This window comes from Bradyrhizobium sp. SBR1B (assembly GCF_014198205.1).
Classification (GTDB): Bacteria; Pseudomonadota; Alphaproteobacteria; order Rhizobiales; family Xanthobacteraceae; genus Bradyrhizobium.
The window spans coordinates 57,460-112,881 of the sequence record NZ_JACIHC010000005.1; the positions used below are offsets into that span (position 1 = coordinate 57,460).

58 protein-coding genes and 1 tRNA gene (2 of these 59 cut by a window edge) are annotated in these 55,422 nt (G+C 62.9%); 21 read left to right on the forward strand and 38 right to left on the reverse strand.

Going from position 1 to position 55,422, the window contains the following annotated elements; all coding sequences use genetic code 11:
• Positions 1-589: the 3' portion of a TetR/AcrR family transcriptional regulator gene (locus GGD61_RS14955; protein ID WP_092254065.1), read on the forward strand. 53 nt of this gene lie to the left of the window's left edge; only the last 589 of its 642 coding nucleotides appear in the window; its start codon lies off the left edge, out of view; the stop codon is at positions 587-589.
• 216 nt (positions 590-805) lie between these two features.
• Here GGD61_RS14955 and GGD61_RS14960 read toward each other — a convergent pair whose 3' ends face one another.
• The 5 genes from GGD61_RS14960 to GGD61_RS14980 all read right to left on the reverse strand — a co-directional run bounded on the left by GGD61_RS14960 (position 806) and on the right by GGD61_RS14980 (position 4,933).
• On the reverse strand, positions 806-1,630 hold the full coding sequence (locus GGD61_RS14960) for an alpha/beta fold hydrolase (protein ID WP_092254063.1): 825 nt from the start codon (positions 1,628-1,630) through the stop codon (positions 806-808).
• A 130-nt stretch (positions 1,631-1,760) separates the two neighbouring features.
• Positions 1,761-2,270, reverse strand: coding sequence for a hypothetical protein (locus tag GGD61_RS14965; RefSeq protein WP_183230859.1), 510 nt, complete (start codon positions 2,268-2,270; stop codon positions 1,761-1,763).
• Positions 2,271-2,576: 306 nt separating this feature from the next.
• Complete coding sequence (locus GGD61_RS14970) at positions 2,577-2,885, reverse strand: EthD family reductase (protein ID WP_026202518.1); 309 nt, start codon at positions 2,883-2,885, stop codon at positions 2,577-2,579.
• 127 nt (positions 2,886-3,012) lie between these two features.
• The gene (locus GGD61_RS14975) at positions 3,013-4,719 is read right to left on the reverse strand and encodes a cyclic nucleotide-binding domain-containing thioredoxin-disulfide reductase (RefSeq protein WP_092254865.1); all 1,707 of its coding nucleotides are present in this window, start codon (positions 4,717-4,719) and stop codon (positions 3,013-3,015) included.
• Positions 4,720-4,744: 25 nt separating this feature from the next.
• Positions 4,745-4,933 carry a hypothetical protein gene (locus GGD61_RS14980; RefSeq protein WP_092254059.1) on the reverse strand — a complete coding sequence of 63 codons (189 nt, stop codon included), beginning with the start codon at positions 4,931-4,933 and terminating at the stop codon, positions 4,745-4,747.
• A 315-nt stretch (positions 4,934-5,248) separates the two neighbouring features.
• On the opposite strand from GGD61_RS14980, the gene GGD61_RS14985 reads away from it, so the two are divergent.
• Together GGD61_RS14985 and GGD61_RS14990 are read left to right on the forward strand one after the other, a co-directional pair.
• Positions 5,249-5,323, forward strand: a tRNA-Thr gene (locus tag GGD61_RS14985).
• A 92-nt stretch (positions 5,324-5,415) separates the two neighbouring features.
• Positions 5,416-7,047: a DUF6538 domain-containing protein gene (locus GGD61_RS14990; protein ID WP_183230860.1), complete on the forward strand. Its 1,632-nt coding sequence runs from the start codon at positions 5,416-5,418 to the stop codon at positions 7,045-7,047.
• Between the two features lie 104 nt (positions 7,048-7,151).
• On the opposite strand, the gene GGD61_RS14995 is transcribed toward GGD61_RS14990, so the two are convergent.
• The gene (locus GGD61_RS14995; RefSeq protein ID WP_183230861.1) at positions 7,152-7,652 is read right to left on the reverse strand and encodes a hypothetical protein; all 501 of its coding nucleotides are present in this window, start codon (positions 7,650-7,652) and stop codon (positions 7,152-7,154) included.
• Positions 7,653-8,644: 992 nt separating this feature from the next.
• Here GGD61_RS14995 and GGD61_RS15000 point away from each other — a divergent pair.
• From GGD61_RS15000 to GGD61_RS15025, 6 genes are all read left to right on the forward strand, one after another.
• Entirely contained in the window at positions 8,645-9,211 is a 567-nt protein-coding gene (locus tag GGD61_RS15000; RefSeq protein WP_183230862.1) for a hypothetical protein, read from the forward strand.
• Positions 9,212-9,353: 142 nt separating this feature from the next.
• Positions 9,354-9,518, forward strand: a complete 165-nt coding sequence (locus tag GGD61_RS15005) for a hypothetical protein (protein ID WP_183230863.1) — start codon at positions 9,354-9,356, stop codon at positions 9,516-9,518.
• Positions 9,519-9,637: 119 nt separating this feature from the next.
• Positions 9,638-10,624, forward strand: a complete 987-nt coding sequence (locus GGD61_RS15010) for a hypothetical protein (RefSeq protein WP_183230864.1) — start codon at positions 9,638-9,640, stop codon at positions 10,622-10,624.
• A 245-nt stretch (positions 10,625-10,869) separates the two neighbouring features.
• Positions 10,870-11,292 carry a hypothetical protein gene (locus GGD61_RS15015; RefSeq protein WP_183230865.1) on the forward strand — a complete coding sequence of 141 codons (423 nt, stop codon included), beginning with the start codon at positions 10,870-10,872 and terminating at the stop codon, positions 11,290-11,292.
• Between the two features lie 190 nt (positions 11,293-11,482).
• A complete protein-coding gene (locus GGD61_RS15020) occupies positions 11,483-12,640 on the forward strand; it encodes a GAF domain-containing sensor histidine kinase (RefSeq protein ID WP_061848830.1) in 1,158 nt (385 codons plus the stop codon).
• Positions 12,641-13,137: 497 nt separating this feature from the next.
• Positions 13,138-13,866, forward strand: a complete 729-nt coding sequence (locus tag GGD61_RS15025) for a recombinase family protein (protein ID WP_183230866.1) — start codon at positions 13,138-13,140, stop codon at positions 13,864-13,866.
• A gap of 94 nt (positions 13,867-13,960) precedes the next feature.
• Here GGD61_RS15025 and GGD61_RS15030 read toward each other — a convergent pair whose 3' ends face one another.
• From GGD61_RS15030 to GGD61_RS15045, 4 genes are all read right to left on the reverse strand, one after another.
• A complete protein-coding gene (locus GGD61_RS15030; protein ID WP_183230867.1) occupies positions 13,961-15,712 on the reverse strand; it encodes a retron Ec67 family RNA-directed DNA polymerase/endonuclease in 1,752 nt (583 codons plus the stop codon).
• Between the two features lie 355 nt (positions 15,713-16,067).
• Positions 16,068-17,939 (reverse strand): DUF3732 domain-containing protein, encoded by a 1,872-nt coding sequence (locus tag GGD61_RS15035; protein WP_312012647.1) that lies wholly within the window; start codon positions 17,937-17,939, stop codon positions 16,068-16,070.
• Positions 17,940-18,025: 86 nt separating this feature from the next.
• Complete coding sequence (locus tag GGD61_RS15040) at positions 18,026-18,520, reverse strand: three component ABC system middle component (protein ID WP_183230869.1); 495 nt, start codon at positions 18,518-18,520, stop codon at positions 18,026-18,028.
• Position 18,521: 1 nt separating this feature from the next.
• Complete coding sequence (locus GGD61_RS15045; RefSeq protein ID WP_183230870.1) at positions 18,522-19,691, reverse strand: ABC-three component system protein; 1,170 nt, start codon at positions 19,689-19,691, stop codon at positions 18,522-18,524.
• Between the two features lie 307 nt (positions 19,692-19,998).
• Between GGD61_RS15045 and GGD61_RS15050 the strand changes: the two genes are divergently transcribed.
• Both GGD61_RS15050 and GGD61_RS15055 read left to right on the forward strand, forming a co-directional pair.
• Positions 19,999-20,349 (forward strand): RidA family protein, encoded by a 351-nt coding sequence (locus tag GGD61_RS15050; protein ID WP_092254057.1) that lies wholly within the window; start codon positions 19,999-20,001, stop codon positions 20,347-20,349.
• Positions 20,350-21,147: 798 nt separating this feature from the next.
• Complete coding sequence (locus GGD61_RS15055; RefSeq protein WP_092254055.1) at positions 21,148-21,615, forward strand: DUF4440 domain-containing protein; 468 nt, start codon at positions 21,148-21,150, stop codon at positions 21,613-21,615.
• Positions 21,616-22,459: 844 nt separating this feature from the next.
• Here GGD61_RS15055 and GGD61_RS15060 read toward each other — a convergent pair.
• The 3 genes from GGD61_RS15060 to GGD61_RS15070 form a co-directional block, all read right to left on the reverse strand.
• Positions 22,460-22,936 carry a cyclic nucleotide-binding domain-containing protein gene (locus GGD61_RS15060; RefSeq protein WP_092254051.1) on the reverse strand — a complete coding sequence of 159 codons (477 nt, stop codon included), beginning with the start codon at positions 22,934-22,936 and terminating at the stop codon, positions 22,460-22,462.
• 61 nt (positions 22,937-22,997) lie between these two features.
• Positions 22,998-23,660, reverse strand: coding sequence for a ferric reductase-like transmembrane domain-containing protein (locus tag GGD61_RS15065; protein WP_092254049.1), 663 nt, complete (start codon positions 23,658-23,660; stop codon positions 22,998-23,000).
• A 12-nt stretch (positions 23,661-23,672) separates the two neighbouring features.
• The gene (locus GGD61_RS15070; RefSeq protein WP_018321247.1) at positions 23,673-24,161 is read right to left on the reverse strand and encodes a twin-arginine translocation pathway signal; all 489 of its coding nucleotides are present in this window, start codon (positions 24,159-24,161) and stop codon (positions 23,673-23,675) included.
• Between the two features lie 423 nt (positions 24,162-24,584).
• Between GGD61_RS15070 and GGD61_RS15075 the strand changes: the two genes are divergently transcribed.
• Entirely contained in the window at positions 24,585-25,592 is a 1,008-nt protein-coding gene (locus tag GGD61_RS15075; RefSeq protein WP_183230871.1) for an LLM class flavin-dependent oxidoreductase, read from the forward strand.
• Positions 25,593-25,621: 29 nt separating this feature from the next.
• On the opposite strand, the gene GGD61_RS15080 is transcribed toward GGD61_RS15075, so the two are convergent.
• From GGD61_RS15080 to GGD61_RS15110, 7 genes are read right to left on the reverse strand one after another with little or no spacing between them, the layout of a single operon-like run.
• Positions 25,622-27,304, reverse strand: a complete 1,683-nt coding sequence (locus GGD61_RS15080) for a tannase/feruloyl esterase family alpha/beta hydrolase (RefSeq protein ID WP_210311078.1) — start codon at positions 27,302-27,304, stop codon at positions 25,622-25,624.
• A gap of 27 nt (positions 27,305-27,331) precedes the next feature.
• Positions 27,332-28,207: an amidohydrolase gene (locus GGD61_RS15085; RefSeq protein WP_092254047.1), complete on the reverse strand. Its 876-nt coding sequence runs from the start codon at positions 28,205-28,207 to the stop codon at positions 27,332-27,334.
• A 14-nt stretch (positions 28,208-28,221) separates the two neighbouring features.
• Positions 28,222-28,614, reverse strand: coding sequence for a RidA family protein (locus GGD61_RS15090; protein ID WP_092254045.1), 393 nt, complete (start codon positions 28,612-28,614; stop codon positions 28,222-28,224).
• 25 nt (positions 28,615-28,639) lie between these two features.
• Positions 28,640-29,443 (reverse strand): 2-oxo-hept-4-ene-1,7-dioate hydratase, encoded by an 804-nt coding sequence (hpaH, locus tag GGD61_RS15095; protein ID WP_092254043.1) that lies wholly within the window; start codon positions 29,441-29,443, stop codon positions 28,640-28,642.
• A gap of 3 nt (positions 29,444-29,446) precedes the next feature.
• Entirely contained in the window at positions 29,447-30,307 is an 861-nt protein-coding gene (locus GGD61_RS15100; RefSeq protein WP_092254041.1) for a fumarylacetoacetate hydrolase family protein, read from the reverse strand.
• A 44-nt stretch (positions 30,308-30,351) separates the two neighbouring features.
• Entirely contained in the window at positions 30,352-30,969 is a 618-nt protein-coding gene (locus GGD61_RS15105) for a flavin reductase family protein (RefSeq protein WP_092254039.1), read from the reverse strand.
• A 3-nt stretch (positions 30,970-30,972) separates the two neighbouring features.
• Positions 30,973-31,938: a tripartite tricarboxylate transporter substrate binding protein gene (locus tag GGD61_RS15110; protein ID WP_092254037.1), complete on the reverse strand. Its 966-nt coding sequence runs from the start codon at positions 31,936-31,938 to the stop codon at positions 30,973-30,975.
• 127 nt (positions 31,939-32,065) lie between these two features.
• Between GGD61_RS15110 and GGD61_RS15115 the strand changes: the two genes are divergently transcribed.
• From GGD61_RS15115 to GGD61_RS15130, 4 genes are all read left to right on the forward strand, one after another.
• Positions 32,066-32,857 (forward strand): IclR family transcriptional regulator, encoded by a 792-nt coding sequence (locus GGD61_RS15115; protein WP_177237012.1) that lies wholly within the window; start codon positions 32,066-32,068, stop codon positions 32,855-32,857.
• Between the two features lie 256 nt (positions 32,858-33,113).
• Positions 33,114-34,409 (forward strand): O-acetylhomoserine aminocarboxypropyltransferase, encoded by a 1,296-nt coding sequence (locus tag GGD61_RS15120; RefSeq protein WP_092254033.1) that lies wholly within the window; start codon positions 33,114-33,116, stop codon positions 34,407-34,409.
• A gap of 4 nt (positions 34,410-34,413) precedes the next feature.
• Complete coding sequence (locus tag GGD61_RS15125) at positions 34,414-35,196, forward strand: alpha/beta fold hydrolase (protein WP_092254031.1); 783 nt, start codon at positions 34,414-34,416, stop codon at positions 35,194-35,196.
• A gap of 67 nt (positions 35,197-35,263) precedes the next feature.
• Entirely contained in the window at positions 35,264-35,767 is a 504-nt protein-coding gene (locus tag GGD61_RS15130) for a DUF6496 domain-containing protein (protein WP_092254029.1), read from the forward strand.
• Here GGD61_RS15130 and GGD61_RS15135 read toward each other — a convergent pair whose 3' ends face one another.
• Positions 35,768-35,971, reverse strand: coding sequence for a hypothetical protein (locus tag GGD61_RS15135; protein WP_092254027.1), 204 nt, complete (start codon positions 35,969-35,971; stop codon positions 35,768-35,770).
• Here GGD61_RS15135 and GGD61_RS15140 point away from each other — a divergent pair.
• Positions 35,970-36,149 (forward strand): hypothetical protein, encoded by a 180-nt coding sequence (locus tag GGD61_RS15140; protein ID WP_177237011.1) that lies wholly within the window; start codon positions 35,970-35,972, stop codon positions 36,147-36,149. The genes GGD61_RS15135 and GGD61_RS15140 overlap by 2 nt on opposite strands.
• A gap of 310 nt (positions 36,150-36,459) precedes the next feature.
• Here GGD61_RS15140 and GGD61_RS15145 read toward each other — a convergent pair whose 3' ends face one another.
• From GGD61_RS15145 to phnG, 9 genes are read right to left on the reverse strand one after another with little or no spacing between them, the layout of a single operon-like run.
• The gene (locus GGD61_RS15145; RefSeq protein WP_092251890.1) at positions 36,460-37,071 is read right to left on the reverse strand and encodes a pyridoxamine 5'-phosphate oxidase family protein; all 612 of its coding nucleotides are present in this window, start codon (positions 37,069-37,071) and stop codon (positions 36,460-36,462) included.
• Positions 37,072-37,093: 22 nt separating this feature from the next.
• Positions 37,094-37,690 carry a phosphonate metabolism protein/1,5-bisphosphokinase (PRPP-forming) PhnN gene (gene phnN, locus GGD61_RS15150; RefSeq protein WP_092251888.1) on the reverse strand — a complete coding sequence of 199 codons (597 nt, stop codon included), beginning with the start codon at positions 37,688-37,690 and terminating at the stop codon, positions 37,094-37,096.
• Positions 37,687-38,844 carry an alpha-D-ribose 1-methylphosphonate 5-triphosphate diphosphatase gene (locus GGD61_RS15155; protein WP_092252011.1) on the reverse strand — a complete coding sequence of 386 codons (1,158 nt, stop codon included), beginning with the start codon at positions 38,842-38,844 and terminating at the stop codon, positions 37,687-37,689. The genes phnN and GGD61_RS15155 overlap by 4 nt, the downstream gene beginning before the upstream one ends.
• Positions 38,845-38,855: 11 nt before the next feature.
• Positions 38,856-39,554, reverse strand: coding sequence for a phosphonate C-P lyase system protein PhnL (gene phnL, locus GGD61_RS15160; RefSeq protein WP_177236880.1), 699 nt, complete (start codon positions 39,552-39,554; stop codon positions 38,856-38,858).
• 22 nt (positions 39,555-39,576) lie between these two features.
• The gene (phnK, locus tag GGD61_RS15165) at positions 39,577-40,374 is read right to left on the reverse strand and encodes a phosphonate C-P lyase system protein PhnK (RefSeq protein ID WP_092251884.1); all 798 of its coding nucleotides are present in this window, start codon (positions 40,372-40,374) and stop codon (positions 39,577-39,579) included.
• Complete coding sequence (locus GGD61_RS15170; protein ID WP_018321227.1) at positions 40,367-41,263, reverse strand: alpha-D-ribose 1-methylphosphonate 5-phosphate C-P-lyase PhnJ; 897 nt, start codon at positions 41,261-41,263, stop codon at positions 40,367-40,369. The genes phnK and GGD61_RS15170 overlap by 8 nt, the downstream gene beginning before the upstream one ends.
• On the reverse strand, positions 41,260-42,363 hold the full coding sequence (locus tag GGD61_RS15175; protein ID WP_092251882.1) for a carbon-phosphorus lyase complex subunit PhnI: 1,104 nt from the start codon (positions 42,361-42,363) through the stop codon (positions 41,260-41,262). Before GGD61_RS15175 ends, GGD61_RS15170 begins: the two co-directional genes overlap by 4 nt.
• 4 nt (positions 42,364-42,367) lie before the next feature.
• A complete protein-coding gene (gene phnH / locus GGD61_RS15180; RefSeq protein WP_177236879.1) occupies positions 42,368-42,976 on the reverse strand; it encodes a phosphonate C-P lyase system protein PhnH in 609 nt (202 codons plus the stop codon).
• A 4-nt stretch (positions 42,977-42,980) separates the two neighbouring features.
• A complete protein-coding gene (phnG, locus tag GGD61_RS15185; protein ID WP_177236891.1) occupies positions 42,981-43,445 on the reverse strand; it encodes a phosphonate C-P lyase system protein PhnG in 465 nt (154 codons plus the stop codon).
• A gap of 119 nt (positions 43,446-43,564) precedes the next feature.
• Between phnG and phnF the strand changes: the two genes are divergently transcribed.
• Positions 43,565-44,293 carry a phosphonate metabolism transcriptional regulator PhnF gene (gene phnF, locus GGD61_RS15190; RefSeq protein ID WP_018321223.1) on the forward strand — a complete coding sequence of 243 codons (729 nt, stop codon included), beginning with the start codon at positions 43,565-43,567 and terminating at the stop codon, positions 44,291-44,293.
• A gap of 127 nt (positions 44,294-44,420) precedes the next feature.
• Here the strand turns inward: phnF and phnE (GGD61_RS15195) are convergent, their stop codons facing one another.
• The 4 genes from phnE (GGD61_RS15195) to phnC all read right to left on the reverse strand — a co-directional run bounded on the left by phnE (GGD61_RS15195) (position 44,421) and on the right by phnC (position 48,030).
• Positions 44,421-45,269: a phosphonate ABC transporter, permease protein PhnE gene (gene phnE, locus GGD61_RS15195; protein WP_092251876.1), complete on the reverse strand. Its 849-nt coding sequence runs from the start codon at positions 45,267-45,269 to the stop codon at positions 44,421-44,423.
• Entirely contained in the window at positions 45,266-46,150 is an 885-nt protein-coding gene (phnE, locus tag GGD61_RS15200; protein WP_092251874.1) for a phosphonate ABC transporter, permease protein PhnE, read from the reverse strand. Before phnE (GGD61_RS15200) ends, phnE (GGD61_RS15195) begins: the two co-directional genes overlap by 4 nt.
• A 71-nt stretch (positions 46,151-46,221) precedes the next feature.
• Positions 46,222-47,157, reverse strand: coding sequence for a phosphonate ABC transporter substrate-binding protein (gene phnD / locus GGD61_RS15205; protein WP_091955625.1), 936 nt, complete (start codon positions 47,155-47,157; stop codon positions 46,222-46,224).
• A 63-nt stretch (positions 47,158-47,220) separates the two neighbouring features.
• Complete coding sequence (phnC, locus tag GGD61_RS15210; RefSeq protein ID WP_018321219.1) at positions 47,221-48,030, reverse strand: phosphonate ABC transporter ATP-binding protein; 810 nt, start codon at positions 48,028-48,030, stop codon at positions 47,221-47,223.
• Positions 48,031-48,203: 173 nt separating this feature from the next.
• On the opposite strand from phnC, the gene GGD61_RS15215 reads away from it, so the two are divergent.
• From GGD61_RS15215 to GGD61_RS15225, 3 genes are read left to right on the forward strand one after another with little or no spacing between them, the layout of a single operon-like run.
• Positions 48,204-48,875, forward strand: a complete 672-nt coding sequence (locus GGD61_RS15215) for a chloramphenicol acetyltransferase (RefSeq protein ID WP_177236878.1) — start codon at positions 48,204-48,206, stop codon at positions 48,873-48,875.
• Entirely contained in the window at positions 48,872-50,065 is a 1,194-nt protein-coding gene (locus GGD61_RS15220) for an alpha-D-ribose 1-methylphosphonate 5-triphosphate diphosphatase (protein WP_092251868.1), read from the forward strand. Before GGD61_RS15215 ends, GGD61_RS15220 begins: the two co-directional genes overlap by 4 nt.
• An 18-nt stretch (positions 50,066-50,083) precedes the next feature.
• A complete protein-coding gene (locus tag GGD61_RS15225; RefSeq protein WP_183230872.1) occupies positions 50,084-50,782 on the forward strand; it encodes a DUF1045 domain-containing protein in 699 nt (232 codons plus the stop codon).
• Between the two features lie 3 nt (positions 50,783-50,785).
• Here the strand turns inward: GGD61_RS15225 and GGD61_RS15230 are convergent, their stop codons facing one another.
• From GGD61_RS15230 to GGD61_RS15245, 4 genes are all read right to left on the reverse strand, one after another.
• Positions 50,786-51,394: a hypothetical protein gene (locus GGD61_RS15230; RefSeq protein WP_092251865.1), complete on the reverse strand. Its 609-nt coding sequence runs from the start codon at positions 51,392-51,394 to the stop codon at positions 50,786-50,788.
• Positions 51,395-51,477: 83 nt separating this feature from the next.
• Positions 51,478-52,878 carry a selenium-binding protein SBP56-related protein gene (locus tag GGD61_RS15235; RefSeq protein ID WP_092251863.1) on the reverse strand — a complete coding sequence of 467 codons (1,401 nt, stop codon included), beginning with the start codon at positions 52,876-52,878 and terminating at the stop codon, positions 51,478-51,480.
• Positions 52,879-53,252: 374 nt separating this feature from the next.
• A complete protein-coding gene (locus GGD61_RS15240; RefSeq protein WP_092252009.1) occupies positions 53,253-54,191 on the reverse strand; it encodes a dihydrodipicolinate synthase family protein in 939 nt (312 codons plus the stop codon).
• Between the two features lie 129 nt (positions 54,192-54,320).
• On the reverse strand, positions 54,321-55,422 hold the 3' portion of the coding sequence (locus GGD61_RS15245) for a methyl-accepting chemotaxis protein (RefSeq protein ID WP_183230873.1). It continues 980 nt past the right edge of the window; 1,102 of the gene's 2,082 nt are visible here — the last part of the coding sequence; its start codon lies beyond the right edge, outside the window; the stop codon is at positions 54,321-54,323.

Consider the following 55,422-nt stretch of genomic DNA (forward strand, 5'->3'; position numbering starts at 1 on the left):
AAAATCCCCGGCCGCGCCCGGCCTGCGCCAGCGCAAGCGGCAACAGACCCGCGAGCGGTTGACCCGGGCGGCGATGGCGCTGTTCCTGGAGCGCGGCTTCGAGGCCACGACCATCGACGATATCGCGGCGGCGGCGGACGTGTCGCGCCGGAGCTTCTTCCACTATTTCGCGTCCAAGGAGGACGTGGTGGCCGCCTGGCAGGAGAATGCCGCCAGCGCGCTGGTCGCCGAGGTCGTCGCACGGCCCGCGGACGAATCCATGCTGACGGCGGCGGAGAATGCGATCGCGGCGGCGGTCAAGCGGCTCGATCCGGCGGAAGCAGCTGCGATGTCGCGACTCAAGCGCGACAATCCGGCACTGCAGGCGCGCGATCAGCTCAAATACGAGAAGCTCGAGCGCGCGCTGGCCGAGGGCCTTGCCCAGCGCGGGCGAACCAAATCCGACCGACTGCAGGCGCGGCTCGTCGCCATGATCGCCACCGGCGCGATGCGCGTCGGCGGCGAGAGCTGGATCGGCGAAGGCGCGCGGGAGAAGCCGGAGGCTTTCGTCAAGCGCACCTTCGATGCGATCAGGGCGATCCTGAAGTGAGTGATGCGTTCACCCTCCAGTATCGTAGCGTGGGCAAAGCGACTTGTCCGCCGTAGCTCGTAGAGCGAAGGCGGAAGCGTGCCCACGTCTTCTTCGTAATCGATGGCAGGTGGTGGGCACGGCGCAATTGCGCCTTTGCCCACCCTACGTTTTCGGACTTGCGAAGAGAGACCCCTCACCCGTCTCCGCAAGGAGAGGGGGTAGGAGTCATCCTGCTCACTCCCTGAAAAACGCCAGCAGGTCCGCGTTGATGGTTTCGGCGTGCGTGGTTGGCATGCCGTGCGGGAAACCCTTGTAGGTTTTCAGCGTGCCCTTCTTGAGCAGCTTGGCCGACAGCGGCGCAGAATCGGCATAGGGCACGATCTGGTCATCGTCGCCGTGCATCACCAGCACGGGCACGTTGATCTTCTTCAGGTCCTCGGTGAAGTCGGTCTGCGAGAACGCGACGATGCCGTCGTAATGCGCTTTCGCGCCGCCCATCATGCCCTGGCGCCACCAGTTCTGGATCACCGCTTCCGAGGGTTTTGCGCCGGGACGGTTGTAGCCGTAGAACGGGCCGGCGGGGAGGTCGCGATAGAACTGCGTGCGGCTGGCCGCGAGCTGCTTCTGGAGATCGTCGAACACGCTCTTGGGCAGGCCACCGGGATTGGCCGCGGTCTGCACCATTAGCGGCGGCACCGCGGACAGGATCGCCGCCTTCGCCACCCGGCTCTCGCCATGGCGCGCGATGTAGTGCACGACTTCGCCGCCGCCGGTGGAATGGCCGACATGGATGGCGTTCTTGAGGTCGAGATGCGCGGTGACGGCCGCGAGATCGTCGGCATAGTGATCCATGTCGTGGCCGTCGGAAACCTGCGACGAGCGGCCATGGCCGCGGCGGTCATGGGCGATGACGCGATAGCCGTTGTTGACGAAGAAAATCATCTGCGCGTCCCAGTCGTCCGCCGACAACGGCCAACCATGGCTGAACACGATCGGCTGGCCACTTCCCCAATCCTTGTAGAAGATCTCGACGCCGTCTTTGGTGGTGATGGTGGGCATGGATTGCTCTCTTTCGGTGAGGATCAGTGACGCTGCACGTGCGCAAGCACGCGCCGGTGATGCGCAGATAGTCGCGCGAGACCGCGAATGCGATGCCGGGCATCAACAGGGAATGTTGAGAATCGTGTGATCAGGCAAACGCCATCGGCTTGAAGCGGCGCCAGGCGCCGATGGTGAGCACGACGAAGAACACCAGCACGATGCCCTGCACCGCCGCGAACACGGGGCCCGACGGCGGCGCCGGCGCTACGGCCGGCGCGAGCGCGGCAAGCGCCGGCACCTTGAGGAACGACTGGATCACCAGCACGAAGACGTTGAAGTAGAGCGAGATCATCGCGGTCACGACATAGACCGGGCGCCACGCGCCCGCGAGCTTCATGCCGTACAGCGCGAAGCAGGCGATAGCGAGCAGCACCAGCGAGATGATGCCGATGATGTGCGAGGGCAGCAGCTTCTCGAACGGAAACAGGAAGCCGGTGGCGCTGGTCAGGAACGTGAACAACAGGAAGATCGCGGTGAGGCCCGGCATCGACTTCGACCCGAGGAGGCCGAACATCACGACGAGGCCGGCGGCGATGGCGATCAGGCTGATGACGACATGGACCAACGTGAGGGCGGGCAAGCTCAAGCCGAGGACCATGACATCTCTCCTACTCGTCTGGCGTCAAGATTCAGGAGAGTAGTATTACGACCCTCATGGGATTGCCACCTGCGTTGTCGTCACATGCATGTGCGAAGCCATGCGTCATCGTGCGAATCGACAAACGCATGGCTGAATTTTTTGCACCGCTGTCACAAACGGCGGCAGTTTGTGGTTCGTAGCGCGAATTTTGTAGCCCGGATGGAGCGCAGCGTAATCCGGGAATCGTGCCACAGGAAAGCAGGTCCCGGATTACGCTTCGCTCCATCCGGGCTACGAGATCTTCAACGAAAGTTGAATCGAGCCTCACACTTCCTTGGTGTCGAAGATCAGCAAATCGGCACCGCCGCTGGCGAATTTCGGCACGTCGGCGCCGGTGGCCTTGCCTTCCGGACTGCCGAAGGCCGCCTGGATGTCGCCCACGCTGTCGAAGGTGAGAATGGCAACGAGATGGATTCCGGAAGGACCTGCGGGAGATGCGACCGGTCCCTTGCTGACGGCGTATTTCTTCAGGCCGGGAAGTTTCTTGGCGAGCGGAATGTGCGTCTCGGCGTAGTACTTGTCGAAAGCCGCAGCATCCTTGGGTGTCTTGTAGAGCACGACGACTTCAGCCATTTAGTCCTCCCGATTGATCTCTTGTTCGTTCCGCGGGCGATACGCCTCGCGGGTGCCGCGATAGTCCGCAGGACGCGGCACGATGGCAAGCCTCATTCGACTTGCCATTCGCTTGTCTTGTCCTTGACTAAAGCGCCGGTTTTGCGGCGTCGCCGAGATAGCCGTGCAGGGAGGCCACCACCTGGGCGCCCTCGCCGATGGCGCCGCCGACGCGCTTGACCGAGCCGGAGCGGACGTCACCGACGGCATAGACGCCGGGCACGGAGGTCTCCAGCGGCGCCACCAGCTTGCCCTGGTTCTGCTCGGACTGCGCGCCCGTGACGACGAAGCCGCCGCGATCGAGCGTCACGCCGCAGCCGTCGAGCCAGGCGGTGGCGGGATCGGCGCCGACGAACAGAAACAGATTGCGGATGTCAGCAGAATCCTCGTCATCGGACAGCCGGCTCTTCCAGCGGATGCGCCGCAGCAGCGCGGCCTCGTCGCCCTCGAGCGCGGTGATCTCGGTGTTGAACATCAATTCGATGTTCGGCGTCGCTTCGATGCGCTCGATGAGATAGCGCGACATGCTGGCCCCTAAGCCACCGCCGCGGATGATCATCAAGACTTTCTTGGCGTGCCCCGACAGGAACACGGCCGCCTGGCCTGCCGAATTGCCGGCGCCGACCAGCGCCACCTCCTCGCCGGCGCAGAGCCGCGCCTCGACCGGTGAGGCCCAGTACCAGACGCCGCGTCCCTCGAACTTGTCGAGGTTCGCGATCTCCGGCCGGCGATAGCGCGCGCCGCTCGCGACCACCACCGCGCGCGAGCGCAAGGGATCGCAGCCGTCGAGCGCCACCGCGAATGCGCCGTCCTTGCGCGTGCAGTCGAGCGACTTCACCGTCACGGGAATCATGATGTCGGCGCCGAACTTCTGCGCCTGGGTGAAGGCGCGCGCTGTCAGGGCCTGGCCCGAGATGCCGGTCGGAAAGCCCAGATAATTTTCGATGCGCGCGCTGGCGCCGGCCTGGCCGCCGAAGGCGCGGATGTCGAGCACCGCGACAGACAACCCTTCGGACGCCGCATACACGGCGGTGGCAAGCCCGGCCGGCCCGCAGCCGACGACCGCAACGTCGTAGATGCGGCCGTCCTTGGCGCCGCCGATCATGCCGATGGCGCGGGCAAGCTCGGTCTCGCTGGGGTTGCGCAGCACCGCGCCGCTTGCGGCGACGACCAGCGGCCAGTCTTCTGGTTTGGGCGAATAGCGCGCGATCAATTCGGCCGCGTCGGAATCACGATCGGGATCGAGCAGATGATGCGGCTGACCGTTGCGAGTGAGAAAGCCCTGCAACCGCACCACGCCGGCGGAGTTCGACGGCCCGATCAGCACGGGGCCGCCGATGCCGCCCTGGATCAGATTGACCCGGCGCAGGATCAGCGCACGCATGATGCGCTCGCCGAGATCGGCCTCGGCGACCAGCAGCGCGCGCAGCCGGTCCGGCGGCAACAGCAGCGTCTCGACATCACCCTCGGCACGGCCGTCGACCAGCGCCGGCTGGCCCGAGAGCTGGCTGAGCTCGGCCAGAAATTGCCCCGGCCCCTGGTCGATGACAGGGGTGACGTGGCCGAGGCCATCGCGCTGGGTGATGGCGACATGGCCCTTCAGCACGACGAACATGCCGGGCCCGGGCTTGCCGGTCTCGAACAGGAACTCACCGTCCGCATAGCTGCGGACCTCGCCGAAATGCCTGATCCGCTCGATCTCGGCCGGCGTCAGCGTCGGAAAGGTCTGCTCGGGGCGGGTGAAGCGCGACATCAGCGCCTCATCACCGGTTGGTTGCTGTCCGTTCTGCCCCATCGTCATGCTCACTCATTCCAAATTCTTAAGTGCCGGCTTTCCCGGCGGCCCCCTCATTTAGGGAACCATCGTCGTTCTGCGAGGGGTCCGTGCTTGCGGCGCGTTCGCGCGCCTGCAGCTTCCGCCGCTTCAGGTTTTCGCGCAGCGCCGATTTCAGGCGGTCATCCCGGGACGTCCTCGCCTCGTTCGTGCTCTTGTCGGTCTCGTTAGCCATCACGGGTCCATCACATCGATCGGCGGCAGGATGCCACCGAATGGCGACAGCTCAAGAGGCGAGCGCGATCCATTCGTGCGAAACGCGAAATGGATCGAATCCGAGGCCTGGGGCAACTGGCCAGTTGGCGGGGGATATCGGGGCCCGATTCGGCGGGAAGTCGGTGATTTTGCGTCAAAATGGGCATTTTGGCCGCGATATCGGCCCGATTTTCTCGTTTGACGGGCCTAGCAAGCTTGCACAGGAGGGGGGCTTGTGGCAGATATCGGCCCGCTTGGTAGCGCCCCTCGGGCGCCCGATTCTTCACCAGCACATGCTGCCGTAGCTCAGTGGTAGAGCACTCCATTGGTAATGGAGAGGTCGACAGTTCAATCCTGTCCGGCAGCACCATCAATGTCCGTGTGACATCAGCAACTTACTGAACATGTTGAGGCTTTCGCGCCGCGCCTGATACACACAGGTGCTACACGATGGTTCTAAGAATGGCCTGCCCCACTAAACGCCCCGGTTCCGATAACTGGTACTTTCGCAAACGCATCCCCGCTGACGTTCAGGCGATCTTGGCAGACTTGCCGAAGAGCCAACGCCCGCCGCACTGGTACAAAGACCAGATCAGCATCTCGCTCGGGACAGCAGACCGGTCCATCGCAAAAGCCAGATGTCCCGACGTCGCTGCACAGGTCGAGCGCACCATGGCGGCGCTCCGTGCTGGCCCCAAGCCGCTCAACATTAAACAGATCAGCGCCCTGTCCGGTGAACTCTACATGGGTCTTGCAGAGGCCCTTGAGGGCAAATCAGTTGTGACCGCCGGACAGTGGTCGCGCGTAGCCGACGTAAACGAACGAGTTCGTCGCGGGGAATACGGTCACCTCGCGAAGTTGGGCATCCATAAAACTCAAGCGGATCGTATCCGCGCCTGTATCGAGCAACGGTTCGGCAAGATCGCAGACACTTTCCTTCGTGCACGTGGCATCGTGACCGATGCCGACAGCCGCTGGAAGCTGATCGACATGGCTTCCCGCGATCTTACGGTGATGGCTCTTAGGTTGGCACGCAATGCTGAAGGCGACTTCACACCCGACGAGTATCCCAAGAGGTTCCCAAAGTTCACGGAGCATTCAGCGCAGGACAAGCCACAGCGCTCCCTGACTGCATTGGTGCAGGCATGGCACAAAGCAGCATTGGATCGTGGAGTGCTCCGACGCGACGCTGACCGCATCAAACGGCGTTTCGAGATACTTATCGAGTTCCTTGGACACGATGACGCTAGCCGTGTCACCAAGCAAGATATCATACGCTGGAAGGATAAGCGCTTGGCCGACAAGCGCTCAGTCAAGCTCATAAACGATACCGACATCGCCTCTTTCAGCAATGTGTTCAACTGGGGTGTTGAACGCGAATGGCTTTCCTTCAATCCCACTGATGGGACGCGGATCAAATCAAAGCGGAAGACGGCGGAAACGCGGGAGAAATACTTCTTGCCCGACGAAGCTGCCAAGATACTGCAGCATGCAGCCGCCGTCGTGGGCACCAAGAAGGAGGCCCCGAAGACAACCGCGGCCAAGCGCTGGGTGCCGTGGCTTTGTGCATACTCGGGTGCTCGCGTTGCCGAGATGATCCAACTTCGGAAGCAGGATGTTCGCAAAGACCCCGCTCAAGGGTGGGTCATTCGACTGACGCCAGAGGCAGGCAGCATCAAGAACAACAAGTTCTGCGATGTGCCCGTGCACGAGCACTTGATCGCCACTGGCTTTATCGACTTCGTGAACCACTCCAAGACTGGCCATCTGTTCTTCGATGTCGGCAAGGACGGTACAATCGATGGTACGGCCGAGGGCGTTTACAAGCGCGTTTACGAAATGGTCCGCAAATTTGTGCCGAAAGAAATGCGCCAGCCCAATCACGCTTGGCGATACACGTTCAAGACCAACGGATTGGAAGCTGGCATCGAACTACTAACGCTTAACGCCATTTCAAACCACGCCCCCCGAACGCAGGGCGAGGCTTACACCAAAGTCACTCTAAAGACCCGCGCCAATGCAATGCGAAAATTTCCTCGCTACGTCCTAACCAAGAGCAGCGGAGCCGTGGCAGTCGAAGATGCGGCGGAATAGCCCACCGCGCGTCATAGCGCCCACACCGTCCGCCTCCGCTTGCAAACCGCCAGAGCCGGAGCTCGGCATAGATGGTGTGACCGGGCGATACTCGCGCTTGCTGTTCACGGTTCTTGCGGCGGGATTTCCGAGAAGTAGATGCTAGTCAGATCACCACCGCCATGGTGTGGCTTGATGAAGCTCGCCTCGATGAACTTTAACCGCCCGTTCTTTAAGTCGCCCTGCAATGCCCAGTATGCGGCCTCGGGCAGGTAGGCGGAAAAGAATGCTCCATCCCTGCCGAGCCGCATGTTCAGTAAGAAGGGCCTTTCCGGGACGGTGTGACCCCTGCCAATGCGAGGCCAGTGCTTTTCGTCAGGATCATCGACGAGACCATATTCGCGCGAGCACATTAGCGAGCAGGTCACTTCGTTACCGAGGTGCTTGGGCATGGTAGGCGTCATCGCAACGATGTCGCAAAGCACATCGGTGATGGCTTCATCTGAGACGCCATCGCCGTGGTTTCGCAGATAGTAACTCACCGTGACCGATTTCACAGTCGCGAGCAGCGTGTGCTCGGGCTCCGGCAGTGCTTTGCGCTTGCGCCTCAGTTCCTTGTTTGCCACGTCCTTGCTCTCTCCAATGTCTCGTGTTGTTCGTCGGCGGGACAATTAACGCAACGCCTTCCCGCATGGCGTCTACAAGACGCGTACGGGATGCTGGCCCTCGGCAAGAGCAACGGAGCAAACTGAAATGACCTGGGCCGTGTTATTGCCGTCGCGGGGCCGAGCACAGGCTGCCCACCGCCTTCCGTGCTTGGCGTCTAGCGATGGTCTATCAGAGCCTGTAGGGGGCGGATTAGGGTCACTGGCGCGTTCACTGGAGAGATAGGGAAAGTACTGGCGGTCACACCAAGGCGCATAAGGTGGCTGCTATCGACTTGACCGTTGGACCGCCAGTGAGAACACTCGTCGCAGAGGGTTGATCAATTAGGTTGCAGTCTAGCCCTACGGAACGTTCACTCTTGAGGCTGATCAATTAGGTTGCACTACAGCCCTACGGAACGTCCACCCTTAAGGTTAAATAGGTTGCAAGCCAACGGTACGGAACGCCCACATCATGCTGGTCCGAATAGGTTGCAGGTTAGAGATATAGAACGCCCCCTCGGGGCTTATAAGTTGCAGTATCGCCCCACAGAACGCCCTCAAGCGGGGCCGGTCGAATAGGTTGCACCCAAGCCCTACGGAACGCCCCACTCTCGCAGGTGACAGCTCTCGGCCGATACGGTCTTCCGGCTGATCGACATCGCCGAGCAGCGAGTGACGGTGCGTGGTCGTTTCCGTTGAGGACAGCTCTCGCCGGTTCTGGTCTGCTCCGGCAGACGACATCCTCGGCGGAACGACCTTCGCCCTACTTACTCCAATCCACACCCCAAAGCTGCAGACCGACGATCACCATTCATTTTTGGGGTGTTTAGTTCATGAGTAATGCTTGGTCCACTCCGCGCGGAGCTGCCAAGCCACTGAAGCTGACCATTTCAGATGTCCCTCAGCTTCCCAAAACCGGACACCTCAGAGTTCCCCGATCAACATCCAATCCTGCATAGGATCACAGACGCATGCTCTACGTCCGAGAAACCCTCGACCGCCAGACAGGGCTGCTCGCCATCAACACGATGGGTGAGTTCATCACTGTCACTGAACTAGGAAAAAAGTACGGAGTTGGGCCGAAACGGGCCCGCGTCATCCTCCATCACATGGGCGTTCTCGCTGCTGAAGCGGGTCGCTACCGACTACCGCAACTGTTTGTTGAGCGTGAACTTGGCCGCCGACATGACCACCTGAGATCAGGCCACCCATTCGACGTTCTGTCTCCCAAGTGCCAAGCCCTTATCGCCGAAGCCTGGATCGACACGGTTACTGACCTCGATAGCGAGGCCACCCCGACCGTGCGCCGCGCCGAGGAAGCGCTTGATGCGTTCCGCTCGACCCGCCGTAGTGGGCTGTCAACGCAAGAGGCGGTGTGTTGGCTTTGCGACCATTACCCCCGCCTACTCCATCGCCAGATTGCGGAAATTCTCGGTGTCACTGCTCAATTGGTATCGAGGTTCACAAAGGTGCGGGCCAAGCAGAAGCAGATCAAAATCGCTCGCAAGGTACAGACCCTGCCTAATCTCCAAGACTGAAGACCAACATGATCGACAACAACACGCCGCAGCGGACACCGCGTAGCGTGATCAACAATGTCTCCGACACGGCCTGTCAGTTCGTCATTAGCAAGCGCCCCCAATCACCTTCACAACCGAGACCCACCCCGGAAAGCAGACTATGAAGCCCGACGAAGTCCAGATCATCCCGATCATCATCGAACCGGCCGTTGCCGACGATACCGGAAAGCTCACCGCAGACGATAAGAGCCAGACCAAACGTCTTGTGGCCGTCGATCAACCCGACGGCTCGGTGCAGATCATCACCGAGGCCATACCGAAGTGATCGCCATGGCAGAGCACCTCGCCATGTTGATCCTGATCACCGGGCTCTCGACACAGCCGCTGTTGTCGGCGCTGTGACCACCAATCTCAATCAACCTAAGACCTGAAAGAACAGACCACATGTCCATTGCTTCCGACCGTGACGACCTCCAGCAGGCGTCGGTCTACACCAACAACAATCTTCCCGGCACTCCAGCCTCCCGTGAGCGGACCACGCTCGATGCCCTTGCGGCTCATCAACAGTCCCTGAAGGACCTCGCGGCCGCCCAGCTCGCATCCGAGCAAGCCGCCCGTGTATCCTCGCCCTCACTAGTGCGAACCAACACCGCGACCAACGCCTCGGTCACCATGTCACAGGGCAAGGCTTCAATCGTCTCTGGCAGCACACACCGCGCCACTGCCGTGTCCTCGCCGCGTCCGGGAATGGTCACCGTCAACGGAATGACCACGACCATCGAGGCCGCCAAGGCCGCGGGTCTCATCTCCCAGGACTACCAGCCGGGTTTTAACGCTGGGGTCGCAGCTGCCCCGCACTCCAATCAGCAGCAGGCTCAGGTTCAGCAGCAGCCCCAGAGCAACGACGAGAACACGATCAAAGCCACGGCAGAGCAGGCAAAGGCTATCACCGCCTCCACTGCCGCGATTAAGCAGGCCAACGAAGCCATCGGCAACTTCGCAGTATCGTCATTGCTTGAAGACGCCGTTGTGTCGGGTGGCATCCCGACCACGCCACCTAGGGGCGTCAGCGCTGAGCAGGTGTCGGCAGTTGTCGCGGGCTTCGAGGCTCAAGCCAACGCGGTGCTATCCGAGACCGGTGCCTCTGTGTCGCTCCTCAATGACATGCTCACCGAGAGTGAGCTTCGTGCGGCCCGCCTCGCCACCTACCGAGGCAATGATCGAGAACTGCGGGACCTCGGCAACAAGGCGATGGACCGACTGACGAAGCTGCCGAACGACCCGGCCCTGTTCAAGGCCATGACGGCCGACTGGCACGACATTCAGATCATACGGGGCCAGGACGGGGACACCCTCGTCAGAGCCCCCGGATGGCCCAAAGCCATCTCGTGGTCTGCCGCAGTGAAGCAGCGCTTGATCACTCCGGGCTAACGACCAATGAGCGAGCCCGCCCGGAGGTCCGTACCGAGCACTTCGGCCGAACTGCCGGAGGCACTGACGAAGCACCTCGACTGGCTTGTTGACGCTGTTGTGGAGGGGGCCGGGAAGTTACCTCCCGGCTACCACCGCAGCAACCTCAGGACCATGCTTCGCGCCATGGCAAGGCGTAGCCTCGACGATAACGGCCCAGCCCTGCCGCCCGACATATTCATCAACTCGTCCTTGTAAGGAAGATCATGGATTCTACTTTCACTACTCACCTCACCTCGGCGATCATCGCCGCCAAAGCCGCGAAGCTGGAGGAACGGCGCGAGCGTCATCGCAGGAACGCCAAAGAGCACTATTGGCGCACCCTCCAAACCGAACCTCGGAAAGCGATGCTACTCAACGCACGGCGAGCCGCCCGCCGCTTCAATGTTCCCATCAACATCACCGTGGAAGACATCGTGATCCCGGCCCGCTGCCCGGCCTTCGACATCCCACTGGAGCGGTCGAATGGTGTGGCTGGAGAGGCTTCGCCGTCTGTCCTGCGACTTGAACCTCAATTGGGCTATGTGAAGGGCAATGTCATCGTCGTGTCAGCTAAGGCGGCCCGTGACCCGCTGGCTCGAACGCTGCTCTTCAAGGCACTGAAGGCTGACCCCAAAGTCGTGGCCTAAATTGCGGTGATGCAGACCATCGTCAGCTGCCGCGGGCAAAGCGGAAGTACCGCCATTCTCTCGGACCCGCCGCTTTTGACCCGTTGCGGACTTGGAGGAGGACCGCTGATTGGCTCAATCGAGTGCTGGCGTGCTTAGCGGCGGAAGCTGTATATTTCCGCGAGGCATTGCTGACGGACCAAGCCAAAACATGAATTTTGAACGTGACATAGCAAAGATAAGTGGAATATCCGCCGTTCCGACCATTCTCGATGTGGTTAGCCGGACCACGGGCATGGGCTTTACCGCGGTGGCTCGGGTTACAGAAGACAGGTGGATCACCTGCGCATCGCGAGACGAGCTCGCGTTCGGTCTGAAGCCCGGTGATGAGCTAAAGATAGAGACGACTATTTGCCACGAAATTCGACAGAACCGCGAGGCTGTAATCATCGACAATGTCAGTGAGGATGCGGACTATTGCTCGCACCACACTCCCGCCCAGTACGGCTTTCGAAGCTATATCTCAGTACCCATCATTCTTCCGGACGGTACTTTTTTTGGGACGCTCTGTGCTATCGACCCGAAGCCACGAAAGCTTCGCACGCCGGAAATCGTGGGGATGTTCAAGTTGTTTGCGGAGCTTATCGCTACCCATCTCGATTCGGCCGCCAGGGTCGAGGCGAGTGAAGGCAAGTTGGCTTTTGAGAAAAGAAACTCAGAATTGCGGGAGCAATTTATCGCTGTTCTTGGTCATGACCTAAGAAACCCTCTCGCGTCCATCCAAGGCGGACTTCGCCTGCTCAACAAGAAGGTCGATGCAGAAGGACAGGGGTGGATTGTTCATCTCAACAGCAGCGTGGCCCGAATGGCCGGGCTAATCGACAATGTTATGGATTTCGCACGAGCTAGACTCGGCGCAGGAGTGCAGCTCAACCTCAAGGAGGAAAATCTAGAACCGATTATCAGGCAGGTCATATCTGAATTTGAGAATGTCCATCCTGGACGGACTATCGTTTCCACCCTAGAAGTGCCCGGGACGGTCAAAGTGGATGCTGGGCGCATCGCTCAGATGGTGTCAAATCTATTGGGGAATGCAATTTCCTACGGGTCAAACGATCAGCCGATAACCGTTGCGGCAAAGCGCACTGACGCAGGGTTTGAAATTAGCATCACGAACTGTGGCAACCCAATTCCAGCTGAAGCGATGCAGCACCTGTTTACCGCGTTTCATCGTGGCGACGTCCTTCCTAATCAAAAAGGTCTAGGCCTTGGGTTGTATATCTCGCAGGAGATAGCTCGGGCACATGGAGGTGCTATCGTTGCCAAATCATCTCCCCGCGAAACAACCTTTACAGCAACGTTCGCGTAGTCAATGCAGTAACCAGCAGGTGTGACGGCGGCGCTAGAACGAGTCGCCTTCAAAGCTGACTGCGTGGGCACGTGGTCCGCTTCTGGCCCAAAGCCGCTGTGTCGCCACGTAAGCCGCAGGTCTGCTTCTGGGGTAAGAGGACGCGACGGCCGGTTTGAACACATCGTAATTTCCCGGATAGTTGGTGGAAATCTGTGAAGCAGGGCTCGAAGGGTAGCGGTCGGCTTTCTCCCCCATGGGGTGGGGTCCGCTCCGAAAACGTTTCTAGTCGCGGCCGTTCGCGTGAGTGGCTTGCGTCAGGGTCGAGCTGTCTCAGGTATATCGACTTCAGCTAATCGCGCTGGCGATCAGCCCAGCATGAGCAAGGGGGCTCTGCCTTCCCTCACCGATGCGCTGTGCGACAGCATGACTCATGCTCAAGCCCTCCGCTTCACTTGCTTCACCGTCGCGACCGCCTTTACAACTTAGTCAACGTTCGTTGATTGGGATGTAACGAAATGGCTGAGGGTGTGTTCGTCGCGTACTACCGGGTCTCTACGAAGCGGCAAGGAAGGTCGGGTCTCGGACTGGACGCCCAGCGGGAAGCCGTACGTAACTATCTCAATGGAGGCCGGTGGTCGCTCGCGGCAGCCTTCACGGAGGTGGAAAGCGGCAAGAGGGACGATGGCCGGCCCGAGCTCGCGAAAGCTCTACAAACGTGCCGCGTCTACGGTGCCAAGCTCGTCATTGCCAAGCTCGACCGGTTATCCCGTGACGCGCACTTCTTGCTCGGGTTAGAGAAGGCGGGTGTAGACTTCATTGCCGCTGATATGCCTCATGCAAATAGGCTAACGGTCGGCATTATGGCAATCGTCGCTGATGAGGAGCGACGGGCGATATCGCAGCGAACTAAAGCCGCACTCGCCGCAGCCAGAAAACGTGGCGTCCAACTTGGAGGCGATCGAGGCAGTCGGCTATCGGACCGTGCGCGGAAGGCCGGCCGTAACGCACAGGCAGTGAGCGCAATGGAGAGGGCTGCCGATCTAGCTCCAATCATTCGGAACCTAGAGGCAGAAGGCGTGACTTCTCTCAGTGGCATAGCAAGTGCCCTAACAGAACGTCGCGTTCCCACTCCGCGCGGTTCAAAGCGATGGTCGGCAGTCCAAGTGGACCGTACAATAAAAAGAATCACTGCCGTGCAATCAACCCAAGGTGCGGCGCCGAACTCAACACTGAGTCCGAACTGACACTCGTCTGGGCGGTACTGAGTGCTGTTAAGTTCGCCTCCGGATACTAAATATGTCTGGCCCAATCAGTGTTTTTAGTCTGACGTGGGCGAGACTATGGACTAGCGGTGGCCGCAGCTAACACCTTGCTTGCTGTGCGGGGCTTCGCTGCGGCCGCTACTCTACTGGCGTAGTCCTTTTGTACTGCCACCATGTTGTCGAGGAGAGGCCTGAAGCCGTCGAACGTTATGGACTTTTGTTTCTTCTGTACGACGTGAATAGAGAATTCGTGCTTGGAATAGAATTTCGTTCCGTCAGTCTCCTTATTGGTAAGATCAAGAGTGCGCCCTTCCAACTCGGTGTCCAGCACTTCCTTCTCAAATAGCTGCTCTATGGCAGTGGGACCGCTACCTATCTTCGGAAGAGGAACGACGTACAAATTCCCATAAACCCAGTAGAACGGTTCGCTCCCATCCACATCAGTCTTCAGAATCCTTCCCAAGTGGCTGTAAAGCGATTGAGAGCCAGAGTCGTTATCAACGATCAGCATCGTCGGCTGCTGCGGCATTCCTTTGCAATTGGCAGTGTTCCTCCGATAGTCTCGGAGCAGATTGTTCAGTTGAGGTGCCCCGCCCGAGAGCTTCAACACTTGAGTCGCCGTTTTCGTGAAGCCAAACAGCTGGACAAGAAAGCTCGTCTTTTTTCCTGCTGTCTTTACTAAGGTGGGATAACTCTGAGCCAAGGACCGCAGCGCGCACTTGATATAGACGTTGTCCGTCTTACCTTCACACACGATTGTTGGGCGGGTTTGCCCAAAGAACCACATATAATGAAGAAAGTCCGCGTACAGGCGAAAATAGGCTCGCTTCTCGATCTCTGCGACCGACACTTGTTTGCGCTCATCGTCCCATCGCTTAACATGATACACAAATGCCATCATGCCACGAACGGATTTAAGGCTTAGCGGTTTCGAGTCGCCATCGATTTTCTTGAAGGCCTTTCCTTCCTTCATCAAATGCCAGCATATGGAACGGGCGAGTTTATAATAGTCTGACCTAACATTGACCTTTTCGTTGATGACCAGCCCCGTCGCCTCCTGTCGAGAGTCGCGATATTGCATACGGGTCTTTTGACTGTTTATTGCGAATCCTGCCTTCGAGATTCGTTTGGCCAGTCCAGATCCAACTGTCCATTTGTTTAAATTTGCAGGGTCACGCTTCGCGAGCGAGGTTGGGAAGCTCTTTTCACTGGTCGAGAACGTTAGATCATCGGCGTAGCGCGTATAAGTGCAGCCGTTAGCCGACGCCAGTTCGTTCAGTCGAATATCGAGAAGGTGCGCGATAATGTTGGAGATGATCGGCGAGACTGGACTTCCTTGCGGCAGTTTCTTTTCATGGCATGCGATCTGGGCAATCAGGAGGGCAACCCTACTGTTGAGGGCATAGTATTTGTTCTTGATGAAGAACCCCCGCACTCGCCCGAAATTTATGCTCGGAAAGAAGTCGTGCAGGTCAACGTTGAAGACCCAGCGCTGACCACGGTGATTAGCCGCATTCGTTTGGATGGAGAAGCCAGACTTAAACCCATGCGCCAGGGTGCATCGCGGCTTGACCTTAAGCTTTTCCTCAACCTCGACTTGACACTTTGCGAGCAGCTTGGCCAATCGCCTTTGGATCATCTTGAGGCGCGGATCGGGCGCTGAAATTGTTCGCTCGCCACCGGTCTTCTTGGGCACGGTGAACCGGGTGTACTTGTTCTCATCCGGGATTTTATAAAGCACATACGCGAGGCCCGATGGCTTCACGCCCAGTAAAAGCGCCAGATCGTTCAGCGATGACGCAGCTTTAAGCTTTGCTAGATGTGTCATGTTCTAAGGGCCGGGTGGCTTGCGGACACTCTTTGGCGCTCAACGAGCGGATACCCTTAAGCGTTAGGACCTGCAGTGGCATTCTCGCAGGCATTGGTTTCAACTATCACGAACGCATGATAGAAAAATCTGTCCGCAAGCCGCATAACAGACACCACAGGCGCCCTTATCAGGCAACTAGGGCTCAATCTCTTTTCCACATGTTGCTGCACGTCGCGGGTACTTGAACGTATCTGCATTGAGCGCAGTTCGCACACATGCAGAACTGTCTCTCTGAGAGCAGATAGCCTTTGTCACCCGATCAGCGTGACCAAGCAGCTGGCGCGAAGGAATTGCGGCACTGCTTGCGCATTCATTAACGAGGGCGCTCCATCCAACTTTGTGGCACCAGTTTCTTACCTCGCCATTCTTCTGTTAGCTCGACGCCATCCAGCCCACCCCAGACGTCTTCATCCGCGTGGTCGAGCACAATGGCCTGGAGCCGCCCTCTCGCAGCTCTGACTTCTTCTCCAAGCACGGCGAAGACTTTGCGGACTGCAGCTATATCCTCGTCTCTCCACTCTGACTTGGATCCCTCGTCAGCCTCTACAGGTCGCTTTGGAAAGTAGACTTGACTGGGTTGGTCGAAAACAAGAAAGCCCGGAACCGCATGGTTCACATCACGGAGGAAGAACTCTTGAAGCGCCACTATTAGTGCCACGTGATATGCGAGCCAGTTTGCGCCGCTCCCGATCTCCCACAGATAATCATCACGCCCCCCACGGATAACTTTCACCGTTAGTTCTGGAACAACAAGTCGAATTGGCGCGTCCGCCCACTCGGCATCCATCTTTGGGATTAGCCTGCTTGTCGTATGCTGCAACTGATCGATGGCGTTCTCAGTTATCCTTTTAATATCACCCTCAGCGATAGTCTTTTGGAGGGCGCTGATTTGGGCTCGCAAATCGGATATTTCTGCTCTCAAACCTGACGATTGGTCGAAGCTATCATAGGCCTTTAGCGCCTGCTCAACCCGACCGAGGAATCGCTCAACCCGATCAAACTGAAATGTGATAGATGCAGCCTCTTCCGAGACCCGCTCAAGCTCGGCAATCTCGCGGCGAACGGAGTTCAGCCTATCTAGCGTGACTTCGGTCGCGGTTCGCTGACGAACCATCTCCTTGCTCAAGGTGTCGGACAAGCTCGGGTAGGACTGCAATTGGACCTCAAGCCCCTCAAGCGCGTCGCATAGCGCCTGTATCGGCTGTTGATCCGCGCCTGCCAGTTTACCCAGAGGGTCGGCCAAATCGACATCCAAGCCACGGAGCCAGCGAGAAATTTCCAAACGGTCTCGCTGTACCCTAAGGGCACCGCCGTATGCGTCGCTGCTCTCAAGCAAACGTCTCAGCTCATTCAGCCGTTGCCGATGTACGGACAATTCCCGGGCAGCCTCCTCTTCTTGGGTCCTGAGCGTCTCAAGTCTCCCCAGCGCAACATCGAGACCTTCGAGGCTCGGGGTCGCACGAGAGCTTGCCGATGGCAGAGAACGCAATAGGCCGATTATATCGGCCCATTCGGTCGGCAAAGTCAGATCGGGGGGCAGCAGTCCCAATTCGATGGCCTGCCGAAGCCAGCCTCGCGCCTCAGACTGCCATGCCGCGTTGGCCGCCTCCAGGCCGCGCAATTCCGTTTCCTTACGCCTCAAGGCTCTCTGCAGTCGATCCAGCTCCCATCTCGCCTCTAGGATTGCCGGAGTGACGGCCCCTAGCACGTATGGAAAGATGGTCTTTAATTTCTCCCTATGCTCGGTCGTATCGGCCTTAAAGAAGAGGACATTCGGATTCGCGATAATGTTCTGAGGCTGAAATGTGAAGGCCATCATGTCGCGAAAGCTCGGGCGAGCGCTGAATCCGCCTTCCCCGCCCGGCTGAAAATCGAGGCCGGTCAGGCCACCAAGTCGGTTGAGTGTCCCCTTTACTGCGTCAACAGTGGTGTTTCGCTCCTCAATATGACGAGGGATTTCGACTTCCGCTCCATCGAGAACGAACATGTCACCCGTTCGTTGAAGCTCCCCCGGTTCGCGCCGAGCCAAGAGCTTTTGCCCTTCAAGCGTTTCAACGAGAACGCCGAACCACGAGCAGTTCTCGCGGATCACACCTACTGGGATTGCGCACTTGTCCGCGCCAAGGCAGTAGTCGATGATGGGAATGACTGCCGACTTTCCCGTCTTCGACGAACCGCTGATCACGTTTACGACGCCCCTCTTAAATTTGACAATGCGGGGCTCATCAGACGTTCTCGGCCAAAGAATAAGACTCAGGATTTGAAAGTACATCAGAACTGAACTCGAAGGGTTGATGCAATTTGATGAACTGACATTCTCGAAAACCAGAAGCCAATCTTCTGCGCAGCGGGCTGCATTGCCCGGACTCTCTCTGGGAGAGCTGGCAGTTTCTTCTCGGGAGTGTTTGAACGAAAATGGCCGCTGCCGTAGTCGATAGTGACCAGTCCTCGGTTGGCCGCAATAGCAATGGATTGAAGGGATAGCCCCCGAAGCGCCAATGCGCGACTATGAACAGCAAGCAGATTTTCGTGCTGTTCGCCCAGCTTGGCGGCGAACAATGCCAGCCCCGACGACCTGCGGGTTGATGCTACTAAATCCAAAGTTGGCTTATGAAGCAGCAGGGGAAGAACTAAGAATGGAAGTAAAAAGCTGCTGCGCTGGCTATCCTCCGCTTGGAAGCCTAGGCCGAACTGCCAGATCAGATAGCCACCCAGCGATGGGTTCTGGACTATTTGTAACTCACTTAGTCTTCCCGGACCTACCAAGCTACTCTCCGTCGTCGCTTAGCAGTTCTTTGTAGTCGGGATGCCAACCCACACGGAAATTATCCGCAAGGGCATTGAAGCTACCATGAATGAAGTGGCCCGGCACCTCTCGACCAGCCAGCGACGCCTGAACAGCTCCGCAACGGTTGTAGGTTAGGCGGCCCCTGGCCTCCGCATTGGAATCTGCATGAGTATCCGCGATTTCGCCACGAATAAACTCATGCCGCCGGACTAGGTCGTCATCCCAGCCATCCAACTCTCCCTCAAAAATATCTCCGGCCTCGGCCCATAACGCCTTGTCAGCGGATGTGCGAAGAAAGTCGCTAGCTGCTCGCACGAACTGTTCATCTTTCGCTTGGATTAGCTCCAATTGCCGGATGAACGTGGGGCGAGTCGAGATGACCGCGCCAACCTGCGCAGGTTCTGGCGGTCCAGAGAGAGATCTCAGATAGCCCGGCAAATTGTTCGATTGCATAAAGGAATGAAGGTTTCTCTTGAACTCGTCACCCGAAATGACTGCAGGTCGCCCTTCCCTGATGAGCCGATCAGCCCTGTCCTTCGCATTTCCTAGAAGGTAGCGACAGACGCGTTCCATCAGCTTCTCAGGAACGGCCAAGGCGAGTACCGACTGCAAAGCTACGAGAGGATCGTTGTCGCGGCTGTCGATTTCCAGATGACTGATAAGGCCGAACCGTTCTCCATCTGAAGCATCTAAAAATTCTTGCACGTCAGCTTGGCAGCTCGGGGGCCTTCGCCGCTTGGAAATCTTCGCACGGACCTGGGCCGTTACCTCTTGAACCTCTTCCAAAGTGGTAGCCGCACTAATCGCCGCAGCTAATTCGCCTTCGTGCGCGGGGGTGACGTAGATACGAAACGTGGTTGACGCAGGGTCAATCTCACCCGCCCTAATGCCTCGAATCCAATGAGCGATCGATTTCCAAAGATCGTCCGCCCAGTCCGAAATAGGATTTTGCTTGAGTGCACTCTTGTCCTGCTCAAGCAGTTGAAAGCCGTCTGGATAATGAACAGCAACGTCCTCGCTATGCTCCATAGAAACGTATGCACCGGCCGGACAATCGAGCAAATGGTAGCAAAGCCGCAGCGGCTGCAGTGCGTAGCCGAGGTACTGACCCGGTGCGCTATATTTCGAAGCCTTCAGAGGGATGTTCATCGCGGGCTATCCAGCAAGGCAGGTCAGATATTTAGTCCGAAAGTTCCCGCGGACACACGCAATAATTGGTCTTATTCACTGGACTCACGCAGAGAGATCGCAGCCCAATAAGAGAGCTGACGCCACCGCAGCGCGCTTCGTGTTGGGGGGTGACAGCTGCCCCCACGACTGATACACACGTCACAACGGCGAGGCGAAAAACCTCAACAATTTCAGTGCAAAAGAGGCGGCCAGTCACAGTTCAATCCTGTCTGGCAGCACCATTTTTTCCCATTGCAGCGAGCCCGCAACACCCACGGATGCGATCGTGATCACACGTTCCCTGCCCTATGAAGGATTGCTCCACGAGATCGTCGAGCATAATGGCGTGCTTTATCTCGGCGGCATCGTCCCCGAAGATGCGGGGCTCGATATGACGGGCCAGGCCGACGATGTGCTGCGCCAGATGAAGACCCTGCTCGAGGGGGCCGGCTCCGATCTCTCCCGCGTTCTGCAGGTGACGATCTTTGTGGCTGATCTCGCCGACAAGGCGGCGTTCAACCAGGTGTGGAAGCGCTATTTCCCCGCGGACCATCTGCCGGCGCGTGCGGCCGTTGGCGTTGCGGATCTCGGCCCGGGCGTCAAGCTGGAGCTGACGGCGATCGCCGCCCGCCGCTGACTGGAGCGACACGGGCGAGGCGAGAGCGCGCGGTCATTCCAGTGTTCACACATCGAGCAGCGTTCTCGCGGCGCGAAGCGTCCGAGTTTTGCTGTTTTCCTTGACCCTCTTCCTTGAAGAGGGCGCAGGGAAGACCGGGTGCCGGCTGGCACCCATGACCCGCTGCGCGAAGAATTTGCACACGCAAATGCGCAGGCGGACAACAGGTGGGCCGGAAAACACCCGGCCTTCCCTGCGCGATGGGTTGACGGCCTATGCCTGCTCTCCCCGGAGCCGAATTCCTTCTGGCCTCCGTCACCTCGCGAAAACCGATGCACCGCGTCCGGTTGGCCGATGCATCTTCGCGAAAGCTTGGCTGTAGCAACGACAGCCAGGACCACATGGTTTAGCCGTACGCGACTGCTTCGTTCGTCACACGGAGAAGGACCTCACGAGGTTCACCCGCCCTGGTCCCGCCTTCCCGTGCCCGACGCAGCCGCGTCCATCGCACCCCGGCCCACGTTCGTTGCGACGTACGATCGCCCCTCTCCTCGGGCCGGGATGGCGGGAATATGCCGCAATTCCGAATTTCGGTAAAGCGGAATCTATTTGCGGGAAGGGGTTGACGGGATTTGGGGTGTTTTGCCCGACGGGTCAGAAGCGTTGCGGTCAATATCGGGTTTTGGCCCGATGCAGGACTCCTACCCACCGGCCATGGCGTCCTAGATCACGTGGTATTTGGACCATCGTTGGGGTAATTTTCTGTTGCGACGGATAACCGCGAGCGGTTCTTCGCCGCGACATCGAGGGAGGACGATCATGACCTTCCGCGCACGAAGCCATCTGGCTCTCTTCGCTTCATTCCTGCTCCTGACTACGGCTGACGCGGTTTGCGCGGGCAGCGAGGACGAGGTGAAGGCTCTTTTCGCAAGATTTGTTGCCGCACAAAACGCTCATGACCTCAAGGAGGTTGGTGAGCTTTTGCAAGATTCAGCTCAGTTCTTGTGGATCACCCGTGGCGCCCCTGTCTGGGGTCACGCCGCAGCCATCAAGCGCTTTGAGACCCTGTATCAAGGCACTTGGTCCCTCGACCCGAAAATGGACGAACTGAAGGTCATCGAATTGCAGACGGGGGTGGCGCAACTCTATGTGCCGGTGACCTTTATGATTTCACCGCCTGGGCAGGCTGCGCAGCCGACACGGTTCCTGATGAATCAAGTGCTGGTGAAAACGGGCGACGGTTGGAAGATAACAAGCATCCTTCCAATTCCTGCGCCTCAGCCATAGACCAAATTCATTTGCCGAATGCTTCGGAACAATGGCGCCAGTTGGTTCGCATCGCATCAAGCGAGCCACAAGAACCGATGGCTCTGCGTCCGATTGGGCGCGGCGGCTCGGGGTGAACCGGGCGGCTTATAAGATGCCGTTGCACTGCACGTTGACCCCTCGCTTCATGGTGATAATCTTTGGCTCGCAGCCTGTCCGGGAGGACACAATGGGATGGTTCGACCGCCTGTTTGTAAGGATGTCGGAGCCGACGACCCCTCTCTTTGCGAGATTTCGGCGGAAATCGAAGGCACCGACCGACCCTGATCTTCTGAAAATCGCCAAGGACCGGAAGGGACATATTTCCCGCAGAGCCGTCAGGGACGAGTATAATCGACTGGTCTTGGAGAAGTACGCGCACGACAAGTCGTGACTGCCAAGGTCCTCGAGGCCGATCTCAGCGGCAAAACATGATGGTTTCGCAACGGCTCTGTCCCCTGCGCACCATCAATTTTCGGCCATTCATCCGCAGTGCCGCGAACCGCTCATCCGCCCGCGCAGCCGTTTGTTCGGGCCAAGGCACGATCGCTGCGCTCCGCCCATCCTGCGCGCTGATACCGGGCTCCGGCCGGTTTGGCTGCGCAGGTAAGGTTAATTCTTCCTTTCGATTGTCGGTAAAGTTTTATCTATTATCGTTTTGCCGTGGATGATGAACCAGAGGCTTCGATAGTGTTTGCGTGCTGCCTGATCGTGACCGGGATTGCGTTGCTTCTCTCCGGCATCGTTGCCTTCGGCTTTCATAGAAACTCACTGCACGCGATGGCGTTGCTGTAGCCGTATCAGGGCATACCCATCCTACGCACTGTCAATTGTCGTTACCCGCCGCACGCCGGGCAAACCGATCGTCGGCCCGGCGCAAGCGCCGGCACAGCTCGCGATTGATGTTCTGCAGTACGATCACATAGGCGCGGATGTCGGCCTTGTAGCAGGCGTAGAGATTTTGGGCGGTCAGCTCGTACAGCACCGTCGGCACCTCCGCGACCACCGTTGCCGAGCGGTTTTGCATTTCGATCAGCGTCATCTCACCGAAGAAGTCGCCGCGCTCCAGTACCGAAATCGGGATGACGCTGCCCGCATTCGCCCGCTTGCTCACCGCGAGCCGGCCGGATTTGACGATGAACATCGAGCGCCCCGGCTCGCCTTCCGCCACGACGGTTGCGCCGGCGTCGAAGCTGCGCTCGACCAGCATGGACATCAGGAGGTCGAGACCTGGCTCCGGAAGACCGCCGAAGAACGGCGTCGCGAGCAGGAACGCTTCCAGATCGGGAGCACTGACAGCCATTGCGCAAGGATACGCCCCGTCGCCATCAGCGGCAAGCAGAGCGCCGTAGCCGAATAGAGCGTTAGAGTAATCCGGGGCCCTCGGCCGCGGACCGCGCGCCACTCTCCCCGCGCAGCGTCCGTCGCTTTCGCCAAACCTGCAGGTCGATCATGACTTTCACAGTCACCGCAAGGACCAACACGCACAGCACGACCTTCGAGATCGTCTCCATCGTTCCCTCGATCAGGAGGCAATGGACCACGCTGCCCGCGACGATGACGATCGCCAGCGGAATATGAATGATGCGCCAGGTTCGCGGTCGCAGCTCCAACCGCCGGCGCAGGGACGCCAGCAGCGCAACAATGAAGATGGCCCACATGGCGACCACGCCGAAGGGGGAGAAAGGCGTCGGCGATGAGAAGGTGAGAGCGTCGATCATGTCGGGCGGGCTGGTGATCCAGAGGCCGGCAACGTGGATCACCACCGCGAAGGCGAGCGTGCCGCCGATCCAGTGATGGGCACGCCGCCCGCGATAGGCCGACAGCGGCGCCAGATATCCGCCGATCAGCAGCGGCTGAACCAGCACGAGACCGAGCGCGATAATCCCGGCGAATCCTGCGAGGATATAAACCGGTCCACGCCATGCGAGCTGCTCGCTCGTCGCAGCAGCTGCGATCGGAACGCCGATGGCCAGGGCGAGGGCAACCCAGATCAGGATCGCCCGGGCCAATCTCCACCCCGTCATTCGCTGGCCCGATCAGGCCGGCTGCAGGACGAAATGCGCTTCGAGGCTGGTTTCCTTGGCGCTCCGCATCACCGGCCGCAGGAAAACCGTTTTGAACTCGCCGCTGTCATAAGCGAGGTGTCCATGCGGCTGGCCGAAGATCGGAATGATCTGCGGCATCTCGAGCCGGAACTTGCCGTCCTTGTCGGTGAGCGTGGCGCCGTGGCTCTGCGGCTCGTGCTCCTGGCCTTCGACCGTATGCGCCCAGATCTGGATGCGCTGCCCGGCGAGCGGCGCGCCGTCGCCGGCGCGGCGCACGGTGCCGCTCATCCAGAACCCGCCCTTGCCGATGCGATCCACGATCGCCGCGCCCTTGCGGTAGTTGTTCGCACCACCCGACATCGTTTCGGTCGGTGCGAGGCCTGCCGCACGGGCCGGCAGCAGGAGGCCGGACACGCCGGTTGCCAGAACGGCGCCGCCGGCGGCGAGAAGATTGCGGCGGTTGAATACGACCGTGGTCATGTCAGTTCCTCCGGGCGGTCGGCGCGATGGCGCGCCGTACGATGATTTCTCGTGCCCCGGACGCGGTGCAGCACGCAGTGATGCGCTGCAGAGCCGGGGCCTAGCCTGACGGGTTCCGGCTCTGCGGAGCAGCGTTTCACGCTGCACCGCGTCCGGGACACGCGACTACCGGGCAATTGCTGCTTCAACGATACAACACCAGGCCTGAAACGCCCAGTTACGACGCAGGGCGCAACGGGTCGCAATAACAGTGTTGTGAACGGGTGCGCGGCCGCTCGAACAGCTTCGTAGCATGGGTCAAGCGGAGCGAAACTCATCTGGCTCGTTCGGCGGCGAAGGATGATGGGTTCGCAAGTGCTCTACCCTTCCTGCGCACGGACACTACATGTGGTGGCACAGCTCCTTCTCGCCGGTACCCTCCCCATGATCCCCTTCTCCGTGCTCGACCTCGCGCCGATTTGTCAGGGCGGCGACGCCGCGCAGGCGTTCCGCAACTCGCTGGATCTCGCCCGGCACGCGGAAGGCTGGGGCTTCAAGCGGTTCTGGCTGGCCGAGCATCACAACATGACGGGCATCGCGAGCGCGGCGACGTCGGTGGTGATCGGGCATATCGCGGGCGGAACGAAGACGATCCGCGTCGGCTCCGGCGGGATCATGCTGCCGAACCATTCGCCGCTGGTTATTGCCGAGCAGTTCGGCACGCTGGAATCGCTCTATCCCGGGCGGATCGATCTCGGGCTCGGGCGCGCGCCCGGCACCGACCAGTTCACCGCGCGGGCGCTGCGGCGCGACCTCGCCACCAGCTCCGAGAACTTTCCGCATGACGTGCTGGAGCTGCAGGCGCTGCTCGGCGACGTGCAACCGAACCAGGCGATCCGCGCCGTGCCCGGCATGGGGACCAGGGTGCCGCTCTGGATTTTGGGATCGAGCACCTTTGGCGCGCAGCTCGCCGCGATGCTGGGCCTGCCGTTCGCCTTCGCCTCGCATTTCGCGCCGCAGATGATGATGCCGGCGCTGCGCGAATATCGCGCGCGCTTCGAGCCATCGGCGCAGCTCGACAAGCCCTATGCGATGATCGGCGTCAATTTGTTCGCGGCCGATAGCGACGCCGAGGCGCAGCGGATGTTCTCCTCGCTGCAGCAGGCATTCATCAACTTGCGCCGCGGCACGCCGGGGCCGCTGCCGCCGCCGGTGGACGACATGGACGCGCTGTGGTCGCCGGCGGAAAAGGCCATGGTCGGCCAGTCGCTGTCCTGCTCCGCGGTCGGCTCACCCGATGTGATTGAGGCGAAGCTGAAGGCGTTGATCACTGATACCGGCGCGGACGAGCTGATCACCACCGGGCAGATCTACGACCACACCGCGCGGCTGCGCTCGTTCGAGATCGCGGCCGAGGTGCGGGACGGGCTGGCAAAGCAGCCGGCGGCGTGAGCCCTGCGCGCCGCGAGCGTCGCGGCGGCTTAAGGGACGGCGCAGGTGAAGTTCTCGGCCTGCTCGATGCTGCCTTGGCCGAGATAGCGCGCCTGGCGCGGATAGGGGCACAGCGGCCGGCTGCGCTCCGGCCAGGGCGTCTTCGCACCCGCACGAGCTTGGATGCGCTCAGGCGCGCGGCCCTGCTCGACCCAGTTCACCAGCGGGGTCAGCACGTCGAAGCTGTCGGTGGCAGGCCCTCCCGAACAATGGTTCATGCCGGGCACGAGAAAGAGGCGGGCGAAGTCGGCCGTTTCTTTTTCTCCGCCCACCGCATTCGTGAGGCGCTTGTACCAATCGAGCGTATCCAGCGCGGAGAACGTGGGATCGCTGACGCCGTGATAGAGCAGCAGCTTGCCGCGCCGCGCACGGAAACCCGAGAGATCGACCGCGTTCGCCGAGATCGTCTGCACGGAGCTTTCCGGCATCGCCGCGCTCGTGCCGAAGATTTTCGCGTGGGCTTCCGTCACATCCACGGAGCGATAGAAATCGTAGACGGCGTCCGCTTCGCTCGCCAAGGGCGCGTGGGGCGGGGTCATATAGAGATAGGCCAGCGTCGCGCCAAAGGAGACGTTGAAGGCGTTGACGCGGCTGTCGGGTGCGTTGCCGAGAATCCAGCGCCGCCATCCCTCCGTGGCGATGCCGTAATCATAGGGATAGGGCGCATAGATCCGGCGGCCCTGTGCCGTGGTCGGTCCCTCGAAATAGTTCTCGACCGCTGTGACCTGCGCGGCGGAGAGACAGCTCGCGGTCTTCTCGGCGGAACACTGCAGCGTGCGCGGCGAAAAACGACAGGCCGGCACATTGTCGATGATGCCGTCGGCAAGCCCGTCGGCTGCATCGCAGGACTGAACGATGGCCTTGGAGAGCAAGTCCATATCGGCCTGGGACAAGGCCTGCGCCAGGATGGGGCGGCCGTCCGGCGCCTTCGGTGCGATCGCCGCAAAGGCTTGCGTCACGGCGGCGCCCGAGAGCCCCTTCTCGGGCATTCGAAACGCCGGCGCACCGGCCGCCACGCCATCGAAATGGTCGGGGAAGCGCTGCGTGATCGCCATGCCGTGCCGTCCGCCATTGGAGCAGCCCAGGAAATAGGAGTATTTTGGCAAGCGGCCGTAGTAAGCCTGGATGAAGTGCTTCGCCCGCCGTGTCACGACATCGTCGGCGCGGTAGCCGAAATCGATCCGCGCCTGCGGATCGAGGCCGAAGCTGGCGCCGCCGAGAGGGCCCGGCGCGTTGCTGTGTCCGGCGTCGGTCGTAACCGTCGCGTAGCCCTGATTGAGCGCACTCGGCTGTCCGCCGCCGGGCTGTGCATCGCCGCTGCCGAGAAAACCGTCGGTGCCGCCCTGCCCCTGGAACACGAAGCGGCCGTTCCATGCGTCCGGCAATCGGAGATGCAGGCCGATCGCAAACTTCTGGCCGTCGGCGCCGGTTCGCTCGTCGAGATAAGCGATCACCTCGCAATGCGCGGCGAGGCCGCCGGCCGCTGGACGTGATTGCGCCTCGCTGACGCGCATCGTCGGACCGGACTCCTGGTGGAGCCGATCGCATGCGGTCACGGGCGGGATAGTGTCGGCGCCGGCCGATGCGGTTGCGGTGGCGGCAACGCTCGCGATGCAAGCAAGCGCGGCCTGCCAGACCGGACGACGCAGCCTACGTGCCGAGACGATCAACATGCGGCCCCCCGACCGTGAATGCTCCGGCTAGTCCGGAAAACCGAACAGCTTGGCCGGATTGTGGACGAGAATCTTTTCGAGCTCCGCCTGGTCCGGCGCGTACCGATACATCAGCTCGAGCAGATCGGCGTCGTTGGGCGGCTGCTTGACGGAGACCGGGTGCGGCCAGTCGCTGGCCCAGACGCAGCGGTCGACGGCGGCCTCGATATAGGCGCGCGCGATCGGGATCACGTCGTCATAGGGCGCGCCGGCCTTCGAGGTCTTCTCGCCGAGCGACAGCATCACCCAGAAATTGCCCTTGGCCAGCAGCTCGAGCATCTTGCGCAAATTCGGATCGTTCCTACCGGCCTCGGGATCGGGGCGCGCCATGTGATCGATCAGCACGGGGACGTCGAGATTCTCGTACTTGGCGACGCTCGATATGATGCCGTCCTTCTCCGGCTGGATCTTGACGTACCAGCCGAGCTCACGAATGCGGGCGATGGCGCGGGCAAAATCGGCATCCGAGAGCACGGCGCCGAGCTCCTGGCGGAAGCTGAAGCGCGCGCCGCGCACGCCGGCGTCATGCAGCTTGGCGAGATAGGCGTCGTTCGCCTCCGCGAATACCAGTGCGTTGGCGCAGCCGCGATAGTTCGGGCCCATCGCGGCGAGGCCGTCAAGCACGACGGCATGGTCGGCGCCATAGGTCGTGGTCTGCACGATGATGCCGCGCTCGATGCCGAGCGCCTTGTGGACGCGCAGCGCGGCCTCCCAGGTCGCGGTCGGCATGCGGTAGGCCGCGCCGGGGCGCTCCGGATATTTGTCGATCGGACCCAGCACGTGAAACTGGCTGTCGACCGTCTTCGGCGGCGGCGCCTTGACCGGGCGGCGCGGATTGGGATCGAACGGCAGATAGGTCGGCATGCGCTAGAACTCCTTCAGTCGATCACGGCAGTGAAGTCGCACTGCACCAGCGCGCCGCCGTCCATATTGTCCATCGGCAGCGCATGGCGCGCCGGGCGCGAATGCTCGTCCGGAAACATCTTCAGCCATTCGACATTGACCGGGCCGCGCTGCGTGCGGTCCTTCAGCCATACCGTCATCTTGATGATGTCGTCGGTGGTGCCGCCGGCGGCTTCCACCGTCGCCTTCATGTGCGCGAACATGTTGGCGCATTGCGCATCGAGACTCTCCGGCATGACGCCGGCGTTATCGCGGCCGAGGATGACGCCCGACATCACGAGATTGCCGATGCGGCAGGCGTTCGGAATCGGATTGACGTGCTTGAAGCCGCCGATATGGATGCTCTTGCGCCGCGTGTGACCACTCATGGTGCGCTCCCTCTTTGTTATTGATTCAGACGAACTGGCACGACACCGAGCCGAAGGCGCCATAGTCGGCATGGAACGTGTCGCCGCGGCGGATGTCCACGGGGCGCGTGAACGAGCCCGCCAGCACGACTTCGCCGGCCTTCAGATGCTCGTCATGCGGCGCGAGGCGGTTGGCGAGCCAGGCGATGCCGTTGGCGGGGTGATTGAGCACGCCGGCCGCGAGCCCGGTCTCCTCGACCTCGCCGTTGCGGAACAAGAGCGCGCCGATCCAGCGCAAATCCGCATCGAGGGGACGAAACGGCCGGCCGCCGAGCACCAGCGCGGCATTGGCCGCATTGTCCGAGATCGTGTCCATCACTTTTCGCGTCTTGCCGGTCTCGGGGTCGACGCGGTGCATGCGCGTTTCCAGAATCTCCAGCGCCGGCGTCACGTAATCGGTGGCGTTGAGCACGTCGAAGATGGTGCAATCGGGCCCTTGCAGCGGCGCCCTCAGCACGAAGGCGAGCTCGACCTCGATCCGCGGCGCGTGGAATCGATCGAACGGAACAGGCGTGGCGTCGGCATAGAACATGTCGGCGAACAGCACGCCGTAATCGGGCTCGTTGATGCCGACCGCATTCTGCATCGCCTTCGAGGTCAGGCCGATCTTGTGGCCCTTGATGACACGGCCGCGGCCAAGCTGCAGCTTGGTCCAAGCGCGCTGAACGGCGTAGGCATCCTCGATGCTGAAATCGGGATATTCCTTCGTGAACATCGGAATCAGCGACTTGGTGCGCTCGGCTTCATCCAGGCGCGCGGCGAGGCGCTCGATCGTGGCGGCATCCAGCATGATCTATTGCTCCGCGGCCACGGTGTTCCGGAGCACGCCGACGCGGCTCGACTCGACCTCGACGACGTCGCCGACCTTCAGCCAGCGCGGCGGATCGAAGCGAACGCCCGCCCCCGTCGGCGTGCCCGTGACGATCATGTCGCCGGGCTTCAGCGTCGCGAAGGTCGAGAGATAGGAGATCAGATAATCGAACGGGAACATCAGCCGCTCGGTCGTGTCCTGCTGCCGCACCTCGCCGTTGACGCGCGTGACGATGTCGTGCGGGCCGCGCGGGTCGAGCTCGTCCGACGTGACGACCCACGGACCAATGCTGCCGGAGCGATCGAAATTCTTGCCTTGCGTGACGTTGAACTTGCCGTGACGCAGCCAGTCGCGAATGGTGCCCTCGTTGCACAACGTCATGCCGAAGATGTGCGACCAAGCTTTTTCGCGCGGAATGTGACGGCCGCCCTGCCCGATCACGATGACGAGCTCGCCCTCATAGTCGAGCTGCTCCGAAACCTTGGGCTTCTCGAGCGGCTGGCCGGAGCCTGTCATCGACGACATGCTGCGCACGAACAGGCTCGGATATTTGGGCAGGTCCGAATTGTCCTTGTACTCGGCATTGCGCTCGGCGTAGTTGACACCGATGCACCAGAGCTTTTCCGGCGCCAGCACCGGCGGCAGCAGGACGAGATCGTCGAGCGCATAGTCCGGCTTCGCGCCCGCGATGGCTTCCTGCGCGTCGGACAGCGCGTTGGCCGCGATCAGCGCCTTGACGTCGGAGAAGTCGCGGCCGATCCGCCTGGTCAGATCGATCACACCCTCAGCGACGGCCGCGCCGTAGCGCGGCTCTCCGTCCACGAGATAGCTTACCAGTCGCATGGTCGTTCTCCAATTTGTGTCGGGCAGCGCGGCGGGCGGCGCGCTCAGTCTTTCGATTTGGGCGTCTGAAATACGGTGTTCAGCGTCACGATCTCGCCGAGGCGGGCGTAACGGGGACCGCCGATGCGCGCGATCGGGTCGAGCGCCTTGGTCTCGACCTTGCCGTCGTTCACGAGGCCGTCGCGCAGATGGAACATCACGACCTCGCCGACGATCAGCCGGCTCTTGGCCTCGCCGAATTCGAGGCACTGCCGGAAGCGGCATTCCATCGCCACAGGCGCGGCGGCGAGCCGCGGCACCTTGATACGCTCGCTCGGAATGGTCTCCAGGCCAAGATGCTCGACCTCGCTGATTTCAGGCGGATGCTCGACCGATGAGTCGTGCACCGCCAACATCAGCGGGGTATCGGCGATGTGGATGACGTATTCCTCGGTATCGAGGATGTTGTGCGCGGTGTCCTTGTAGTCGGCGCCCTTGCGGCCGACGCTGATGGCCAGCATCGGCGGCTTCTGCGAGACGAAGGTGAAGGCGCTGAACGGCGCGAGGTTGAGCACGCCCTTGCTCGACAGGCTGGTGACCCAGGCGATCGGACGCGGCACCACGATGCCGGTCATCAGGCGGTAGATGCGCTCGGCGCCGAGTTCGGTCGGATCGATCCGCATCGATCAATCCGCCCTGATGTTGGCCTTGCGCACCACCGGAATCCACTTGGCGTCCTCGCGCTCGAGGTAGGCCTTGAACTCGTCCGGCGTCATCGGCGTGGCTTCGCCGCCGAGCTTTTCGAATTTGTCGACCACGGCAGGATCCTTCAGGATCGCAACCAGCGTCTCGTGCAGCTTGTCCATGATCGGCGCCGGCGTGCCGGCAGGCGCGAACAGGCCGGTGAAGGTCTGGCCGTCAAAATCCTTGTAGCCGAGCTCGGCGAAGGTCGGCACGTCGGGCAGCGACTTCAGCCGATGCGGGCTGGTCACGGCGAGCGCGCGGAACAGGCCGGCCTTGATGTGCTGGAGGCTGACCGTGAGCTGGTCGAATGCGAACTGCACCTGGCCGCCGAGCAGATCGTTGATCGCCGGCGCGTTGCCGCGGTAATGCGCGGTGACCCATTGCAGCTCGAGGTTCGACTGCATCAGCTCGCTGAGCAGATGGTTGGTGGTGCCGGGGCCGGGCGAGGCCATCGTCAGCTTGCCGGGCTCGCGCTTGGCGAGATCGAGGAATTCCTTCAGCGTCGTCGCCTGCACCGACGGATGCACCTCGAGCACCAGCGGCGTCATCGAGATGGTCGAGATCGGCATGAAGTCCTTTTTCCAGTTATAGGCTTCACGCTTGTTGATCTCGGTTGCGAACAGCACCGGACCGTTGGCACCGACGAACAGCGTGTAGCCGTCGGGCGCGGACTTCGCGAAGGCTTCGCCCGCGATCATGCCGCCGGCGCCGGCCTTGTTCTCGATGATGAAGGGCTGGCCGAGCTTTTCCTGCAGCTTGTCGGCGACGATGCGCGCGGCGCTGTCGACATTGCCGCCGGCCGGATAAGGCACGATCAGCTTGACGCTGCGGGCCGGCCATTGCTGGCCCGACGCGGGCCCTGCCAGCATCGCGGTGGCGGCAGCTATGGCAATCCAGATTAATCTCATGTTAACCTCCCGGCAGCGCTTCCAAATTCACGTCGAGTGCGGCGATGCGCGCGGCAGATCGACCGGGGCGCAATCTCCAGACGCGCGCTTGTCCTGTCGAGTGAATTGTGGCGTTCTTGTCCATATTATGGACAAGACGAAAATCGCCAGCAACGCGACATCACCCCGACAGGGCGCGCAGGCGATCCGGCGCGCGCTCGCAGTGCTGCGCATTCTTGCCGCAGGCCGCGAGGACGGTGTGCCATTGGCCGAAGTGATCCGGGCGACCGGCCTCACCCGTCCGACCGTGCACCGCATCGTCCACGTGCTGATCGAGGAAGGCATCGTCGAGCGGCACGAGCGGACCGGCCGCTACGCGATCGGCAACCAGGTGCCGGAGCTGGCGCTGGCACGGCCACGGCCGTCGCGGCTGCTGATCGCTGCCAATCCATCGCTGCAACGTGCCTCCACCGAAATCGGCGACACGATGTTCCTGACGGTGCGCACCGGCAACGACACGCTGTGCGTCGATCGCAGGATCGGAATCTATCCGATCCAGGTGCTGTCGATCGAGATCGGCGCGCGCCGCCCGCTCGGCGTCTCCAGTGCCGGCGTCGCCATCCTCGCGGCGATGCCGGCGCCGGAGGCGCGAAAGATCGTCGCAGCGAACGAGAAGCGGTTCGAGGCTTACAAGACCGATATGGCGACGGTCCTCGGCGAGGTCACCGCCGCGCGACGGCTGGGATATGGCCTGAGGGAGATCGGCCTCGTGCAGGGCACGAAATCGATCTCGACCTGGATCAAGACCCCGGACGGGCGACCGGCTGCAGCCATCACCGTCTCCGCGGTGCGAACGAGGCTCGGCCCCCGCCGCGAGCAGGAGGTCGCGGAGATCTTGTTACGGGAGGCGCGGAGTATCGAGCAAGCGATCGGGGGTTAGGCGCGGACGGTGCTAGTTCTTCGTCTCTCCCGCCTGCGGGAGAGGCCGACGCGCGAAGCGCGGCGGGTGAGGGCTCTCGCCACGCAGGGACATTCTCCGCAATCAGCAACAATCCCGACGCGGAGACACCCCCTCCCCAGCCCTCCCCCGCAAGCGGGAGAGGGAGCGCACCGTCATCGCGGCCATCAATGGGCTAACTTCGTGTGCATTTTTATGGCACAACGCCTCCTCCGCCGACCGACAACGAGGCCCCCGCATGCCCGCGCCGAAACCGCCCGCCTTCGAGACCCTGAGCCTGCATGCGGGCCAGCATCCGGATCCCGTGACCGGGGCCCGCGCGGTGCCGATCTACCAGACCACGTCGTACGTGTTCCAGGATTCCGATCACGCCGCCGCACTGTTCAATCTGGAGCGCGCCGGCCACATCTATACGCGCATCTCCAACCCGACCACCGGCGTGCTGGAGGAGCGGCTCGCGGCGCTGGAGGGCGGCGTCGGAGCGATCTGCACCGCGAGCGGCATGGCCGCGCTGCATCTGGCCATCGCGACGCTGCTCAATGCCAGCGACCACATCGTGGCGTCGAGCTCGCTCTATGGCGGCACCATCAACCTGCTGGCGCACACGCTGCCGCGCTTCGGCATCACCACCACTTTCGTGAAGCCGCGCGATCTCGATGCGTTCCGCGCGGCGATCAAGCCGAACACCAAGCTCGTGATCGGCGAGACCATCGGCAATCCCGGGCTGGAAGTGCTCGACATTCCCAAGGTCGCTCAGATCGCACATGACGCAAAGATTCCACTGCTGATCGACAACACCTTTGCCACGCCCTATCTCAGCCGCCCGATCGAGCTGGGCGCGGACATCGTCATGCATTCGGCGACCAAATGGATCGGCGGCCACGGCATCGCGATCGGCGGCGCGATCATTGACGGCGGCCGCTTCGACTGGCGCGCTTCGGGCAAGTTCGGCGTGCTGACCGAGCCCTATGGCGGCTATCACGGCATCGTCTTCGACGAGCAGTTCGGCACTGCCGCCTTCATCATGCGCGCGCGGACCGAGGGCTTGCGCGATTTCGGCGCCTGCCTGTCGCCGACCAACGCGTTCCAGCTGTTGCAGGGCGTCGAAACACTCGGCGTGCGCATGGACCGCCACATGCAGAACACGCATCTCGTGCTGGAAGCCCTGAAGTCCAACAAGGCCGTCGACTGGGTGCTGCATCCCTCGCTGGAGACGCACACGGACTATCAGCTCGCCAAGCAGCTCCTGCCGCGCGGCGCCGGCTCGATCATCTCCTTCGGCATCAAGGGCGGCCGCCCTGCGGGCCGCAAGTTCATCGAATCGCTGCGCATGATCAGTCATCTCGCCAATGTCGGCGATGCCAAGACGCTGGTCATTCATCCCGCCTCGACCACGCATCAGCAGATGGATGCCGAGCAGCTCAAGGCGGCCGGCATCGGCGAGGAGCTGGTGCGGCTGTCGGTCGGCATTGAGGCCGCCAGCGACATCATCGACGATCTCGCGCAGGCGCTGCGCATCTCGCAGAAGGTCTGACACCATGAAGCTCTCCGTCAACGGCGCTGATGTGTTCGTCGCAACCGGCGGCCGCGACTTCGACAAGTCCCTGCCCGCGGTCGTCTTCCTCCACGGCGCCGGCTTCGACCATTCGACCTGGGCGCTGCATACGCGCTGGTTCGCCCATCACGGTTTTGGCGTGCTGGCGCCGGATCTTCCCGCTCACGGCCGCTCCAGCGGACCTTCGCTCGGCAGCATCGCCGAGATGGCCGACTGGACCGCGGCACTGCTCGATGCGGCAGGCGCCGCGAAGGCGCATCTGATCGGCCATTCCATGGGATCGCTGATCTCGCTGGAGACGGCGGCGCGTCACCCCGACAAGGTTTCCGCGCTGAGCCTGATCGGCACCGCCGCGACCATGACGGTCGGCCCGGATCTGCTGAAGGCCGCCGAGGCCAACTCGCAGGATGCCAACGACATGGTCTCGATCTGGGGCCTCGGCTTCAACGCCGAGCTTGGCGGCAGCCTCGCGCCGGGCCTGTGGATGCATGGCGGGGCGCAGGCGGTGCTGAAGTCTTGCGAGCCCGGCGTGCTGTTCAGGGATCTGTCGGCCTGCAATGCCTACGCGAATGCGCTGACCGCCGCAGCGAGCGTGAAGGTGCCGACGACATTAATTCTCGGCGAACGGGACATAATGACCCCGGCGAAGGCGGGCAAGGCTCTTGCAGCCGCCATCCCGCATGCAAAGACCGTCATGGTGCCGGGCGCCGGGCATATGATCATGGCAGAGCGGCCTGACGAATTGCTTGCGGCCTTGCGGAACTGAGAAGGATCAATCGATCATTCTGCGCGTTGCGGTGAGACATCCCTGTACATCTTGAGGGAACTCACCCATGCCAAGACAAGAAGTGATCCGCAAAGCGAAGCAGGACAAGCGCGCGGGCAAATCGGCAAGCACGCAGGCAGGCGAATTCGTCAAGGACGAGATCGACAGGATCCGGAAAGGCAAGCACGGCGCACGGTCGACCAAGCAGGCCATTGCGATCGGCCTGTCCGAGGCGCGCCGCGCCGGCGTCGATCTGCCGCCGCCGCGCAAAGGACGAACCAAGAAATCGACACGCCGCAGCGCCAAATATGCTTACGAGGTCGGCCAAGGCAAACGCACGCCGAAGCGCCGGCCGAAAGTGTCGCGCGCGGTCGAGAACGTTTTGAAGAAAGAGCCGCGCTCGACCGCATCGCGCAGCGCGCTGTCGAAGCAGGGCAAGCGCGCCGCGAGCGGACGAACCGCGGCGTCGCGTTCGGCTGCCGCACGGAAGGCGAGCCAGACCAAGGGCGCCAAGACCCGCTCCGCTGCCGCGAAGAAAGCGGCCCGCACCAGGGCACGCCGCCTGAGCTGATCAGCTCAGGCGCCGCCCCCGCTCCGAGAGCACCGCGCGCGCCGCGCGCTCGGCTTCGCGCGCCGAGCGGAACTGACGCCCTTCGAGACTGTCGAACAGGCGCTCAGAGGAAAAGAAGCGGAAGCCGCGGGCATCGCGGGTGACGATGCCGGCGGCACGGTCGTGGATCTCGATGATATAGGCGTTGGACTGGGTGTGGGACATGACTGCTCGTTCGCCGGAATTCCGGCGCTCCTGTCTGGCAATTGCGATGTGGATGTTGCTAGGACGCGGTCAGCAACAACAACAGGCACCCGTCGCCGCCGAGAAACAGCGCGGCGTCATGCACGCATGCATGTCATTAGAATTGCGCTGGCGATCGGTTCTCATCGTGCGGCTTTGACTCGAGGAGCAGTTTCGATGTTGCGAATATCGAGCGATTGCCGCGATTGGTCAATGAAATGGCTATCCATATTTGCCGTGAGCGCGCTGAAGCGCTTCTCCCGCGGTGAGCAGTGGCAGCCGGATTTACCTCGCGCGGCTTCGCTCCTCTTCCTTCTCCCCTTGTGGGAGAAGGTGGCGCGAAGCGCCGGATGAGGGGTTCGTTCCGCAGGTTCAAATGAGAGAGACTAGCGCGCGGAGAGAACCCCTCACCCGTCTCGCCGCTATGCGGCGAGCCACCCTCTCCCACAAGGGGAGATGGGAAGAAAGTCTCACCACATCGTCGCGGCGGCGCGCTCGGGCCAGATGCGATCGTACTCCGCGCCGCCGACCTTGTTGTCGCTCATCTCAGCGAGGATCTGACCGGGCGTCGGCAGCGTCTTGGGATCGATACGCTTGTCGGGATTCCAGAGGTCGGAGCGGACGATGGCGCGAGCGCACTGGAAGTAAATCTCGGCCACCTTCATCACCATCACGCTGCGCGGCGCCTTGCCCTCGACCTTGAACGAGGCCAGCAGCTCGGGATCGACCGAGAGATGGGCGCGGCCGTTGGCGCGAACCGCATTACCGGAGCCGGGGATCAGGAACATCAACGACACGCGCGGGTCGCGCACGATGTTGCGCAAGGAATCGACCCGGTTGTTACCGCGACGATCCGGCAGCATCAGCGTCTTGGGATCATGGATACGGACGAAGCCGGGCAAGTCACCACGCGGCGAGCAGTCGATGCCCTCGGGGCCGATGGTGGCAAGCGCGGCGAACGGCGCCTTCTCGATGAAGACGCGGTAGAGCGGGGTGACGTGGTCGGCGACTTTCACGGTCGAGGCGTCGTTGGTGGCGCCGTAGATGGCCTCCAGCTGTTCGATCGTTTCAATCACCGACATTCCATTCTCCTTGCTGTACTGGCTAATCGTGCCGGCCTTCATTCCTGATCACGCGCACGAGCTGGCGCGCATGATAGTCCGCGCCGCCGGCATTGAGGATGGTGACATCAGCCTGCGCCGACCTGTCGTCGACGCTGCGGGTGAGACGTTCGGCGATGTTGCCGTCGCTTTGTCGCGCGCGGGCAGCCAGCCGTGCGGCCAGCACATCCGGCGGCGCCGTGATCGCAACCACCACGATGTCAGCATAGGCCTGGCGCAGCGCGCCGATCACGGTGCGCGAGACGTTGGCGACGACCGTGCGGCCGGCGCGGATATCGTCGTTGATGTCGAGCGGCAGCGCATAGGAATGCCCGTGCGCATCCCAATGCACGGCGAAATCGCCATGCTCGCACGCGCGGCGGAATTCGTCGGGGCCAAGCGCGACATTGTCTTCGTCGGCGGAGGATTCACGCGTCACGATTCGGCGCGGGAAGACAATGTCGTGATCATCAGCGCAGGCCGCTTGCGCCAGCCGCAGCAGCGTGTCCTTGCCGGCGCCGCTGGGACCGACCACCAGCACGAGCCGTCCAGGTCCGATCGCGCCGGTCCGCCCGCCCGCCATGGTTGCGCTCTCGCTCATGCGACACGGTGTCCTTCGCGCCAGACACTGCGGACGACGGGAACGTGGCCCGCGACATGCACGCGAATGAGGTCGGCACGCTTGCCGATCGCGACCTCGCCGCGGTCGGTGAGGCCAACCGCCTCCGCCGGCGCCTTGGTCACGGTGCGGATCGCCGCGGCAAGGCCGATCGCGGGCACGTGCTCGGGCAATTGCAGCGCCCCCATCAGGAGGCTCGACGGGATGTAGTCCGACGACAGAATGTCGAGCAGGCCCTCACGGGCAAGATCGACCGCGGCGATGTTGCCGGAATGCGAGCCGCCGCGCACGACGTTCGGCGCGCCCATCAGGATGTCGATGCCGGCCTCATGCAAGCTGCGCGCGGCTTCGAGCGTGGTCGGGAATTCCGCCACCGAGACGCGATCGCGCACGGCATCCGCGACGTTCTCCTCGGTGGTGTCGTCGTGGCTTGCGAGCGGGATCTTGTACTGATGCGCCAGCGCCACGATCTCGCGCATGTTGCTCGCGGCATAGAGCTTCTGATATTCGAAGCGCTTGGCGAACAGCTCGTCGAGCTCGGCATCGGTCTTGCCGCCGCCCTTGCCGCGATAATAGTCGCGCAGCTTGACCTCGTCACGGAACTGACGCTGGCCGGGCGTGTGGTCCATCAGCGACATCAGCTTGACGTCGGGACGGTCGATCAGCTCCCTGGCCTCCTCGACCACGCTCGGCATCGGGATCTCGCAGCGCAGATGCAGGAAGTGGTCGGCGCGCAACAGGCTGGCGTCGCGCGCGGTCGTGATCGCGGCGGCGAGCACGCCGGCGCGGCCGTCGACCTCCTCGGCGCCGTCCTCGCGCCAGACCCGGAGCGAATCGAACACGGTGGTGATGCCCGAAGTCGCAAGCTGGCCGTCATAGGAGATCACGGCCGCAACCGGATTCCAGAACACCTTTGGCCGCGGCACGTAATGGGCTTCGAGATGGTCGGTGTGCAGCTCGATCAGGCCCGGCATGATCAAATCGCCGCCGGCATCCTCGGCGCCCGCAGGCGCAGTCCCATCGCCGATCTCGGCGATGCGCCCGTCGGCAAGAGCGAGCCAGCCCTGCTCGATCACCCGGTCAGCCAGCACGATCCGGGCGTTGGCGATCACAATGTCCTTCGGCTTGGCGTTCATTTCCATTTCCTTCAGGCCGCGGCGGCAAAGCTGGTGACGTCGACGATGCGGTCGGCAATCAGATGACGGATTTCGTCGTCATGGACAATGGCAACCATGGCGACGCCCTGGCGCTTCTTCTCGGCGACCAGCTCGACCACGACCGCGCGGTTGGCGGCATCCAGCGAGGCGGTCGGCTCGTCCAGCAGCAGTATCGGCAGGTCCGAGATGAAGCCGCGCGCGATGTTGACGCGCTGCTGCTCGCCGCCGGAGAAGGTCGCGGGCGGAAGCTGCCACAGACGCTCGGGGATGTTGAGGCGGTGCAGCAAATCGCCGGCGCGGGCTTGCGCGTCGGCGCGTGGCATGCCGTTCACAATCAGCGGCTCGGCGACGACGTCGATGGTGGCCACCCGCGGCACCGCGCGCAGGAACTGGCTGACATAGCCGATGGTGGCGCGACGGACGTTCAGCACCTGGCGCGGCTCGGCGCTGGCGAGATCGATCAGCGCGCCGCGGTGGCGGATGCCGATGCGGCCGCTATCGCAGCGGTAGTTGCCGAAGATCATTTTCAGGATCGAGGACTTGCCGGCGCCTGACGGCCCCGACAGCACGACGCATTCGCTCGCGTTGACCTGGAAGCTCACGCCGCTGACGACAGGCAACTCGATGCCGCCCTGCAGGTGCATGGTGAAGGTCTTGTTGGCATCGGTGACGTCGATCATGGCGGTCATTGGAAAGCTCATATTGAAAGGTTCATGGCGGCAGGATCGAGGAGACGAGAAGCTGCGTATAGGGCTCGCGGGGATCGTCGAGAACCTGGTCGGTGAGACCGGTCTCGATGACGCGGCCGCCCTTCATCACCATCACGCGGTGCGAGAGCAGCCGCGCCACCGCGAGGTCGTGGGTGACGATGATGACCGCGAGGTGCAGTTCGGCGACGAGGCTGCGCAGGAGGTCGAGCAGGCGCGCCTGCACGGACACGTCGAGCCCGCCGGTCGGCTCGTCCATGAACACCAACCGCGGCTCGGTGACGAGGTTGCGCGCGATCTGGAGACGCTGGCGCATGCCGCCGGAATAGGTCCGCGGTGCATCGTCGATGCGGGCGGTGTCGATCTCGACGCGGGTGAGCCAGTCGGACGCGGTCTCGCGGATGCGGCCATAGTGATTCCAACCCACCGCCATCAGCCGCTCGCCGACATTGGCGCCGGCCGAGACCGCCATGCGCAGGCCCTGGGCGGGATCCTGATGCACAAAACCCCAATCGGTGCGGTACAGGAAGCGCCGCTCGGCTTCGCCGAGCGTGGCGAGATCACGGGCGACACCGTCGCGCATCCGATAGGACACGTGGCCGCCGCTGGCCGCGAGCTGGCCCGACAGGAGTTGCAGCAGCGTCGACTTGCCCGAACCGGATTCGCCGACGATCGCCACCACCTCGCCGGGATACAGCGCGAAGGAGACGTCACGGCACGCGGCGATACGGCCGAAGGATTTGCTGAGGGAGGTCGCGACCAGCAGCGGCTGATCGTTTTCGAGCGCGGCGTGATCAACCATTGGTGCCTCCTTGCGCCTTCTCCTTGTACGGCGCGGCGCTGAGGCTGCCGTGATGGCCGGCGGCCTGGCGGCTCTCGCAATAGTCGGTGTCCGAGCACACGAACATCCGTCCGCCCTTGTCGTCGGTGACGATCTCGTCGAGATAGGAATTCTCCGCGCCGCACAGCGCGCAGGGCGCGTTGAAGCGATAGGGCTCGAACGGATGGTCCTCGAAATCGAGCGACACCACCTTCGTGTAAGGCGGGATCGCATAGATGCGCTTCTCGCGGCCGGCGCCGAACAATTGCAACGCCGGGCAATTGTCCATCTTGGGATTGTCGAATTTCGGCGTCGGCGACGGATCCATCACGTAGCGCGCATTGACCTTGACCGGATAGGCGTAGGCGGTGGCGATGTGGCCGAAGCGGGCGATGTCCTCATAGAGCTTCACATGCATCAGGCCGTATTCGGCCAGCGCATGCATCCGCCGCGTCTCGGTCTCGCGCGGCTCGAGGAAGCGCAACGGCTCCGGGATCGGCACCTGATAGACCAGCACCTGGTTTGCGTGCAGCGTCGCCTCGGGGATGCGGTGGCGGGTCTGGATCACCGTCGCTTCGTCAGTTGCGGTCGTCGTGGCAACGCCCGCGGTCTTGGCGAAGAATTTCCGGATCGAGATCGCGTTGGTGGTGTCGTCGGAGCCCTGGTCGATCACCTTCAGCACGTCGGCGGGACCGAGGATCGCGGCGGTGACCTGCACGCCGCCGGTGCCCCAGCCATAGGGCATCGGCATCTCTCGGCTGGCGAACGGCACCTGATAACCGGGGATCGCGATCGCTTTCAGGATCGCGCGGCGGATCATCCGCTTGGTCTGCTCGTCGAGATAGGCGAAGTTGTAGGCGGGCGCGTTCATTCCGCGGCCTCCTTCATGGCATCAGGCGTCTGGGCATCGGCGAACTCTTTGCGCAGCTTGCGGAGCAGGCCGAGCTCGGACTGAAAGTCGACATAGTGCGGCAGCTTCAAATGCTCGACGAAGCCGGTCGCCTGGACGTTGTCCGAATGCGACATCACGAATTCTTCATCTTGCGCGGGGGCGAGTGCCTCCTCGCCGAGCTCGCGGGCACGCAGCGCGCGGTCGACCAGGGCCATCGACATGGTCTTGCGCTCGCTCTGGCCGAAGGCGAGGCCATAGCCGCGGGTGAAGCACGGCGCTTCCGTCGCGGAGCCCTTGAACTGGTTGACCATCTGGCACTCGGTGAGCTCGATCGAGCCGAGCGGCACGGCGAAGCCGACGTCTTCCGCCGAAAATTCCACCTCGACCTCGCCGAAGCGGATCTCGCCGGCGAAGGGATGGTTGCGGCCATAGCCGCGCTGGGTGGAATAGCCCATCGCCAGCAAGAATCCTTCGTCACCGCGCGCGAGATTCTGCAGGCGCAAATCACGGTCCGCAGGAAAATTCAGCGGCTCGCGGGTGAGGTCGCCGACGCTCGCGCCCTCCTCGGCCTGCGGCGAGGATTCGATCAGCCCGTCGCGGCCGAGGATGTCGGTCACGCGCGGCGTCGGCGCCGTCGATGCCTCCGCCGTTGCCGGCGCCTCCGGCACGAAGCCTTGCGCGAGCGCGGGATCGAGCAGGCGATGGGTGTAGTCGAAGGTCGGCCCGAGGATCTGGCCGCCGGGAATATCCTTGAAGGTCGAGGACACCCGCCGCTGCACGCGCATCGCACCGGTGTCGACCGGCTCGCTCGCGCCGAAACGCGGCATCGTGGCGCGGAAGGCGCGAACCAGGAAGATCGCCTCGATCAAATCGCCGCGCGCTTGCTTGATCGCGAGGGCCGCGAGCTCGCGATCATAGAGCGAGCCTTCGCTCATGACGCGGTCCACGGCGAGGCCAAGCTGCTCCGAGATCTGGTCGAGCGTGACCTCCGGAACGCCTTGGTCGCCGCGCCGCTTGTCTGCAAGCAGGCGGTGGGCGTTCTCGATGGCGCGTTCGCCGCCTTTGACTGCGACATACATGCTTCTAGCTTCCCTTGCTCACGATTCGCGTGGTGCGGGGGATCGCGACCACGGCGTCATCGGCCACCAGCACCACATCGATGCCGCGCGGAAACAGTGCCTCGTTGATGTGCATACGCTCGAACAGATCGAACGGCTTGATTGACGCATTGAGCATGGCGGCGCCGTCGATGCCGGGACCGCGCAGCTCGAAGCTCCGTCCGGAGTCGAGGCTATCGACCTGCAGGATCACCGTGGTGGACCGATCCGGATATTCGCTGGTTCCGAGCGCGAAGCGTTCGAGCGGCGGCAGCGCACCGCCGTCGCTGATCAGCGCAAAACTCGCGATCGAGGAATCCTGCACCACGGGCGCGCCGGTGTGAAACTTCAGCCATTTCACCACGTTCGGGCTCTCCGCCAGCCGTGCGTCGAGCCAGAGCGGCGTGTCGTGGTCGAACAGCGTCAGCGCGATCGCGGCCGTGCCGCGCATCATCGAGCCTGCCGTTCCAGCCATCGGGACGATGCGCTGGACCGAGCCCGGCCGCGCCATCGCGTCCATGACCGAGCGAAATGTCGATTGCGCCGACAGCACCTTGTCGGCGAAGCCCGGCGGCAGTTCCGCAATCGTGGTCATGATCTCACCCCTCACCGCGCACCATGGTGTAGAAATCAACCTTCGTCGCAGCGGTCTCGGCCGCCGCCTGCGCGCGGCCAGCCATAAGCTGCTCACGCAACGGGGCGATAACGTCCCGCTCCACCGCTCCGCCAAAATCCCTCGACTGCACCAGGGCGTCGCACAAAGCGATCAGCCGCGCTTTCTCGCCGTCGCGCCCGAGCGTGTAGCCGAACCCGACCTCGCCGCTCGCCAGCCGCACCGCGGCGCGCGACACCGTGGCTTCGCCGAGATTGAACGGCGCGCCGTCACCGCCGACCCGGCCGCGCAGCATGACGAGACCGTTTTCGGGCGCGCGCAGATCCTGATGGGCCGGGAGCGCCAAGTTGCGGAGGCGGGCGGCGATCTCGCCCGCCTCCGCGTGCGCCAGCACGGCCATGGCGGCCTGGCGCTGGGCTTGCTGGTTGTTGTGCAGGGTCACCTGATCCACCGAACCTTTGACAGAACTTGCCGCATCGAAGTTGTCTATTATAATAGACAACTTCATACGAGGACGCCATGACTGTTTCGTGACAAAGCTGTGATTTCTGGGCTAGGCTGGCCGGCGATATGAGCATGCAAGACACTGCGTCGTCCGGCGTCGCGCTATGGCGCCTCGTTGCCGACGGCATCGAGCGCGGCATCGCCGACGGCCGCTTTGCGGCCGGCGACAAGTTGCCGGGCGAGATGGAGATCGCCGAAACCTATCGGGTGAACCGCCACACCGTGCGGCGCGCGCTGGCAGCGCTTGCCGAGCGCGGCTTGGTGCGCGCCGAGCGCGGCAGCGGAACTTATGTCGAAGCGCAGAAGCTCGCTTATCCCCTGCGCTCGCGCACGCGCTTCTCCGAGATCGTCGGCGCCGGTGGCCGCGAGCCGCGCGGTCAGTTGATCGAGGCGACCGACGATGTCGCGACCCGCGAGTTGGCGCGTGAGCTCGGATTGAAGGCCGGCGCGCCCTTGGTGCGGATCGAGGCGATTCGCCTTGCCGACCGCACGCCGATCTGCGTCTCCACCACATGGCTGTCGGCGGAATTGTTTCCCGGCGCCGGTGCCGTGTTCGCGGCGACGCGCTCGATGACGAAGCTGCTGGAGCATTACGGGGTGCGCGACTATCGCCGCGGCGCGACCCGGATCACCGCCGGCATCGTCGACGCCACCGATGCGGCCCGGCTCGATCTCGCGCTCGGACGGCCGATCCTGGTGGTCGATGCCACCGACCACGATCTTGACGGCAAGCCGCTGATGACCAAGCATTCGCGCTTCGCCGCGGAGCGCGTGGAGTTTCTGGTGGAGTCGTAGGGGCTCTCTCCAAGAAAACCGGAGCCGTAGGGTGGGCAAAGGCGCACTTCGCGCCGTGCCCACGATCCTTCTCGATCGTTAAAAATCGTGGGCACGCTGCGCTTTGCCCACCCTACGGCACTTTTGATCAGGCCACGGCCCTGCGCCCAATGATCGCAAAGCGCAGCTTGCCCGAGATGAAATCGATCGCGGCGACCGCGACCAGGATCATCAGGATCAGGAACGACACCTTCTGCCATTCCAGCACGCGGATCTGCTCGGCGAGCTGCAGGCCGATGCCGCCGGCGCCGACGATGCCGATGATGGTGGCCGAGCGGGTGTTGGATTCGATGAAATAGAGCACCTGGCCGGCGATCACGGGCAGCACCTGCGGCAACAGCCCGAAGCGGATCTCGTGCAGCGGGCTGCCGCCGGAGGCGCGGATGCCCTCGACCTGCTTCTGGTCGGCGCCCTCGATCGCCTCCGAGAACAGCTTTCCGAAGGCGCCGAAATCCGACACCGCAATGGCGAGCACGCCGGCGAACGGGCCGAGCCCGACGACGTTGATCCACACCAGCGCCCAGATCAGCGTGTCGACACCGCGGATCGAATCCAGGACACGGCGAACCGGGAAGCGCAGGATGTTCGACGGCACCACGTTGCGCGCCGCGAGCAGGCTGACGGGAAGCGCGAAGACAGCGGCCAGCGTCGTGCCGAGCAGCGCGATCGACAGCGTCTCGCCGAGCGCCTTCAGATAGATCGGCAGCGACGAGCCGGGATCGGGCGGGATCATCATCAAGGTGATCCAGCCGAGCTGGCTGAGACCTGCGAAGAAGCGCGACGGCGAGAAGTCGAGATCGACCAGGCCGTAAATGAGGATCGCGAACGCCGCGACGATCATCGCCGGCGTGGCAAGCCGCGCCGAGGCGGGTCGGTCGAACACATCCGGATAGCGCGCGCGAAGCTCTCGCGTGTCGACCGCTTGCCGCCTCGTCACGTCCGCGCCTCCTTGCCGAACAGGCGGCCGCGCAGCCAGCCGGTGCTGATGTCGATGATGAAGACGGTGACGATGATGGTGAGCAGGATCGCGCTGACGTCCGAATAGTAGAATTTGCGGATCGCGACGACGAGCTCCTGGCCGATGCCGCCGGCACCGACGAAACCCATCACGGAGGCTTCACGGACATTGATCTCGAAGCGCAGCAGCGCGTAGCTCGCATAACCCGCGGTCACCTGCGGCACGACGGCGAACCGCATGCAGGACAGCCAGCTCGCGCCGGTCGAGCGGATGCCTTCGACCGGCTTCATGTCGGCGTTCTCGACGATTTCCGAAAACAGCTTTCCGAGTGCGCCGGTGGAGTGGATCGCGATCGCGAGCACACCCGCCATCGGTCCGAGCCCGAAGGCGATCACGAAGATCAGCGCGAAGACGATGCCCGGAACGGTGCGGGCGAACTCGAGCAGGCGCCTGACGACGAAGCGCAGCCAGGGTGCGGGCGAGGTGTTTTCAGCCGCGAAGAAGTTCAGACAAAATGCCAAGGTCGCGCCGATCAGCGTGCCGACATAGGAGATCAGCAGCGTCTCGCCGAGCATCTTCAGCCATTTGCGCCAGCCCCAGAGCCATTCGCCGACATCGGTCCAGACCCGCTGGCCGTTGTCGAGCGTGAGGATGCGGTCGAAATAGCTGATGAAATTGCCGAAATAGGTGAAGAGCGTGCGCAGATTCACTTCCGCGCCGATTCCCGCGAGAGCCAGCGCGGCGGCGAAGACCGCGATCCCTAACAGCAGGCGGAGCCGCCTGCGCCCGACCGCCTGGCGATAAGCGGCGTTGAGCACGGCAAGCTGCTGCTCGGGGAGGATCGAAACCGCTGTTGTCATCGTCCTGAGACGAGCTCCGTCAAAGAAAGAGCCGGGTCCAGGGACCCGGCTCCAGTTGCATCGCCCTGAGATCAGGACGCCTTCTTCTTACGCAACGCATCGACGAACTTGATCAGCTCGATCGTGCCATCCCAGTCCTTGGTGGTGGCGGGATGAAAGCCCTTCTTCTGGCCGTCGGAGAGGCGGTCGAACGCGGCCTTGTCCTTGGCCGGGGCGTCGAAGAACGCCTTCGCGATGGCGGCCTTGGCGTCTTCCGGCAGGTCGGAATTGTAGGCATAGGGGCCGTTGATGATCGGCGCCGACTTGTGGATGATGCGGAAGTCGTCCTTCTTCATCGCCGAACCGTCGGCATTCTTCAGCATGCCCTTGGTCAGCATCTGCGCCAGCGTGGAATCGTCGTCGCTGGTCCACTGGTTGGCGGCAACGTCGACCGTGCCCTGCGACAGCGCCAGCATTGCGTTCTCGTGGCTGCCGGTGAAGACGACCTTGCCAAAATAGCCGTCGGCATCGGGGATGCCCATCTTGTCCAGCTCGAAGCGCGGCACGTTGTTGCCGGAGGTCGAGTTCGGATCGACGAGGCCGAGATTCTTGCCCTTGAGCTGGTCGACACTCTTGTAGGCGCTGCTCGCCTTGACGAAGAACACCGAGTAATAGCCGGTCGAGCCGTCGGCATTGATGTCGTTGGCGAAGGCGTCGGACTTGACGCCGGTCAGACGGGCGCGGGCGAACGAGGCCGAGCCGTAGCTGGCGATGTGGATGTTGCCGGCGCGCTGGCCCTCGATGACGGCGGCGTAGTCGTTGGCGATGCGCAGCGTGACCTTCACGCCCAGTTCCTTGGAGAGATAGTTCACGAACGGCGCCCAGCGCTCGGTGACGCCGGAGGCGTTCTCGGCCGGGACGACCGCAAAGGTCAGCTCGGGATATTTCGCCTTCCAATCGTCGGCGGAGGCGGAGGCGGTGAACGCGAGCGCGGCGGCGCCGGCAAGAATTAATCTGCGAGTGATCATGATACCCTCTTCATCCGTTGGGGTCGGTGGACGCAAAACTGGCAACAAAACAGGTGGCGCGGCTCAGGCGGCCGCGGCGGTTCCGAGCGCCGGGACGCCCTCGGGCGCCGGGACGGGCACGGTGCCCATGACGTCGGCGGCTTCGAGATCGTAGAGCTCACGCGCAACGTGCTCGGTCAGCGCGGACGGCGCGCCGTCGAACACCACACGGCCCGCCGCCATGCCGATCAGGCGGTCGCAATAGCTGCGGGCGAGATCCAGCGAATGCAAATTGCAGAGCACGGTGATGCCGAAATGCTTGTTGATGCGCAGCAGCGCATCCATCACGATCTTGGTGTTGCGCGGATCGAGCGATGCGATCGGCTCGTCGGCAAGGATGATGTCGGGCTGCTGCACCAGCGCACGCGCGATCGCGACGCGCTGCTGCTGGCCGCCGGAGAGCTGGTCGGCACGCTGGGCGGCGAGCGATGCGATGTCGAACTGTTCGAGCGCCGACATCGCCAGCGCCTTGTCCTGCTCGGGCCACACTTGCGACAGTGAGCGCCAGGCCGGCATCGTCGCAAGGCGTCCCATCAGGACGTTGGTGAGGACATCGAGCCGGCCAACCAGGTTGAACTGCTGGAAGATCATGGCCGACCGCGCCCGCCACTGCCGCAGCTCCTTGCCGCGCAGCGCGGTGACGTCGATGCCGTCAAACAGGATGCGGCCCTGCGTCGGCGTCGCGAGACGATTGATGGTTCGCAGCAGCGTCGACTTGCCGGCGCCGGACCGTCCGATCACACCGACGAAGCCGCCGGGGGAGATTTGAAACGAAGCGTCGTCCACCGCGGCTTTCGCGCCGAAGCGACACGTCAGACCTTCCACCACCAGCATGCGGGACTCCAGATTAGCTGGAGCCAACCGCTAACGCCCGCGCTTGACACTTGTGTGACACGGGCGTTGCGGTGCGGCGATCCTACACAGCTCATCCCCTGTCATCGCCATGTCATGACATCGTCATCAAGCCGCTCGAAGAGGAACGCCCGCCCTCGCGCATCGGATGCAACATGGCCGCCAAGATTCTCTCGGTCCAGCCGACCGTCGACCCCTCGGCCAAGCTGCACGAGACCAGGCTCGGCGCCTATACCGAGGTCGGCGCGCGCACCATCCTGCACGACGTCGCGATGGGCGATTACTCTTATGTCGTGAACGATTCCCAGATCACCTACACCACCGTCGGAAAATTCTGCTCGATCGCGGCGATGACGCGCGTCAATCCCGGCAATCACCCGATGCACCGCGCGACGCAGGCGCATTTCACCTATCGCTCCAGCGCCTACTTCGAAGGCGAGAGCGACGATGCCGAGTTCTTCGACTGGCGGCGGCAGCACCACGTCCATATCGGCCACGACGTCTGGATCGGCCACGGCGCGATCGTGCTGCCGGGCCGCAACATCGGCACCGGCGCGGTGATCGCGGCCGGCGCCATCGTCACCAAGGACGTGCCGGCCTACACCATCGTCGCCGGCAATCCCGCCCGCATCGTGCGGCGGCGATTCTCCGAGGAGATCGCCGGACGGCTCGCGAAGCTCGCCTGGTGGGACTGGGATCACGACAAATTGCGCGAAGCGCTGCCCGATTTCCGCAAGCTCGGGATTGAAGATTTTCTCGCGACATACGAAGCACGGGCGACTCCCCAGACCAGATCCCTTACCAGCAAACGAAACGCGGTCGCGTGACAGACATTTTCCTTGAAGGCGGCCGGGCCCTGATCGGCACTGAGGTCGTCGAATCGTCATTGGCGGTCTCCGGACAGGACATCGCCCAGATCGATGCTTCACGGGGCCGGGCGCGGCTGGCGATCGATGCGCGCAACCTGCTGGTGCTCCCCGGCATCGTTGATCTGCATGGCGATGCCTTCGAGCGGCAGATGATGCCGCGCGCCGGCGTCGACTTCCCGATCGACGTCGCGCTCGCCGACAGTGACCGCCAGGCGATCAGCAACGGCATCACCACGGTGTTTCACGCCACAACCTGTTCGTGGGAGCCGGGCCTGCGCAGCGCCGGCAACGCGCGCGGCCTGATGGAGGCCATCGAGCGGCAGCGTCCGCAATTCGCCGCCGACACCCGCTTCCACCTGCGGCACGAAACCTACAATCTCGACGCCGAGGCCGAGATCAGCCAATGGCTCACCGAGGGCCGCGTCGATCTGTTCGCTTTCAACGACCACATGGATGGCACCGTCGCCGACATGGCCAAGCCGCGCAAGCGCAACCGTATGGTCGAGCGCACGGGGCTTTCAGCTGAGGAATTCGACCGGCTGGTCGAACGCGTGGTCTCGCGCGCCGACGAGGTGCCGGCTTCGGTTGCGCGTCTGGCCGCCGCGGCGCGCGCGGCCGAGGTGCGGATGCTCTCGCACGATGATGCGACGCCGGCGATGCGCCAGGAGTTTCGCGATCTCGGCGCTGACATCGCGGAGTTTCCGATCAACGAGGAGACGGCGCGGGCGGCGGCAAGCCACGGCGACGCCATCGTCTACGGCGCGCCCAACGTCGTGCGCGGCGGCAGCCACACCGGCTGGACCAAGGCCTCCGACATGATCGCCAAGGGGCTCTGTTCCGTGCTGGCCTCGGACTATTATTATCCTGCGCAGCTGCTCGCAGCGTTCCGCCTCGCCGCCGACGGCGTGCTGCCGCTGACGGACGCCTGGAATCTGGTCTCCGCCGGCCCGGCGCGCGCCACCGGTCTTGCCGATCGCGGCGTGCTCGCGGAAGGACGCCGCGCCGATATTCTGCTGGTCGACGACACCGTGCCGCTGCGGCCACGGCTGATTGCGGTGATCGCGGGCGGAAAGCTTGTCCATCTCACCGATGCGACGCGGATGCTCACTGCTATGGCGACGCCGCGCGAGACTGTCGTCGCGGCCTAAATTGGTTATGCTGAGGCGATGACAGGTTTCCCCCGCTACGCGATCTATTTTGCCGCCGGCAGTGATAGCGCCCTCTCCCTCTTCGGCGCCGAACTGCTCGGCTACGATGCCTACTCCGGCAACGAACTGGCCTTTCCCGCCGACGCATTGCGCGTCGCGCCGGACTGGCGTGACGTCAGCGCCGATCCCCGCAAATACGGCTTTCACGCCACGCTGAAGGCGCCGATGGCGCTCGTATCAGGCAGGACCGAAGCGGAGATGATGGCCGCCTGCGCCGCATTCGCCGGCAGGCCGCGGCCGCTTCCCGTGATCGGGCCGGTGGTCGATTCCATCAGCGGCTTCATCGCCGTCATTCCAGCCGAGCCGGTCGAGGCGCTGCAGCAACTCGCCGCCGATTGCGCCCGCGATTTCGATTCCTTCCGCGCCGCGCTGTCGGCGGACGACCGCGCGCGACGCAAACCCGAGAAGCTGAGCGAACGGCAGCGCGACTATCTCGACCGCTGGGGCTACCCTTACGTGATGGAAGAATTCCGCTTCCACATGACGCTGACGGGACGGCTGGATGCCGAGCGCCGCGGGCCGATCCTGGATATGCTGCGGACGCGGTTTGCAGCGCTGGGGATCGAGACGCTGGCGATCGACCGCATCGCGCTGTTTCGGCAGGATGATGCATCGGCAAGATTCCACATCGTCGACGAGTGGCCGCTGGCGCGATAGACCTCAGCGCCAGCTCGCAAGATTCAAGCCGAGCGCCACCGCGCCAACCAGAACGAGGCTGGCCGCCCAGACTGCATCCAGATTGAACCAGCTTCGCGAGACGAACTTCAATCCCAGATGGCGGTAGACCAGCCACGCCAGACATCCGCCGGCGCCGACCATGGCGGCAACGTGCACCAGGGACACCAGCAGCGCCATCCCGAGACTTGTCTTAAAAAGACTCGTCTTCATCAGCGCGCCGGCCGCCTCATGGCCGGCATCGAATTCGAAAGCCTGGCAGAGCCCGAGATAGATCGGCACGAGCATCAAGGCGGCGCCGTGAGCAATGGCGACGGCAAATGACCAGAGCGCCAATTGCGTCGGCGGAATTCGGGCCAGCGCGCGGGGATGACGCCGCGCGATCAGCCGATAGACGCCGAAGCAGATGACGAGGAGGCTTGCGCCAATCTGGATCGAACGCTGCCACTCGACCAGCACGAGCAGGAACGCGAACGGCAGCAGCACGAGAAATGTTGCCAGGAGATGCCCGGCCGACAGGGCCCACAACGCCCGGAAGAGTGCGGATGGGCTCTTGTCCATGAGCCCGGCCGAAACGGCGAGCGGCCATCCCATCCCAGGATTGACTCCGTGATAGAGGCCGCTCGCAACAAGAGCGAGCCACAGCCAGCCAAGCGCCGGGCTCGCGTGCCCCCAATCTAGACCGACGGGTAGCAAAAGGAGTCCGTCGAACAATCGCCGCCCTCCAGCCTGATCTGGTGCGCACGATAGCCGTCCGGGAAGCTCACGAAATAGTCCTTGTCGAGCTCGAGGCCGCCGTTGCGACCGACATTGGCCATGACCTCCACGCCCGGAACCCCATCCGGATAGAACTGGTCGTCCCAGGTGGAATAGAGCGAATTGGTCCAGTACACGCGCCTGCCGTCGCGGCTGATCTCGACCATTTGCGGGCCGGCCGCAAAGGCCTTGCCATTCGGATGCGCTGTACGGCGTGCGATGCCTCCGATGTGGACCGAGCCCGCAAGCTTCGGCTTTCTGGGATCGCTGACGTCGTACTGGCGCATTTCACCGGTGCCCCAGCACGAGACGTAGAGAAACCGGTCATCCATCGACAGGTCGATGTCGGTGACCAGCGGTGGCACGGCGCCAAATCCCTGCAGCAGCGGCGGGAGCTTCTCCTTTGGTGCGGGTTCGGGCGGGATCGTTGCCGTCTTCTCGGCATGGAATTTCCCGCCTTCGCGCCACCAGGTCCAGATCGATGCTTCGAGATTGGTGGTGTCGACCACGACGCCCACGAAACCGTATTCGCGAACCGGATCGTGAGCAGGCCGCACCTCCAGCGCCATCTGATGATTGGCGCCAAGGTCGATGGTCTGCACATTGCGGCGGGCGCGGAGATCCCAGAAGTGGAGACGATGGCCATATTTATTCGCCAGCAGATCCTCCGGGACGATCCCGTTCTCGAACTGCGGCGGCAGCGCCCATTCGCTCGTCACCATGTAATCTCGCGGCAGATTCCACCAGAAGTCATAATGCAGCGTCTGCGGGCCACGGTCGATCTCCCATCGTCCGAGGACCTCGAACGTCTCGCAATCCATGATGAAGACGCCTGGAGGCCCGTTGGTGCCGTCCTTCCCGCCGCCCCCCAGCGTGCTCACGTAAATGCCGTCCGGCCCGCAATGGATGGTGTGCGGACGCGAGTAGCCGGTCTTCTTGAAGATTTCCTCGGGCTCGATGATCTTGTGGATCTTGGCTTGGGTCGGATCTGGCTTGGTATCGATGATGTAGATCCGCGACGAACGGATTCCGGGGATGATGAGATAGCGCCGCTCGATGAAGGCGTGTCCGGCGAGCGGCGACAGGGCGGAGGAGCAGGCATTCCAGCCGAAGTGATGAAATTCGTCGCCCTTGTTGGGCATCGTCACGGTGTGGACGATCTGGCTGTAGGTCGGCGATCCCGGCTTGACGTCGATGACCGCGAGAGCATCCGGCTTCGAAAAATCCGGACTGAGCAGCAACGTGTAGGCAAAGTTCTCCGCAGGTGCTTCCATCGCAAGCCTGGGCGATGCGTGAAAGGTGGGGTCCGGCCTCATCGTCATGGCACTGCCTCCCTGATCTGTCGGTTCGCGCCAACCTGGCTCGGGATAACGGCATTATGAAGAGGTGTTACACGATGGCTCGAGATGCTCCGCGGGGCCTGGTTGGCGACGTATATTACTTCATCGCCGGGCCGCGGGAAACGGCTCGAATCGCGCAAATTCGACGCCGTCAGGCGAAAGGGGCGGATGAGATGAGGCGAGCGCGCAACTCCCCTTCGGGGTCGTTCCGGCAAAGGCCGGGACGACAGCTGAAATATTCACTTCGTAGGGTGGGCAAAGGGGAGCGTGCCCACCACCTGTCGCCGTCGGTAAAGATGGTGGGCACGGCGCTCCGCGCCTTTGCCCACCCTACGACAGCGACGCGTTTGGTACCGTTACTTCCCCCACCGCAGCGCCAGCGCGTCGCGTTCCTTGGCGAGTTCCAGCAGGCCCGCGCGCGTGGCCGGATGCAGCGGCTGGAGCGGATGGCGCACCGCGTCCGACTTGATCACGCCGCCGGCCTGCATCATCGCCTTGCAGGCGATCAGGCCGCATTGGCGGTTCTCGTAATTGATCAGCGGCAACCAACGCTCATAGGCGGCCTTCGCTTCCTCGCGCTTGCCGGCGAAATAGGGATCGATGATCTGGCGGATACCGTCGGGATAGCCGCCGCCAGTCATCGCACCGGTGGCACCGGCATCGAGATCGGCGAGCAGCGTGATCGCCTCCTCGCCGTCCCAGGGTCCCTCGATGTCCTTGCCGCCCGCCTCGATCAGGCTGCGGAGCTTTGAGGCCGCGCCCGGCACCTCGATCTTGAAATAACGGATGTTGGCGAAGTCGCGCGCCAGCCGCGCCAGCAGGTCGACCGACAGCGGCGTGCCCGCGACCGGCGCATCCTGGATCATGATCGGAATGGTGATGGCGCCCGAGAGCACCTTGAAGAATTCGACGATGCCCTTCTCAGGGACCCGGAAGGTCGCGCCATGATAGGGCGGCATCACCATCACCATGGCGGCGCCGGCGGCTTCGGCTTGCTGGCTGCGCGCGGCGCAGACGGCCGAGCTGAAATGCGTGGTGGTGACGATCACGGGAACCCGGCCCGCGACATGCTCCAGCACCGCATGCATCACGGTCTCGCGCTCGGCATCGGTGAGCACGAACTGCTCGGAGAAATTGGCGAGGATGCAGAGGCCGTTCGAGCCGGCATCGATCATGAAATCGATGCAGCGGCGCTGTCCCTCGAGGTCGAGCTCACCACGCTCGTCGAAGATGGTGGGCGCGACCGGGAACACGCCGCGATACGGGCGCTGGGCCTTGTGTGGGGTGACCGGCATCGAACTCTCCATCCCTGATCTGTCTTACGTCTGGCGCCGCATAGTTGATGCGGCGGCACAGATGTAGCCGCCGCGCGGACCGGCGGCAATGCCGAACCCACGACGTCAGGTTGGAAGAATAAGGCGAAACTACGCGGTCTTGACCGCGCCCAAAAAGCCCTCGACCGCGACGCGGAGGCGGTCGGCGTCGGCTGACATCTTCTTGACGGATTCCGACAACACCGTGCCGGCGTTGCCGGTCTCCTGGTTGAGCCTGGCGACGCTGCCGATGGTATCGGTGACTTCGCGCGTACCCTGCGCGGCCTGCTGGAAATTGCGCGAGATCTCGGTGGTGGCCGCGCGCTGCTGCTCGACGGCGGCGGCAATCGCCGTCATCTTCTCGTCGATGCCGCTGATGGCGCCGCCGATGGCGCGGATCGCGGTCACGGCCTGGCCAGTTGCGCCCTGGATCTCCTCGACCTGACGCGAGATCTCTTCCGTCGCCGTCGCCGTCTGTGCGGCGAGGTTCTTGACCTCGCCCGCGACCACGGCAAAGCCCCGGCCCGCTTCGCCGGCGCGCGCGGCTTCGATGGTGGCGTTCAAGGCCAGAAGGTTGGTCTGGCCGGCGATGGCGTTGATCATCTTGACGACTTCGCCGATGCGGCTTGCAGTCTGGTCGAGGATCTCGACCGTCGCGTTGGTCTGCTCGGCCTGCGACACGGCTTCGCGAGCCTCGCGGGCGCTCGACTGCACCTGCGCGGAGATCTCGCCGACCGATGCGGAGAGCTCCTCGGTCGCCGCCGCGATGGTCTCCAGATTGTTGGTGGCCTGCTCGGCGGCGGAGGAGACCGCCGCGGTCTGGCTGCTCGATTCCGACACCAGCGAGCGCACGCCGGTTGCGGTGGCATCGAGCTCCCGCGTCGAGGCCACAACGCTGTGGATCACCGCCTGCACGGTGTCATCAAAACTGCGGCAGGCCTCGTCGACAGTACTGGAGCGGGCCAGCTGCAAGGCCTGCTGCGATTCACGCTCCCGGCCCAGGCGCTCGGCGGTCGCCGCGCTCTCGCGCAGGCTTTCGAGCGCCGCGGCCATGGTGCCGAATTCGTCGGGATGCCGGGATTGCGGCACCGGCGTCGCATAGTCGCGCGCGCTGATGCGGGCGATGGCGTCGAGAATGGCGCGCACCGGGCGCATCAGGCGATTGCGCACCACGTATACGCCGGTCAGGGTCACGGCGAGCGCGAGCAGGAAG

Bases quoted from the DNA above. Each gene is read 5' to 3' on its own strand.
- GGD61_RS14960 (WP_092254063.1), bottom strand. From the start codon at position 1,630: ATGCCCACCATCACCACCAAAGACGGCGTCGAGATCTTCTACAAGGAT.
- GGD61_RS14965 (WP_183230859.1), bottom strand. From the start codon at position 2,270: ATGGTCCTCGGCTTGAGCTTGCCCGCCCTCACGTTGGTCCATGTCGTC.
- GGD61_RS14970 (WP_026202518.1), bottom strand. From the start codon at position 2,885: ATGGCTGAAGTCGTCGTGCTCTACAAGACACCCAAGGATGCTGCGGCT.
- GGD61_RS14975 (WP_092254865.1), bottom strand. From the start codon at position 4,719: ATGGGGCAGAACGGACAGCAACCAACCGGTGATGAGGCGCTGATGTCG.
- GGD61_RS14980 (WP_092254059.1), bottom strand. From the start codon at position 4,933: ATGGCTAACGAGACCGACAAGAGCACGAACGAGGCGAGGACGTCCCGG.
- GGD61_RS14990 (WP_183230860.1), top strand. From the start codon at position 5,416: ATGGCCTGCCCCACTAAACGCCCCGGTTCCGATAACTGGTACTTTCGC.
- GGD61_RS15000 (WP_183230862.1), top strand. From the start codon at position 8,645: ATGCTCTACGTCCGAGAAACCCTCGACCGCCAGACAGGGCTGCTCGCC.
- GGD61_RS15005 (WP_183230863.1), top strand. From the start codon at position 9,354: ATGAAGCCCGACGAAGTCCAGATCATCCCGATCATCATCGAACCGGCC.
- GGD61_RS15010 (WP_183230864.1), top strand. From the start codon at position 9,638: ATGTCCATTGCTTCCGACCGTGACGACCTCCAGCAGGCGTCGGTCTAC.
- GGD61_RS15015 (WP_183230865.1), top strand. From the start codon at position 10,870: ATGGATTCTACTTTCACTACTCACCTCACCTCGGCGATCATCGCCGCC.
- GGD61_RS15020 (WP_061848830.1), top strand. From the start codon at position 11,483: ATGAATTTTGAACGTGACATAGCAAAGATAAGTGGAATATCCGCCGTT.
- GGD61_RS15025 (WP_183230866.1), top strand. From the start codon at position 13,138: ATGGCTGAGGGTGTGTTCGTCGCGTACTACCGGGTCTCTACGAAGCGG.
- GGD61_RS15030 (WP_183230867.1), bottom strand. From the start codon at position 15,712: ATGACACATCTAGCAAAGCTTAAAGCTGCGTCATCGCTGAACGATCTG.
- GGD61_RS15045 (WP_183230870.1), bottom strand. From the start codon at position 19,691: ATGAACATCCCTCTGAAGGCTTCGAAATATAGCGCACCGGGTCAGTAC.
- GGD61_RS15055 (WP_092254055.1), top strand. From the start codon at position 21,148: ATGACCTTCCGCGCACGAAGCCATCTGGCTCTCTTCGCTTCATTCCTG.
- GGD61_RS15060 (WP_092254051.1), bottom strand. From the start codon at position 22,936: ATGGCTGTCAGTGCTCCCGATCTGGAAGCGTTCCTGCTCGCGACGCCG.
- GGD61_RS15065 (WP_092254049.1), bottom strand. From the start codon at position 23,660: ATGACGGGGTGGAGATTGGCCCGGGCGATCCTGATCTGGGTTGCCCTC.
- GGD61_RS15070 (WP_018321247.1), bottom strand. From the start codon at position 24,161: ATGACCACGGTCGTATTCAACCGCCGCAATCTTCTCGCCGCCGGCGGC.
- GGD61_RS15075 (WP_183230871.1), top strand. From the start codon at position 24,585: ATGATCCCCTTCTCCGTGCTCGACCTCGCGCCGATTTGTCAGGGCGGC.
- GGD61_RS15080 (WP_210311078.1), bottom strand. From the start codon at position 27,304: ATGTTGATCGTCTCGGCACGTAGGCTGCGTCGTCCGGTCTGGCAGGCC.
- GGD61_RS15085 (WP_092254047.1), bottom strand. From the start codon at position 28,207: ATGCCGACCTATCTGCCGTTCGATCCCAATCCGCGCCGCCCGGTCAAG.
- GGD61_RS15090 (WP_092254045.1), bottom strand. From the start codon at position 28,614: ATGAGTGGTCACACGCGGCGCAAGAGCATCCATATCGGCGGCTTCAAG.
- hpaH (WP_092254043.1), bottom strand. From the start codon at position 29,443: ATGCTGGATGCCGCCACGATCGAGCGCCTCGCCGCGCGCCTGGATGAA.
- GGD61_RS15100 (WP_092254041.1), bottom strand. From the start codon at position 30,307: ATGCGACTGGTAAGCTATCTCGTGGACGGAGAGCCGCGCTACGGCGCG.
- GGD61_RS15105 (WP_092254039.1), bottom strand. From the start codon at position 30,969: ATGCGGATCGATCCGACCGAACTCGGCGCCGAGCGCATCTACCGCCTG.
- GGD61_RS15110 (WP_092254037.1), bottom strand. From the start codon at position 31,938: ATGAGATTAATCTGGATTGCCATAGCTGCCGCCACCGCGATGCTGGCA.
- GGD61_RS15115 (WP_177237012.1), top strand. From the start codon at position 32,066: ATGGACAAGACGAAAATCGCCAGCAACGCGACATCACCCCGACAGGGC.
- GGD61_RS15120 (WP_092254033.1), top strand. From the start codon at position 33,114: ATGCCCGCGCCGAAACCGCCCGCCTTCGAGACCCTGAGCCTGCATGCG.
- GGD61_RS15125 (WP_092254031.1), top strand. From the start codon at position 34,414: ATGAAGCTCTCCGTCAACGGCGCTGATGTGTTCGTCGCAACCGGCGGC.
- GGD61_RS15130 (WP_092254029.1), top strand. From the start codon at position 35,264: ATGCCAAGACAAGAAGTGATCCGCAAAGCGAAGCAGGACAAGCGCGCG.
- GGD61_RS15140 (WP_177237011.1), top strand. From the start codon at position 35,970: ATGACTGCTCGTTCGCCGGAATTCCGGCGCTCCTGTCTGGCAATTGCG.
- GGD61_RS15135 (WP_092254027.1), bottom strand. From the start codon at position 35,971: ATGTCCCACACCCAGTCCAACGCCTATATCATCGAGATCCACGACCGT.
- GGD61_RS15145 (WP_092251890.1), bottom strand. From the start codon at position 37,071: ATGTCGGTGATTGAAACGATCGAACAGCTGGAGGCCATCTACGGCGCC.
- phnN (WP_092251888.1), bottom strand. From the start codon at position 37,690: ATGAGCGAGAGCGCAACCATGGCGGGCGGGCGGACCGGCGCGATCGGA.
- GGD61_RS15155 (WP_092252011.1), bottom strand. From the start codon at position 38,844: ATGAACGCCAAGCCGAAGGACATTGTGATCGCCAACGCCCGGATCGTG.
- phnL (WP_177236880.1), bottom strand. From the start codon at position 39,554: ATGACCGCCATGATCGACGTCACCGATGCCAACAAGACCTTCACCATG.
- phnK (WP_092251884.1), bottom strand. From the start codon at position 40,374: ATGGTTGATCACGCCGCGCTCGAAAACGATCAGCCGCTGCTGGTCGCG.
- GGD61_RS15170 (WP_018321227.1), bottom strand. From the start codon at position 41,263: ATGAACGCGCCCGCCTACAACTTCGCCTATCTCGACGAGCAGACCAAG.
- GGD61_RS15175 (WP_092251882.1), bottom strand. From the start codon at position 42,363: ATGTATGTCGCAGTCAAAGGCGGCGAACGCGCCATCGAGAACGCCCAC.
- phnH (WP_177236879.1), bottom strand. From the start codon at position 42,976: ATGACCACGATTGCGGAACTGCCGCCGGGCTTCGCCGACAAGGTGCTG.
- phnF (WP_018321223.1), top strand. From the start codon at position 43,565: ATGAGCATGCAAGACACTGCGTCGTCCGGCGTCGCGCTATGGCGCCTC.
- phnE (WP_092251874.1), bottom strand. From the start codon at position 46,150: ATGACAACAGCGGTTTCGATCCTCCCCGAGCAGCAGCTTGCCGTGCTC.
- phnD (WP_091955625.1), bottom strand. From the start codon at position 47,157: ATGATCACTCGCAGATTAATTCTTGCCGGCGCCGCCGCGCTCGCGTTC.
- phnC (WP_018321219.1), bottom strand. From the start codon at position 48,030: ATGCTGGTGGTGGAAGGTCTGACGTGTCGCTTCGGCGCGAAAGCCGCG.
- GGD61_RS15215 (WP_177236878.1), top strand. From the start codon at position 48,204: ATGGCCGCCAAGATTCTCTCGGTCCAGCCGACCGTCGACCCCTCGGCC.
- GGD61_RS15225 (WP_183230872.1), top strand. From the start codon at position 50,084: ATGACAGGTTTCCCCCGCTACGCGATCTATTTTGCCGCCGGCAGTGAT.
- GGD61_RS15230 (WP_092251865.1), bottom strand. From the start codon at position 51,394: ATGGGATGGCCGCTCGCCGTTTCGGCCGGGCTCATGGACAAGAGCCCA.
- GGD61_RS15235 (WP_092251863.1), bottom strand. From the start codon at position 52,878: ATGACGATGAGGCCGGACCCCACCTTTCACGCATCGCCCAGGCTTGCG.
- GGD61_RS15240 (WP_092252009.1), bottom strand. From the start codon at position 54,191: ATGCCGGTCACCCCACACAAGGCCCAGCGCCCGTATCGCGGCGTGTTC.